At 67.7% G+C, this 57,671-nt stretch carries 30 protein-coding genes and 1 riboswitch (2 of these 31 running past the window's edge); of the genes, 15 read left to right on the top strand and 15 right to left on the bottom strand.

The window, feature by feature from the left end:
• On the top strand, window positions 1-1,418 hold the 3' portion of the coding sequence (locus tag IBJ82_RS20995) for an acyl-CoA dehydrogenase (protein ID WP_194827648.1). It extends 514 nt beyond the left edge of the window; the window shows 1,418 of its 1,932 coding nt (coding positions 515-1,932); its start codon lies off the left edge, out of view; it ends in the stop codon at window positions 1,416-1,418.
• On the opposite strand, the gene IBJ82_RS21000 is transcribed toward IBJ82_RS20995, so the two are convergent.
• The 3 genes from IBJ82_RS21000 to IBJ82_RS21010 all read right to left on the bottom strand — a co-directional run bounded on the left by IBJ82_RS21000 (window position 1,415) and on the right by IBJ82_RS21010 (window position 4,416).
• Window positions 1,415-2,011, bottom strand: a complete 597-nt coding sequence (locus IBJ82_RS21000; protein ID WP_370585403.1) for a phosphatase PAP2 family protein — start codon at window positions 2,009-2,011, stop codon at window positions 1,415-1,417. The genes IBJ82_RS20995 and IBJ82_RS21000 overlap by 4 nt on opposite strands.
• 32 nt (window positions 2,012-2,043) lie before the next feature.
• Window positions 2,044-2,922: a nuclease-related domain-containing protein gene (locus IBJ82_RS21005; RefSeq protein ID WP_370585404.1), complete on the bottom strand. Its 879-nt coding sequence runs from the start codon at window positions 2,920-2,922 to the stop codon at window positions 2,044-2,046.
• A gap of 96 nt (window positions 2,923-3,018) precedes the next feature.
• Window positions 3,019-4,416, bottom strand: coding sequence for a DUF2252 domain-containing protein (locus IBJ82_RS21010; protein WP_370585405.1), 1,398 nt, complete (start codon window positions 4,414-4,416; stop codon window positions 3,019-3,021).
• A gap of 115 nt (window positions 4,417-4,531) precedes the next feature.
• Here IBJ82_RS21010 and IBJ82_RS21015 point away from each other — a divergent pair, with 115 nt between their 5' ends.
• The 9 genes from IBJ82_RS21015 to IBJ82_RS21055 all read left to right on the top strand — a co-directional run bounded on the left by IBJ82_RS21015 (window position 4,532) and on the right by IBJ82_RS21055 (window position 37,614).
• Window positions 4,532-5,173, top strand: a complete 642-nt coding sequence (locus IBJ82_RS21015) for a CDP-alcohol phosphatidyltransferase family protein (RefSeq protein WP_228537428.1) — start codon at window positions 4,532-4,534, stop codon at window positions 5,171-5,173.
• 27 nt (window positions 5,174-5,200) lie between these two features.
• Window positions 5,201-5,614 carry a glycine cleavage system protein GcvH gene (gcvH, locus tag IBJ82_RS21020; protein WP_056817658.1) on the top strand — a complete coding sequence of 138 codons (414 nt, stop codon included), beginning with the start codon at window positions 5,201-5,203 and terminating at the stop codon, window positions 5,612-5,614.
• Between the two features lie 177 nt (window positions 5,615-5,791).
• Window positions 5,792-6,277, top strand: coding sequence for an FHA domain-containing protein (locus IBJ82_RS21025; RefSeq protein WP_056817657.1), 486 nt, complete (start codon window positions 5,792-5,794; stop codon window positions 6,275-6,277).
• A 70-nt stretch (window positions 6,278-6,347) separates the two neighbouring features.
• Window positions 6,348-7,133, top strand: coding sequence for a MerR family transcriptional regulator (locus tag IBJ82_RS21030; RefSeq protein ID WP_194827652.1), 786 nt, complete (start codon window positions 6,348-6,350; stop codon window positions 7,131-7,133).
• Window positions 7,134-7,292: 159 nt separating this feature from the next.
• On the top strand, window positions 7,293-7,766 hold the full coding sequence (locus IBJ82_RS21035; protein WP_194827653.1) for a bifunctional nuclease family protein: 474 nt from the start codon (window positions 7,293-7,295) through the stop codon (window positions 7,764-7,766).
• Window positions 7,767-7,924: 158 nt separating this feature from the next.
• Window positions 7,925-8,482 (top strand): MerR family transcriptional regulator, encoded by a 558-nt coding sequence (locus IBJ82_RS21040; protein WP_131816826.1) that lies wholly within the window; start codon window positions 7,925-7,927, stop codon window positions 8,480-8,482.
• A gap of 75 nt (window positions 8,483-8,557) precedes the next feature.
• A riboswitch (glycine riboswitch) is annotated at window positions 8,558-8,657 on the top strand.
• A 164-nt stretch (window positions 8,658-8,821) separates the two neighbouring features.
• Window positions 8,822-11,632 (top strand): aminomethyl-transferring glycine dehydrogenase, encoded by a 2,811-nt coding sequence (gene gcvP, locus IBJ82_RS21045; protein ID WP_194827654.1) that lies wholly within the window; start codon window positions 8,822-8,824, stop codon window positions 11,630-11,632.
• Window positions 11,633-12,505: 873 nt separating this feature from the next.
• Window positions 12,506-36,838 (top strand): non-ribosomal peptide synthase/polyketide synthase, encoded by a 24,333-nt coding sequence (locus IBJ82_RS21050; protein ID WP_194827655.1) that lies wholly within the window; start codon window positions 12,506-12,508, stop codon window positions 36,836-36,838.
• Entirely contained in the window at window positions 36,838-37,614 is a 777-nt protein-coding gene (locus IBJ82_RS21055) for an FkbM family methyltransferase (RefSeq protein ID WP_194827656.1), read from the top strand. The genes IBJ82_RS21050 and IBJ82_RS21055 overlap by 1 nt, the downstream gene beginning before the upstream one ends.
• Before the next feature lie 12 nt (window positions 37,615-37,626).
• On the opposite strand, the gene IBJ82_RS21060 is transcribed toward IBJ82_RS21055, so the two are convergent.
• Window positions 37,627-38,211 (bottom strand): TetR/AcrR family transcriptional regulator, encoded by a 585-nt coding sequence (locus tag IBJ82_RS21060; protein WP_194827657.1) that lies wholly within the window; start codon window positions 38,209-38,211, stop codon window positions 37,627-37,629.
• 169 nt (window positions 38,212-38,380) lie between these two features.
• Here IBJ82_RS21060 and IBJ82_RS21065 point away from each other — a divergent pair, with 169 nt between their 5' ends.
• A complete protein-coding gene (locus IBJ82_RS21065; protein WP_194827658.1) occupies window positions 38,381-39,226 on the top strand; it encodes a virginiamycin B lyase in 846 nt (281 codons plus the stop codon).
• Between the two features lie 24 nt (window positions 39,227-39,250).
• Here the strand turns inward: IBJ82_RS21065 and IBJ82_RS21070 are convergent, their stop codons facing one another.
• The 3 genes from IBJ82_RS21070 to IBJ82_RS21080 form a co-directional block, all read right to left on the bottom strand.
• Window positions 39,251-40,918 carry a VWA domain-containing protein gene (locus IBJ82_RS21070; RefSeq protein ID WP_194827659.1) on the bottom strand — a complete coding sequence of 556 codons (1,668 nt, stop codon included), beginning with the start codon at window positions 40,916-40,918 and terminating at the stop codon, window positions 39,251-39,253.
• A 140-nt stretch (window positions 40,919-41,058) separates the two neighbouring features.
• The gene (locus IBJ82_RS21075; protein ID WP_194827660.1) at window positions 41,059-41,313 is read right to left on the bottom strand and encodes a WhiB family transcriptional regulator; all 255 of its coding nucleotides are present in this window, start codon (window positions 41,311-41,313) and stop codon (window positions 41,059-41,061) included.
• The gene (locus IBJ82_RS21080; protein WP_194827661.1) at window positions 41,310-41,852 is read right to left on the bottom strand and encodes an HNH endonuclease; all 543 of its coding nucleotides are present in this window, start codon (window positions 41,850-41,852) and stop codon (window positions 41,310-41,312) included. Before IBJ82_RS21080 ends, IBJ82_RS21075 begins: the two co-directional genes overlap by 4 nt.
• On the opposite strand from IBJ82_RS21080, the gene IBJ82_RS21085 reads away from it, so the two are divergent.
• On the top strand, window positions 41,851-42,126 hold the full coding sequence (locus IBJ82_RS21085; protein ID WP_194827662.1) for a hypothetical protein: 276 nt from the start codon (window positions 41,851-41,853) through the stop codon (window positions 42,124-42,126). The two genes, IBJ82_RS21080 and IBJ82_RS21085, sit on opposite strands and share 2 nt — an antisense overlap.
• A 1-nt stretch (window position 42,127) precedes the next feature.
• Here the strand turns inward: IBJ82_RS21085 and IBJ82_RS21090 are convergent, their stop codons facing one another.
• Genes IBJ82_RS21090 through IBJ82_RS21105 form a run of 4 tightly spaced genes read right to left on the bottom strand, consistent with a single transcriptional unit; the run spans window position 42,128 to window position 48,573 of the window.
• Window positions 42,128-43,681: a GMC family oxidoreductase N-terminal domain-containing protein gene (locus IBJ82_RS21090; RefSeq protein WP_194827663.1), complete on the bottom strand. Its 1,554-nt coding sequence runs from the start codon at window positions 43,679-43,681 to the stop codon at window positions 42,128-42,130.
• Window positions 43,678-45,192: an aldehyde dehydrogenase family protein gene (locus IBJ82_RS21095; protein WP_194827664.1), complete on the bottom strand. Its 1,515-nt coding sequence runs from the start codon at window positions 45,190-45,192 to the stop codon at window positions 43,678-43,680. The genes IBJ82_RS21090 and IBJ82_RS21095 overlap by 4 nt, the downstream gene beginning before the upstream one ends.
• 11 nt (window positions 45,193-45,203) lie before the next feature.
• Window positions 45,204-47,351, bottom strand: coding sequence for a choline BCCT transporter BetT (betT, locus tag IBJ82_RS21100; protein ID WP_194827665.1), 2,148 nt, complete (start codon window positions 47,349-47,351; stop codon window positions 45,204-45,206).
• Window positions 47,352-47,361: 10 nt separating this feature from the next.
• Entirely contained in the window at window positions 47,362-48,573 is a 1,212-nt protein-coding gene (locus IBJ82_RS21105) for an MFS transporter (protein ID WP_194827666.1), read from the bottom strand.
• Window positions 48,574-48,655: 82 nt separating this feature from the next.
• Between IBJ82_RS21105 and IBJ82_RS21110 the strand changes: the two genes are divergently transcribed.
• On the top strand, window positions 48,656-49,108 hold the full coding sequence (locus IBJ82_RS21110; protein ID WP_194827667.1) for a helix-turn-helix domain-containing protein: 453 nt from the start codon (window positions 48,656-48,658) through the stop codon (window positions 49,106-49,108).
• A gap of 62 nt (window positions 49,109-49,170) precedes the next feature.
• Here the strand turns inward: IBJ82_RS21110 and IBJ82_RS21115 are convergent, their stop codons facing one another.
• Together IBJ82_RS21115 and IBJ82_RS35410 are read right to left on the bottom strand one after the other, a co-directional pair.
• Window positions 49,171-50,460 carry an acyl-CoA dehydrogenase family protein gene (locus IBJ82_RS21115; RefSeq protein WP_194827668.1) on the bottom strand — a complete coding sequence of 430 codons (1,290 nt, stop codon included), beginning with the start codon at window positions 50,458-50,460 and terminating at the stop codon, window positions 49,171-49,173.
• A gap of 2 nt (window positions 50,461-50,462) precedes the next feature.
• Window positions 50,463-51,104 (bottom strand): TetR/AcrR family transcriptional regulator, encoded by a 642-nt coding sequence (locus IBJ82_RS35410; RefSeq protein WP_194827669.1) that lies wholly within the window; start codon window positions 51,102-51,104, stop codon window positions 50,463-50,465.
• A gap of 234 nt (window positions 51,105-51,338) precedes the next feature.
• On the opposite strand from IBJ82_RS35410, the gene IBJ82_RS21125 reads away from it, so the two are divergent.
• Window positions 51,339-53,519, top strand: a complete 2,181-nt coding sequence (locus IBJ82_RS21125) for a malate synthase G (RefSeq protein WP_194827670.1) — start codon at window positions 51,339-51,341, stop codon at window positions 53,517-53,519.
• 102 nt (window positions 53,520-53,621) lie between these two features.
• Here the strand turns inward: IBJ82_RS21125 and IBJ82_RS21130 are convergent, their stop codons facing one another.
• Window positions 53,622-54,902, bottom strand: a complete 1,281-nt coding sequence (locus IBJ82_RS21130) for a lipase family protein (protein ID WP_194827671.1) — start codon at window positions 54,900-54,902, stop codon at window positions 53,622-53,624.
• A 290-nt stretch (window positions 54,903-55,192) separates the two neighbouring features.
• Window positions 55,193-56,725 carry an acyl-CoA synthetase gene (locus IBJ82_RS21135; RefSeq protein WP_194827672.1) on the bottom strand — a complete coding sequence of 511 codons (1,533 nt, stop codon included), beginning with the start codon at window positions 56,723-56,725 and terminating at the stop codon, window positions 55,193-55,195.
• A gap of 482 nt (window positions 56,726-57,207) precedes the next feature.
• Here IBJ82_RS21135 and IBJ82_RS34740 point away from each other — a divergent pair, with 482 nt between their 5' ends.
• Window positions 57,208-57,671: the 5' portion of a HEAT repeat domain-containing protein gene (locus IBJ82_RS34740; protein WP_194827673.1), read on the top strand. Its footprint extends 340 nt past the window's final position; only the first 464 of its 804 coding nucleotides appear in the window; the start codon lies at window positions 57,208-57,210; its stop codon lies off the right edge, out of view.

Here is a 57,671-nt window from a genome sequence, read left to right on the forward strand (position 1 = left end):
AGGACTACATCGGCGGCGCCGCAGTCCACGCGCGGATGGCCGCGGTGTTCGCTCAGCTGATCGTCGGCGGCGAGAGCAAGGGCGTGCACTGTCTGCTGGTGCCGATCCGCGACGAGCTCGGCGCGGACCTGCCCGGCGTGACCACCTACGACGACGGACTCAAGGGTGGTCTGCCCGGCGTCGACAACGGCCGGATCGTCTTCGATCAGGTGCGTATCCCGCGCGAGAATCTGCTCAACCGCTACGCCGACGTCTCCCCGGACGGCACCTACAGCTCCGAGATCGAGAACCCGAGCCGGCGCTTCTTCACGACCCTCGGCACGCTGGTACGTGGCCGGGTCAGCGTCGGCGGCGCGGCCGCGGCGGGCACGCGGGTGGCACTGAGTATCGCCGTGCGGTACGCGCTGGCGCGCCGCCAGTTCGCCGATCCCGACACCGGCGACGAGACCCTGCTGATGGACTACCGCAGTCATCAGCGCAGGCTGCTGCCCCTGGTCGCGAAGTCGTTCGCGCTGGCCTTCGCCCAGAACGACCTCGTTCGGCGGATGGATGAGATCCAGCGCGGGGAGAACACCGAACCGAGTTCACAGCGGGCGCTGGAGAAGCGTGCCGCCGGTTTCAAGGTCGCTCAGACCCGCCACGCCACCCGGGCCATTCAGGAATGTCGCGAAGCCTGCGGCGGCGCGGGATATCTCACCGAGAACCGGCTGGTCACGCTGAAGGCCGACACCGATGTGTTCACCACTTTCGAGGGCGACAACGTCGTCTTGACCCAGCTCGTGGCGAAGGAACTGCTCACGGCCTACTCCGACGAGGTCCGCGACCTCGACGCGCTCGGCTGGGTGCGTTTCGCCGCCACCATGGCCGGTGACGTGGTGCGGAAACGCTCCGGTGTGCGTCAGCTGATCCAGACCCTGCGCGACCGCAACGACGAGACAGTCGACGAGGGCGACCTGTCCAAACGCGACGTCCAGCTGCAGCTGTTCGCCGACCGCGAGGACTACCTGCTGCGGACCGCCGCGCACCGGCTGCGCGCCCGTGCCACCGACACCGGACCGTTCGAGGCGTTCAACAACGCCCAGGACCACATCCTGGCCGCCGGCGCCGCGCACATCGATCGCCTCGTGCTGGAGGCGTTCGTCGACGGCATCGCCGAGATCGAGGACCCGGACGCGAAGGCTCTCGCCGAAACAGTCTGCGACCTCTATGTGTACGCCTCGCTGGAGGAGAACCTGGCCTGGTACATCATGCACCGGTTCATGTCGGTGGAGCGGGCGAAGGCGGTGCGGCGCGGGGTGAACGAACTCGTCGACCGCCTGCGTCCCGACGCGCTGACCCTGGTGGAGGCGATGGGCGTGCCCGAGACGATGCTGCGCGCCGACATGCTGCACGACGCCAGCGTTTTCGATCGCCGTTAGGCGCTGCTTCGGTCCCGTAAGGCCTCGGAGAGCCAGCACAGCCCAATCGCCATCGCCGCCGCTGCCGCCGCCCCACCGAGTACATCGGTGGGGTGGTGGTAGCCCAATTCGGCCATGGCGGGGGTGATCGCGATCAGCGCGAGCACGGTCAGCGCCGAGACCAGGACACGTATCCGGTAGTCGGTCACCAGGAACGCGAAAGTTGTTGCGACAGCGACCATATGGACGGTGTGCCCGCTGGGGTAGGCGAGATGGTCGTCGAGTCGGCGATCCCACAGCGGTTTGAGCAACCAGGTGTTGACCGCCAACGCGATCTCGGGAACCGCCAGCATGGTCACCGCCTGCCACCACTGCCGACGCAGGGCGAACCAGGCGCACGCGGCCAGCAGCAGCGCTACGACCACCGGTGCGTTGCTCGGGGTGACGAGCACCTGCGCGAGACCGGGGGAGACGGTGTCCTCGGACACCACGGCATCCAGCTCGCTCGCTCCGCCGTGCGCGGGAAACGTCAACGGAATCGCGGCGGTCAGTGCGGCACCGGCGCCGATCGCGGTTACCCGGACAACGGTGGCACTGCGAACACGGTCGATCACGCCACGCGACGACAGCCCCCGCCCGGCCCCGCTCAGGCGGGACCGTAGGTGAGCACCGCCGTGACCACGAACCACAGCACCCACACAATGGCCACGATCATGCCGAGGGCGAGGATGGTCCGCAGGAACGCCCGGCCGAAATCGAGATCGCCATCGACTCGCGGATACAGCTTCCACGGGCTGTACCACGGCGCCAGCATGCCCCGGGACTGCGCTTGGCGTTCGAGCTCGGCCTGGTCCTCGGCGTAGGCCTCCGCGGCCGCCTGGGTGGGCCCGCCGTGCCACAGCGTCACGTCGATCGGACCGAGGAAGCCTTCGTTGAGAAGATCCTGCGGTGCGGGCAGGAACGGCAGGATGCCGAGGCCGCGGAACGCGATGGCGACGTCGTTGGCCGTCCAGAGGTTGTGTTCCTTCTCGGCCAGCAACTCGAAGTACATCTCGAGTCGGTTCGGGTCGTCGGTGACGATCACATCGAAGCTCGGGTCGCTCCAGCCCTGGTGCACGTCGATCTGGGCGCCGGGCATCGGCACGATCAGGCCCAGACCGTGCACCGCGCGCTGGCCGAGCCCGCGAGCGGCGAGATAGTCCTGCAGCGCGAAGGTGTGATCACGCGAACGCTCCAGCGGCGTTGACTTCTCCGCACCCGCGAACTGGGCGAGCTCACCGGAGACCATCCACGGCCCGTTGAGCGGGATCTCCAGCACGCCGTCCTGCGGGGCGGTGAACGTCTCCGCCTCGATCACCACGCAGCTGGTCGGAGTCCAGACCACCGCGTCGAACTGGTGCAGCCGATCCTGATGGAACAGGCTGCAGTTGATCGTGGCGACACCGTGCGGGCTCGACGGGTCCTTCCATCTGCGAAACCAGTCGATCAGCGCCGCCTCGGCATCGCTGCCTGCCGCATTCTGCACGCGCACGAGCATGGAGACCGCCCTTCGTTGGTCGTTGGCGCGGTGCTCGGCACACGTGAACTGCGCCGAGAACCGTTGGCGTACATCGTAGCCGGGTCAATCCTGTTCGGCGGCGATCGTGCCCGCGTCCACGGCGGCGACGAGTTCGGCGTGATCGGCCTCGGTGCGGTCGGCATAGCGCACCGCGAAGGCGGCTACCGATTCCTCGAACCGGTCGTCCTCGTCGTCGTCGGTTTCCAAGTAGCCTGCCAGCGCGCGCGGGTCCAACGAGCGGGCATGCGCGCGGGCCAGCAACGCACCGGCGAGTCTTCCGTAGTCGTCGAGATCGTCGGCGGACAAAGCCGCCGGGTCGATACTGCCCTTGAGATTGCGGAACTGGCGCACGATGAACGGCAGCGATTCGTCGAGTTCGATGGTCGTCCAGCCGAGCAGGATATCGGTCTCGGACTGCACGGACCGCGCACCGACCACGATCCGCTCGCCCTCGTGGCGGGGCGCGGTCGGCGGCAGGAACGGGGCGAGTGCGGACGGACGCGCCTGCTTGACCTGCAGCACCACCGCCTCGCCGTCGTTGCCGTGCAACAGCGCCACATAGCTGTGCAGGCCCACGCTGCCGGTCCCGACGATGCGGAACGCGACATCGGAGACCGCGAACCGGGTCAGCAGATTGCGCCGGGACTCCCGGATGGTGCTCGCGTAGTTCTCCAAGCCGTCGATCACCGCCTTCGACACTCGGGCATCGACCGCCGTCAGCACCGGCGGATCGCTGACGAAACGGCGCTTGCGGATGTCGGTCTCGTGATCGTCGAGGTGCTCGGTCCACTTCGCCACCACTTTGGCGCTGGTGTTCTTGCGGGCCTTCTTGGCGGCCTTCTTGAAGTCGTCGAGCAGGTCCTCGGCCTTGGCGCTGGTCAGGATCGACTCGTCGGGCAACGCGGTCCACGACTGCATGAACGGCATGTCGGCCAATTCGGCGACGGTGAGGCGGTAGGAGCGGGCGGCATCGCGTGCCGCGCACAGGCAGTCGTCCTCGTCGACGCCGCCTTCTCGCCCGGCCAGCACGAGGCTCGCCGCCAGGCGCTCCAGATCCCACTCCCACGGGCCCATGACCGTCTCGTCGAAGTCATTGATATCCATCACGATTTCGCCACGTTGGGTCCCGTAGAGGCCGAAGTTCGCGGCATGGGCGTCACCACAGATCTGAGCGGCCAACCCGCTGTCCGGTCCGGCGGCGAGGTCGGCGGCCATCAGTCCGGCGGCGCCGCGGAAGAACGTGAACGGTGAGGCGATCATCCGGCCGATCCGCAGCGGAATCAGGCGCTCGATCCGCCCACGATTGCTGATATCGATGAACTCGCGCACCGTCGGCCGCTCGGGGCTCTCCGCGGCGCGGTCACGCTCGGTGACAGGCACCCGTCGCCTGGCAGCCCGACCACGTTCGCGGGCGTCCTCGGCAGAGACGTAGGAGCGCAGATCAATACCACTGTCGGACACGACTGCCCAGGTTAGCCGGTCGCGGCACGGTGAGCAGCGCCACGCTCGATACGCAGCGGAGTTGACGGCGTTTCGGCGTGGCCGGATGGCGCGAGCAGGGGTCGCTGCGGTAAGCATGGGCGTGGCAACCGAATCAGGAACGCCGGGCACGCACGACACCGAATCCGGTGGCGTGTTCAGCGACCGCATCCTGACCGTGCCGAATGCGTTGAGCATAGTGCGGCTGATCGGCATTCCCGTCTTCCTGTGGCTGATGCTGGTTCGCCACGCCGACGGCTGGGCGTTCGCGCTGTTGATCGCCAGTGGCTTCACCGATTTCCTCGACGGCAAACTCGCAAGGTTGCTCGATCAGTCCTCGCGCCTCGGCGCGTTGCTCGACCCGCTCGTTGACCGGCTGTATCTGGTGACGACTCTGGTCGCGTTCGTCGCGCGAGGACTGCTCCCGTGGTGGCTCGCGGTGATCTTGATCGCACGCGATCTGGTGCTCACCGCGACCCTTTCGGTGTACAAACGGCGCGAACTACCCGCCCCGGAGGTGATCTACCTGGGGAAAGCGGCCACTTTCGCGCTGATGTCGGCACTGCCGTGGATGCTGACCGGGGAGATGGACTGGGCGGGGGCGAGTTTCGGGTGGGCCTTCGGCTGGGCACTACTGATCTGGGGTACGGCACTCTACGTCTGGACCGGGGTGCTCTACGCGGGGCTCGCGGTCGCGGTCGCGCGATCGATACCGCCTGTGCCGCACCGTGGCAGCTAGTCGATACTGTTGCGTGCAACGTCGACGATGAAAGGACGTCCTGTGACCCGGACCCCTGAGGAACTGCGCTACACCGAAGAGCACGAATGGGTGCGGCGGACCAGCCCCACGGCGGTCCGTGTCGGCATCACCGATTACGCCCAGTCACAGCTGGGTGACGTCGTCTTCGTCCAACTGCCCGATGTCGACAAAGATGTGACCGTCGGTGACAGCATCGCCGAGGTCGAGTCGACCAAGAGCGTGTCCGACATCTACGCTCCGCTCAGCGGCAAAGTCGTTGCGGTGAACGAGGATCTGGTGCAATCACCGGAGACGCTCAACACCGATCCCTACGACGCGGGCTGGTTGTTCGAGCTCGCATTCGACGACGAGGCAACCCTGGATTCCGCCCTCGGTGAACTGCTGGATGCAGCGGGTTACCAAGGAGTTATCGGGGGCTGACTCAGCCTTCACAGTTCTCCCTGCACGGGCACGCCCCGGCAGGGTACGGTCAAAGCCAAGCGGATACGTCGGGGAATCGACGCCGGGATCTTTTCCTGGCGATGTGATCGCGCCGGTCGTGTCGCCGAATACAGCACCTGCTTGCATGGATAATCAGGTTCGAGGAGGAGAGAAACGGTGAGCGAGAACAGGGACCCGGGTTACGGGGAAACCGCGGCCGAGACGACATCGGTCTTCCGCGCGGACTTCCTCAACGAGGTCGACGCGTCGCGCTCCGCAGAGCCGACCGGCGAACAGCCGGTTCAGGGCGTCGAGGGCCTGCCTGCCGGCGCGGCCCTCCTGGTGGTCAAGCGTGGCCCGAACGCGGGCTCGCGTTTCCTGCTGGATCAGCCGACCACGTCGGCCGGCCGCCATCCCGACAGTGACATCTTTCTCGATGACGTCACTGTCAGCCGTCGGCATGCCGAGTTCCGTCAGGACGACGACTCGTTTCAGGTCGTCGATGTGGGCAGCCTCAACGGCACCTACGTCAACCGGGAGCCGGTGGACTCCTCGGAGCTGCAGAACGGCGACGAGGTCCAGATCGGCAAGTTCCGGCTGGTCTTCCTGACCGGTCCGCGCGCGCAGGCGAACGAGTCGGCGTCGGGCGCGGGGTCGCGATGACCCCAACGGTACTGGTGCCCGCGAAGGGCACAGTGCTGTGACAGGGGCGGCGCAGTGGGCGCGCGGAGGGATGTCGATCGGCTCCGTACTCGACCTGCTGCGACCAGATTTTCCTGACATCACCATCTCCAAGATCCGGTTCCTCGAATCCGAGGGCCTGATCCGGCCGGAACGGACACCGTCGGGATACCGGCGGTTCTCGATTTCCGACTACGAACGGCTGCGCTTCGTACTGACCGCGCAACGCGATCAGTACTTGCCGTTGAAGGTGATCAAGGAGCAGTTGGAAGCGATCGACAGTGGTGCGGCGACGTTGGGCGTGCGTGAAGCGCGCGCCCGCGCGCACTCCCACCACGGTTCCGCGGACGCCGGGCACGGTGTGTCCGGCTCCGCGCGCACCGACGAGGCGATGAGCACGCCGCCACCGCGCCGCCTCGGTATCGTCTCCGGTGCGATCTCGCCCGAGGAACTGCGCGTCGACGTCGCCGTGCGGCTCACCAGGGCCGATCTGCTCGCCAAGGCCGATATCGACGACCGTTTCCTCGACGATCTGCTGCGCGCGGGACTCATCGTCCCCGGCGCCGGTGGATTCTTCGAGTCCGATGCGGTGACCCTCGCACACGCGGCGAAAGCCATGGCCGAATTCGGTCTGGAGGCTCGCCACCTGCGCGCCTTCAAACTGGCCGCCGACCGCGAGGCCGCGCTGATCGCGCAAATCGCCGCGCCCATCGCCAAGAGCCGCGATGCCGACGCGCGCGCACGCGCGGAAGAGACGGTCCGCGAACTCGCGGCGCTCTCGCTGAACTTGCACGCCGCACTGGTGAAAGCCGCGGTGCGCACGGCCCTCGGCGGCTGACACACCCGGCCGGGTGATCGGGTATCGCCCGGGCTACACACCGATTTCGGCTCGACCGTCTTCCTTGCGCGCCCCAGAATTCGCCTAGACTCGTTGATACGGCGAGCTGTGCAGCTGTCGTGCCGGCCGGCGGCCGAGTATGGGAGGCAGGACTTACTCATGAGCGAGATGCGTGTCATCGGCATCCGTGTCGAGCAGCCACAGAACCAGCCCGTGCTGCTGCTGCGGGAGGCAGAGGGGGAGCGGTATCTGCCGATCTGGATCGGGCAGGCCGAGGCCACCGCGATCGTGCTCGAGCAGGAGGGAGTCACTCCGATCCGTCCACTTACTCACGATCTGATCAAGATTTTGATCACCGAGCTGGGACACACACTCAAGGAAGTGCGGATCGTCGATCTGCAGGAGGGCACCTTCTACGCCGACTTGGTCTTCGACGGCGACCTGCGGGTCTCGGCGCGGCCCTCGGACTCGGTGGCGATCGCCTTGCGCGTGGGGTGCCCGATCTACGCCGAGGAACCGGTCCTCGCCGAGGCGGGACTGGTGATGCCCGACGAACGCGAGGACGAGGTGGAGAAGTTCAAGGAGTTCCTGGAGTCGGTCTCACCCGACGACTTCAAGGCGACCGACAGTTGATCACGATCTTCTAAACCTGAAGTAGAGGTCCAGGGAATCGCGGCGTTTGGTGCTTGGTGTGACAACACCGCAGGTCCGACAATGGCAGGAGTAACCTCGAAAGTCGGGCAACATCCGTCGTGACTCCGACCCGAGAACGTCGGCAGAAGGAGCGATCAGTGGAAGAACAAACGCAGGATGTCGTACAGCCTGGCTTGTTCCCGGACGACTCGGTTCCGGATGATCTGGTCGGCTACCGGGTGCCGAGCGCCTGTCAGGTCGCCGGTATCACCTACCGTCAGCTCGACTACTGGGCCCGCACCGGGCTGGTCGTGCCGTCGATCCGTGGTGCGGCCGGTTCGGGCAGTCAGCGGCTGTACTCGTTCAAGGACATCCTTGTCCTCAAGATCGTGAAGCGACTGCTGGACGCGGGCATCTCTTTACAGAACATCCGGATCGCCGTCGATCACCTGCGTAGCCGCGGTGTCGGCGATCTCGCCGGGATCACCCTGTTCTCCGACGGAACCTCGGTATACGAGTGCACCTCGCCCGAGGAGGTAGTCGATTTACTGCAGGGTGGGCAGGGCGTGTTCGGCATCGCCGTCGGTGGCGCCATGCGTGAGCTGACCGGCGCGATCGCGGACTTCCCGGCAGAACGAGCCACCGCCATCACCGACCGCCCCGAAGACGAGCTCTCTTTCCGCCGCAAGGTGAGGGAGAACCGCAAGACAGGTTAGTGACCAGTACTACACCCCCGGCGTGCCCCTGGTGGCGCGACCGGGGGTTTGCTGCATCTAGAATCAGTGGTGCGTCGCCGCCGTGCGGGAGAGTCCTCGGTTCGCGAGAATCGGGGCGCCGAAGGAGCAGCACCTCCCCGTCAATCTCTCAGGCAACAGGGACCGCACGGTGATTCGACGCCTCTGGAAAGCGGTGGCATCCGGCTGCCCGCCCACGGGGAAAGGGGCACGGTCACCGATCTTCGGGGCCGGGTTACCGAATCTCTCAGGCGCACAGACAGAGGGGGAGGGCTGGTACCCGTCGACCACGAGGTCGACCCGCCCGACCTGGAGCTGCCCGTGACCCGTTCGTTCGCCGACCGCCACATCGGACCCGATTCCGACGAACTCGCCCGGATCCTCGCGACCATCGGCGTCGAGTCCGTCGACGCACTCGCGACCACGGCGCTGCCCGCCACGATCCTCGACGAATCCGGCCTCGGCGCGCTGCCCGCGCCCGCCTCCGAGCACGAGGTGCTCGACGAACTGGCCGCGCTGGCGGCGGCGAACACGGTCGCCACCTCGATGATCGGTCTCGGCTACTACGACACCCTCACCCCGCCGGTGCTGGTGCGCAATCTGCTCGAGAACCCCGCCTGGTACACCGCCTACACCCCGTACCAGCCCGAGATCAGCCAGGGCAGGCTCGAGGCGCTGCTCAACTTCCAGACCATGGTGTCGGATCTGACCGGCATGGACGTCGCGAACGCCTCCATGCTCGACGAGGCCACCGCCGCGGCCGAGGCGATGACGCTGCTGCGCCGCGCGGGCAAGTCGAAGTCGAACCGGCTGCTCATCGACGCCGATCTGTTCCCGCAGACCAAGACCATCATCGGTACCAGGGCCGAGCCGCTCGGCATCGAGATCGTCGAGGCCGACCTGTCGACCGGGCAGCTGCCGGAGGGCGATTTCTTCGGCGTGATCGTGCAGACGCCGGGTGCGTCGGGCCGCATCGTCGACTGGACGTCGGTGTTCGCCGCCGCCCATGAGCGCGGCGCACTGGTGGCAGCGGGCGCCGATCTGCTCGCCATGACGCTGACCACCCCGCCCGGTGAGCAGGGCGCCGATGTCTGCTTCGGCACCACCCAGCGCTTCGGTGTGCCGATGGGCTTCGGTGGCCCGCACGCCGGTTACCTGGCCGTGCGCACCGCTTTCGCCCGTCAGTTGCCCGGCCGCCTGGTCGGGGTGTCCGTCGATGCCGACGGCGCGCCCGCCTACCGGCTGGCGCTGCAGACCCGTGAGCAGCACATCCGCCGTGAGAAGGCCACCTCCAACATCTGTACCGCCCAGGTGCTGTTGGCCATCGTCGCCGCGATGTACGCGAGCTACCACGGTGCCAACGGCCTGCGCGCCATCGCGCGCCGGGTGCACGAGCACGCCGCCGCCGTCGCGACCGGTCTCGGTGGGGCGCTGGTGCACGGCGCCTTCTTCGATACCGTGCTCGCCCATGTGCCCGGCGGTGCGGAAGCCGTTGTCGCCAAGGCGAAGTCGAAGGGCATCAACCTGCGCCTCGTCGATGCCGACCATGTCGCCATCGCCTGCGACGAGGCCACCACCGACGCGCACGTCGCCGCCGTCGTCGAATCCTTCGGCACCGCACTGACTCCCGACGCGGGCACGGGCACCGAGCTCACCGCGATCGAGACGCGCACTTCGGACTATCTGACCCACCCGGCGTTCACCCGCCACCACACCGAGACCGCCATGCTGCGCTACCTGCGCGCGCTCTCGGACAAGGACATCGCTTTGGACCGCAGCATGATTCCGCTCGGTTCGTGCACCATGAAGCTCAACGCGACCGCGGAGATGGAGCCCATCACCTGGCCCGGCTTCGCTCGTCTGCACCCGTTCGCGCCGCTCGAGGATTCCCCCGGCATCCGCAAGCTGGTCGCCGACCTCGAGCAGTGGCTGGCCGAGATCACCGGCTACGACGCGGTGAGCTTGCAGCCCAACGCCGGTAGCCAGGGCGAGTACGCGGGCCTGCTCGCGATTCGCCGCTACCACCTCGATCGCGGCGACGACCACCGCGACACCTGCCTCATCCCGTCGAGCGCGCACGGCACCAACGCGGCCTCGGCGGCCATGGTCGGCATGCGAGTCGAGGTGGTGAAGTGCCGCGCGAACGGTGACGTCGACCTCGACGATCTGCGCGCCAAGATCGCCGACCACGCCGACCGGCTGGCCTGCATCATGATTACCTACCCGTCCACCCACGGCGTCTACGAGCACGAGGTCGCCGAGCTGTGCGCGCTCGTGCACGACGCGGGCGGCCAGGTGTACGTCGACGGCGCGAACCTCAATGCCCTTGTCGGCCTTGCCCGTCCGGGCCGATTCGGCGGCGACGTGAGCCACCTGAACCTGCACAAGACCTTCTGCATCCCGCACGGCGGCGGCGGTCCCGGCGTCGGCCCGGTCGCGGTGGGTGCGCACCTGGCGCAGTACCTGCCCGGTGACCCGCTCGAAGCCGGTTCGCACGCGGTGTCGGCGGCGAACTACGGCTCCGCCTCGATCCTGCCGATCACCTGGGCCTACATCCGGATGATGGGCGCCGAGGGCTTGCGCGCGGCGACCCTGACCGCGATCGCGTCGGCCAACTACATCGCACGCCGCCTCGACGCCTACTTCCCGGTGCTCTACACCGGCGAGAACGGCATGGTCGCCCACGAGTGCATCCTCGATCTGCGCGAGATCACCAAGCAGACCGGCGTCACCGTCGACGACGTGGCAAAGCGGCTGGCCGACTACGGTTTCCATGCGCCGACGATGAGTTTCCCGGTCGCGGGCACCTTGATGGTGGAACCCACCGAGAGCGAGAACCTCGAGGAGATCGACGAGTTCATCGCCGCCATGATCGCCATCCGTGGCGAGATCGACCAGGTGGGCGCCGGCGTGTGGCCGGTGACCGACAACCCGCTGCGTGGTGCGCCCCACACCGCGGCCAGCCTGGTCGCCGAGTGGAACCATCCCTACAGCCGTGAGACCGCGGTGTATCCGCGTGGAATCGGCCATGCCCGCCCGAAGGTGTGGCCGTCGGTGCGGCGCATCGACGGTGCGTTCGGTGACCGCAATCTGGTGTGTTCGTGCCCGCCGCTGGACGCCTACGAAGACTGACCTGTACCTGCCAACGGGCCCCGCCGATCCAGTCGGCGGGGCCCGTTGTCGTTGGCGAGGGTCTTTGCGGGCCATGCAAGATTGCGGTCGTGGCAGAGTTGCCGAAAGTGAATTCTCATTGGCTGAACTCTCGGCGCGTTACATACCGGGTGCCTTGTTTCCGGCTCTTCCGGGAATGTCCAGTTTGTCTCGGGGCGCAAAATGGACTCGACAATAAGTCAAGCCCCGAATAATGGTGTGAATTGAATCGATATATCTCCACACGGCGCGCGCCACATCTGTATATTCGCCTTCGAATCGAGCCGATGGATCGCTTCCGAGGATTACATGACGTGTCGAATATCGGCGCGGCAGGCATCGGGGATATTCGGTCGGTTGATCAGTTCGGGCGAAATGTCGGCGAAATTGCCTATTACGCTGGGAGAGTGCACGATGGTGACCGTGGATTCCATGAGCATCCACTGTGGTACTTCGCTGCTGTCCGCGCTGGATCGACAGCCGTAGGGCGTCTACCTGGAGTGTTCCCGGATTATTAGTTTCGTGTGGAATGTCTGGATCGACAGTCGACCTGGCTGGAATTGTTACTAGGGTGTTCCCTGAAAAACATATGCCAGATGTTTGCTGTCAGGCTAATGTCAGTAGAAGGTTTCGGATCGGAATCGGCTGGGTAGCGCAGCGCGGGACGTCGGATCGGTGGCCATCGGAATCCCACTCGGTCCTGAAACGGCGAGGGGAAACGGATGGCTGCTCGGCGGTAATGGGCCCGCATTCAGCGGTTGTGGTACACGTGAATATGCGGGGTAGGAAAGCGCACGGATTTCCGTACTTGGAGTTTCGTGTTAGGTCTATAGCCATGCGAGGGGTCGGGTAATTATGGAGTCTGTCGAAAGCTGTGCCGGTAATCGGGATCTGATTCCGCTTTCCTCCGCGCAAACTGGTATGTGGTTCGCGGACGGCGCGCATAGTGGACCGGCGACCAATATCGCCCAGTATGTGGAGATCGAGGGGCCCCTCGATGTAGCCCTGTTCAACAGGGCAGTGCACGAGGCGTGCGAGGAGACCGAGTCGCTCATGGTGCGGGTGGTCGAGGTGGAAGGCCGTCCCTACCAGGTCGTCGACCGCGCCATCACGTTCAATGAACTCGTGCTCGACCTCGGCGCGCACGGCGATCCGATGTCAGCGGCGCTGGAATGGATGCGCAACGACTACACCCGATCGGTCGACATCGCCCATCACCAACTCGCGATCACTCGACTGATCAGAGTCGGCGACGACCTGCACCTGTGGTACGCGCGTGCGCACCACATCGTCATCGACGGGTACGGCGCGTTCAACGTGTTGAGCAGGGTCGCCGAGCACTACAACGCGCTGTCGGAAGGCAGGCCGCCGGCTCGGCTGATGGCGGTTCCCCTGCGTGACATCGCCGCGGAGGAGCAGGCCTATCGGGAGGGTTCACGGTTCGAGGCCGATCGTCGGTACTGGCTGGACAAGGTCGCCGATCTGCCCGCGCCGACCGGGTTGTCCGGTCGTTCGGCGCGCGCGGGAACCGTGGACGAGGTTGCCGCACGCGAACTTCCGGCCGAGCTGTGCACGCTGCTCGATCGCCGCTCGGCCGAGCTCGACGCGTCGGCCGCGCAGGTCGTCGTCGCGGCGTTCGCGGCCTTCTTCACGCGGATGACCGGTGCCGACGAGGTGGTGCTCTCTGTCCCGATGAGCGCCAGGGTCACCGTGAAGCTGCGCAATGCCGCGGCGATGCTGGCCAATATGGTGCCGATCCGCTTCGCGATCGACGACGCGACCACCGTGGCGCAGCTGGTCAAGGCGTCGATCGCCGAGCTGATCTCCGCGTTGCGTCATCAGCGTTACCGCTTCGAGGACCTGCGCCGCGAATCGCCCGCGATCGACAACTCCGCCAACACTTTCGGGCCCGTCCTCAACATCTTGTTCTTCGACTCCGAGATCCGCCTCGGCGACGCCGTCGGTCGCTACCACGCGCTCACCTCGGGCGCGCTCGAAGACCTTCAGATCAACCTCTACCGGACCGGGCCGGACGCGCCGCTACTCATCGAGCTGCACGGCAACGGCAATCTCTACAGTCGGCGCGATATCGACGCCCACGCCGATCGCTTCATCGAATTCCTGCGCCGCTTCATCGAGGCCGACTCCGACGAGCGCGTGGTGGAACTACCGCTGGTCTCGTCTGTGCAGGAGGACGCGATCGTCGACGAGTCGGCCGGTGTCGAGGGCGTCGCCCCTGCTGAGACCTTGGTGGATTCGCTGGCGCGACAGGCAGATTCGACCCCGCTCGCGGAGGCGGTCACCGCAGACGGCGAGACGATCACCTATCGCGACCTCGATGAGCGTTCCACTCGGCTCGCGCGGCGTTTGATCGCCCGCGGCGCCGGTCCGGGTGCGCTGGTCGCCCTCGCGCTGCCGCGCGGTACCCAGCTGATCGTCGCGATGCTCGCGGTCCTGAAATCCGGTGCCGCGTATCTGCCCTTGGACCTCGGCCATCCGCCCGAGCGCCTGGAATACATTGTTGGTCAGGCTGATCCGACGGTTGTGATCGTCGAGGACTCCGCACCGGCTGTGGGCGGTGATCGGCTGGTTCTCGAGCCCGGCGACGACCTCGACGGTGCCGCTGACCCGATCACCGATGATGACCGCACCGCACCACTGCGCCCCGACGATGCCGCGTACGTCATCTTCACCTCGGGATCCACAGGGCGGCCGAAGGGTGTGGTGATCAGCCATCGTTCGGTAGTCGCCTACCTGGCGAATGCGTGTGCCGCTCTGGATATTCAGGCCGAAGACGTGTGGACATGGCTGCATTCGGTGGCCTTCGACTACTCGATCTGGGAGGTCTTCGGACCGCTCGTCACCGGCGGTCGCGTGGTGGTCGTCGATGCGCTGACAGCGCGCGCCCCGGATGACCTGGTGCGTCTGACCGCCCGTGAAGGCGTCACCGTGTTCAGCCAAACTCCCTCGGCGTTCTATCAATTCGCCGCGGCCCGTCGACGGCACCTCGCGGCCGAGACACCCGATGGGGAACTGGCACTGCGGGTGGTCGTGCTGTCCGGTGAGGGACTGGATCCGGCGGCGTTGGCGCCCTGGTACCAGGACAACCCGGTCGGACCGGTCCTGGTCAACAGCTACGGCATCACCGAGACCACCGTGTTCGTCACCCGCACCGATATGAGTGCTGACCTGGCCGTACCCGGCGCACCCAGTGTGATCGGCACGGCCCTGCCCGGCCTGTGCACCTACGTGCTGGATCGGCGCCTGCGGCCGACGCCGGTGGGCGCATGGGGTGAGATCTACGTAGCGGGAACGCAATTGGCCCGCGGCTACCTCGGTGAGCCCGCGCTGAGCGCGGGCCGGTTCGTCGCCGACCCGTGGGGTGCGCCGGGGGAGCGGATGTACCGAAGCGGAGATGTGGCCCGCCGCAATCACGACGGCGAGCTCGAATACCGTGGCCGCGCGGATCAGCAGGTGCAACTGCGTGGGTTCCGCATCGAACTCGACGAGGTCCGTGCCGCGCTGCTGGCCCATCCGGCGGTGGCTTCGGCCGCCGTGGTGGTGCATCGCGCCGATACCGACGCGGCACGTCTGGTGGGTTATATCGTGGCGACCGGCACCGACTGTGATGTCGATGCCGTTGTCGCCCGGGCGGGTTCGTTGCTGCCGGACTACATGATCCCGAATGTCGTCATGGTCGTGGACGAACTGCCGTTGACGGTCAACGGCAAGCTCGACCTGCGCGCACTGCCCGAACCGGCAGCGGCGACCACGGTGAGCTATGTCGCGCCGCGGACCGAGGCCGAAGAGACTGTCGCGCAGGTCTTCGCCGAGGTGCTCGGTGTGGAACGGATCGGTGCGTTCGACAGCTTCTTCGAGGTGGGCGGCAACTCGCTCACCGCGGCGGGCGCCGTCGTGCGGGTCGCCGATGCCACCGAATGCGAACTGTCGGTGCGTGATCTGTTCGCCAACCCGACGGTGGCCGGGTTCGCCGAGTACGTCGGCCGGGCGCGGCGCCGGGTGCGTTCCGCCCTGGCGCCGATCGCGCGGGACGGACTGCTGGCGCTGGCTCCGGCACAGCACCGGATGTGGTTGATCAACCGCGTCGACCCGGAGTCCGCCGCCTACAACATTCCCCTGGTCCTGCGGCTGTCCGGCCGACTCGACTCCGCCGCCTTGCGCGCGGCGCTGGGCGACGTTCTCGATCGCCACGAGTCGTTGCGGACCCGCTACCCCGCCCACGACGGTCACGGCACACAGGAGATCCTGTCGACCGAGGAGACCCTGACCGAATTCTCCTGCGTCCCGGAACACGTCGAGGAACAGCGGCTCGCCGACCGGCTTCGCGAGCTGACCGCCGACGGCTTCGACGTCTGCGCTCGACCACCGCTGCGCGCGGTCCTGCTCACGACCGGGCACGACAGTCACGTGCTGGTCCTCGTCCTGCATCACATCTGCTGTGACGGTGCGTCGCTGGCGCCCTTGGCCGTAGACTTCGCCACCGCCTACGCTGCGCGGTCGCAACAGAGCGCTCCGGACCAGCTGCCCCCGAGGGTGCAGTACGCCGACTACGCAGACTGGCACCGTCGCCTGCTCGGCGAGGAAACCGATCCGGATTCGCTCGCCGCCGACCAATTGCGCTACTGGAAAACCCAATTGGCCGATGCGCCCGCAGTACTCGAGCTGCCGGCGGACCGGCCCCGGCCTGCTCGCCGTTCGATGCGCGGCGAGGTCGTCGCCACGCAGCTGCCCGCGCGGACCTACGCCGACATCGAGCGACTCGCCCGCGCCGCTGACCTCACTCCGTTCATGGTCGTCCACGCCGCACTCGCGGTCCTGCTGGCTCGGCTGTCGGGCACCGGCGACATCGTCATCGGCGCCCCATTGGCCGGTCGCGGCGAGCCGGACCTCGCGCCGCTGGTGGGAATGTTCGTCAACACCGTGGCGCTGCGCACGCCGGTTCGCGGCGACGAATCGTTCACCGCCTTCCTGGAACGCGTCAAGGACATCGACATCGACGCCTTCGCCCACGGCGACCTGCCGTATGACCGGGTCGTGGAAGAGCTCGATCCGCGGCGCTCCGCGGCCTACGCACCCGTGTGTCAGGTGTATCTGGCCTTCGACAACACCGAACTGCCCCGTCTGACCCTGCCCGGCCTCACGGTGGACGTCCTCGATCCGGGCGCCGAACCCGCGAAGGTCGACCTCGTCGTCACCATCGACGCGAACGCCGCGGACACCGGCGACGTCGCGCTGCGCATCAATTACGCGACCGACCTGTTCGACCCCGCCACCGTCGAGCAGATGGCCGCACGGCTGCGCCGCATCCTGGACGCGGTAGTAGCAAACCCCTCCGTGCCGGTCGGCGATGTGGAGCTGCTGTCCACCGCCGAACGCGCCGCGCTGCAACCTGTTCGGGGTGCGGACGCGGTACCCGGCGTAGCGCTGGCGGATCTGCTGGCTCGAGGTGCCGCGATCTCGCCGGACGGTCCGGCTGTCGTCTCCGGCACCGAGCAGATGGACTTCACGGAGCTGGACACGCTGTCGAACCGGTTCGCCCGCCGGCTGCTCGACGAAGGGGCCCGACCCGGCGAGGTGGTGGCGATGGTCCTGCCGCGCTCGCTCGATTTCGTGGTGGCGGTGTGGGCTGTCGCCAAAACGGGCGCGGCCCTGGTGCTGATCGACCCGCGCAATCCGCAGGATCGGATCCGCTCGATGCTCGCCGACAGCGCGCCCAGGGTGGTCTTGACCAGCGCCGAAGTCGAGGGCGCTGCGCCCGAGGGGCCGTGGGCGTTGCTGGTGGTGGCCGATCCCGTCTCGCGCGCCATCACAGCCGGGTACCCCTCGGCGCCGGTAACCGACATCGATCGAGGCAGGCCGGTGCACCCCGGCGACGTGGCGTACGTGATCTACACCTCCGGCACAACGGGTGTACCGAAGGGCGTCGAGGTCACCAACCAGGGGCTGGCGAACTTCGCCGCCGAACAGCAGGACCGCTACGACGTCGAGCCCACCGTGCGGGTCCTCCAGGCCGCGGGTCCGGGGTTCGACGCGGTGATGCTCGAGATTCTGCTCGCCCACCCCGGTGGCGCCGCACTGATCGTGTCCCCGCCGGAGATCTACGCGGGCGCGGAACTAGCGGAACTCATTCGGGCACACGGGGTTACCCATGCCTTCCTGACGCCGACCGTCCTCGGCTCGATGTCACCGGAGAACCTGGAGTGCCTGCGGGTGCTGGTCTCCGGCGGCGAAGCTTTGACGGCCGACCTCGGCGCGACCTGGGCGCCGGGGCGTCGGCTGTTCAACGGCTACGGTCCCACCGAAACGACGATCATGGTCGCGATCAGCGACCCGATTCCCCCGCGGGGACCGATCACCATCGGCGGACCTATTCGCGGCATCTCCGCGCAGGTCCTCGACGCCCGGATGCAGCCGGTGCCGGTCGGTACGGCGGGCGAACTCTACATCGGTGGCGTGCAATTGGCGCGCGGCTACCTCGGTCGGCCCACGGTGACAGCGGCCAGTTTCGTCGCCGACCCCCGCGGTGCGGGCACCCGGATGTACCGCACAGGTGATCTGGTCAGGTGGACCTCGGAGCAGACCCTGCAATACTTGGGCCGCGCCGACCATCAGGTGAAGATCCGCGGGCAGCGCACCGAACTGGGGGAGATCGAAGCGGTACTCGCGCAAGACCCCTCGGTGACCCACGCCGTCGTCGTGATCCACGACAGCACAGGCGCCGACCGCCTCGTCGGCTATCTGGTCGGTGCGGGCATCGACGCCGAGCAGGTACGCGCGGCCGCGCGCGACCGACTTCCCGCGCACATGGTGCCCGATGTGTGCATGGTGCTCGATCGGTTCCCGCTGACCGCCAGCGGCAAGCTCGATCGCGCGGTGCTGCCGGAGCCGGTGTTCCCGCACACGGCTGCCGACATCGCGCCGCGTACCCCCGCCGAACAACTCGTCGCCGATGTCTACCGCGAGGTGCTCGGCGCGACGCGGGTGAGCGCGCTCGACAACTTCTTCGACCTGGGCGGCAACTCGCTCACCGCGACCAAGGTCGCGGCGCGCCTGTCCGACGCGTTCGGCACCGCCATCGCGGTGCGAGCACTGTTCGAGACGCCGACCGTCGACGCGCTCGCCCGCGAGTTGGCTTCGATCGGCCCGCAGGCCGGTGCGGGCACGGGCCACCGCCGTCTGGTGCCCCAGCAGCGCCCGGATCGGATTCCGCTCTCGCCCGCGCAGGCCCGGATGTGGTTCCTCAACCAGTTCGACACCTCCGCGGCGGTCTACAACGTGCCGGTGGTCGTGCGGATCTCCGGACCACTCGATGTCGACGCGCTCCGGTCAGCTCTCGCCGATGTGATCGACAGGCACGAGACGCTGCGCACCCGATACCCCGACAGCGACAGCGGACCGTGGCAGGAAATCCTGGCACCGCACTCGACACCGCGGCTCACGTGTGTCGAGGTCACCGAGGCCGAGATCGCCGACCGGATCGCGCGCGAGACCGCCCTCGGATTCGATGTGAGCACGAAGGTGCCGTTCCGGATCGCCTTGCTGCGCACCGCGGCCGAGGAGTGGACGGTGGTGCTCACCGTGCACCACATCGCCATCGACGGATCCTCGCTCGCGCCGCTGGCCGCCGACCTGGCCGTGGCCTACCGGGCCCGGATGGCAGGCGAGACACCGGCCTTGACGCCGCTGCCGGTCCAGTACGCCGACTACACGCTGTGGCAACGCAAGAACCTCGGCACCCAGGACGACCCGGCGAGCGTGACCGCCGACCAGATCCGGTACTGGATCGCGGCGCTGGCCGACCTGCCGCAGATGCTCGATCTGCCGACCGACCGCCCCCGACCCGCGCGACAGTCCTACCGTGGCGCGACCATGTCCGCCACGATTCCCGCCGACCTGCATCGCGACATCATCGCCCTCGCACGTCGCCACGACGCGACACTGTTCATGGTGACCCATGCGGCGTTCGCGGTGCTGCTGGCACGGCTGTCGGGCACCGAGGACATCGCGGTCGGCACCCCGGTCGCCGGGCGCGGCGAACCCGCCCTCGACCCGCTGATCGGCATGTTCGTCAACACACTGGTGTTGCGGGTGCGGGTAGATCCCGCGGCGCCGTTCACCCAGGTGCTCGACCGCGCCCGCGAATGCGATCTCGGCGCGTTCGACAACGCGGGCATCCCGTTCGAACAGCTGGTGGAGGTCCTCAATCCGCCGCGTAGCACCGCGCACGAGCCATTGACCCAGGTCGGCTTCTCGTTCCAGAACATCGACATCCCGACGCTGCAACTCGGCGGCCTCACGGTGGTCGCTGATCTCGTCGAACCGGGTGTCGCCAAGTACGACCTGCACCTGACCCTGGTCGACACGATCGACTCGAACGGGGCTCCCGGCGACATGCAGGTCGAATTCGGCTATGCGACCGATCTTTTCGACGAATCTACGATCGCGCCGATCTTCGAGCGGTTCCTCGCCGTTCTGCGCGGTGTCGTCGCCGATCCCGGCTTGCCCGTGGGCGACCTGCCGCTGCTCAGCCCGCGTGAACTCGACGAACTGTCGCTGCGGGAATCCGGTCCGGACGTCCCCACGGACGGCTCGACGATTGCGGATCTGTTCGCGAAGCAGGTCGCGGCGACACCGGAAGGCACGGCGGTCATCGACGGCGACAGCGACGACGTGCTCACCTACGCCGCGTTCGGCGCCGAGGTGAACGCGCTGGCGCGAGTGCTGATCGGCCACGGTATCGGGCCGGGAAGTCTGGTGGCCGTGGCTATGCGCCGTTCGGTCGATCTACTCACCACGCTCTACGCCATCCACGCGACCGGCGCCGCCTACCTCCCGCTGGATCCGGACCACCCCGTCGACCGGCTGCGCACCGTGCTCACCGCCGCACGACCTGACGGCGTGCTGATCCGTGACGACATCGACCTGCCGACGCGGGCGCCGGTCTGGCGGCTGTCGGACCTCAGCTCGGCCGCGACCGATACCGCGCCGGTCACCGATGCCGATCGGATCAGGCCGCTACGCCCGAACGATCTGGCCTACGTCATCTTCACCTCAGGGTCGACTGGCATTCCGAAGGGCGTCGCGCTCACCCACGAGGCGGTTGTCAACCAACTGCGTTGGCTCACAGCGTATTACCGAATCGGCACCGACGATGTGTTGCTCCTGCGCACCCCTGCCACTTTCGACCTGTCGGTGTGGGAGTTGTTCACCGCTCCCACCTCCGGCGCCGCGTTGGTCGTCGCGGGGCGCGAGGATCACACCGACCCCGCTGCCGTAGCCGGGCTGATCGCCCGTCACGGCGTGACCGTGGTCGATTTCGTACCCTCGCTGCTGTCGGCGTTCCTCGACCTCGCGAGCCCGGACGACCTCGCCACGATCCGCCAAGTGCTCTGCATCGGTGAGGCTTTGGACTCGGAGACCGTTGCCCGGTTCCGCGAGGTCAGCCAAGCGCGCATCGACAACCTGTACGGCCCGACGGAAGCGGCCGTCAGCGTCACCGCCTATGAAATCGGCGAGCTCGACGGACCCGTCGTCGGGATCGGCACGCCCGAAGCGAATGTCGTCGCACACGTGCTCGACGCCCGACTGCGCCCCGTGCCCTCGGGCGTCACCGGTGAGCTCTATCTTGGTGGCATCCAACTCGCCCGCGGCTACCACGACCGCGCGGACCTCACGGCCGCGGCCTTCGTGGCCGACCCGTTCGGCTCGGTGCCGGGCGCTCGCCTCTATCGCACCGGCGACCTGGTCCGCTGGGACACGACAGGCCGGCTGCGCTACGTCGGCCGCCGCGATTCCCAGGTGAAGATCCGCGGCCTGCGCGTCGAACTCGGCGATATCGAAGCCGCGTTCCGCGCACACGACCGCATCGGCGCCGCGATCGTTCGAGTCCACCAGGTCGCCGAGGGGCAGGTGCTGGTGGCCTACACGGTGAGCGACGAGGCGATCGACCCCGACTCGCTGCGGACATACCTGCTGGGACGCCTGCCCGCGTATATGGTGCCCGCCCAGGTGATTCGGATCGACGCGGTCCCGCTCACGCCCAACGGCAAGATCGACTACCGCGCCCTCCCGGCTCCGGACACCCGCGTCGGCTCGACCCGTTACCGGGCTCCCAGCGGGATCGTCGAGGAAACGATCGCCGGTGTGATCGGTGAACTGGTGCAGACACCATGGGTCGGCGCCGACGAGAATTTCTTCACCCTCGGTGGCAATTCGCTGTTGGCGACCAGGGTGCTCAGCCGCATCGGCGAAGTCCTCGGCGTGACGATTCCCGTGCGCGCCATCTTCGAAGCCCCGACCGTGGCCGAGCTGGCTCGGTGGGTCGAACGCCGGCGCGCGGTCGGTGATGTCGCGGGCCCGGTGGCGGCGGCGCGACCCGAGCGCATCCCGCTCTCGCCCGCGCAGAGCCGGATGTGGCTGCTCAACCAGTTGGACCCCGAGTCCGCGAGTTACGTGGTGCCACTGTCGATCAGCCTCGACGGTGACCTCGATATCGAGGCCATGCGGGCCGCGCTGCACGATGTGATCGAACGACACGAGATCTTGCGCACCACCTATCCGGCCCACGACGGCACCCCCGCGCAGGTCGTGCTGAGTGCCGAGGACGTGGTCGCGTCGTGCGATCTCGCCGTGCACCCGGTGTCGGCGGAAGCCCTGATCGAGGAGCTGACGCGGTTCTTCGGCGTCGGATTCGATGTCGCGGTGGGCGCCCCGCTGCGGGTGGCGCTGTTCCGAATCACCGAAACCGCTCACGCGCTGGCACTCTCGGTACACCACATCAATTGCGACGGCTACTCGGTGGCGCCGCTGGCCGCCGACATCATCGAGGCCTACCGCGCACGCAGGGTCGGCGCGACGCCCGAATGGGCTCCGCTGCCAGTGCAATTCGCTGATTACGCCCTGTGGCAGCGCGAACTGCTCGCCACACCCGACTCCGCGCCGGGCCGCGACCTGCTGTACTGGCGCACCCAACTCGCGGGGCTCCCGGATGTGCTCGCGCTGCCCACCGATCGGCCGCGCCCGCTCGAACAGTCCCATCGCGGCGCGACGGTCCACGCAGAGGTTCCTGCTCACGTCGCGGAAGCCGTGGCGGCGTCGGCGCGACGCAGCGGGGTGACCCCGTTCATGGTGGCGCACACCGCCTTGGCCGTCCTGCTGGCGCAGTTGTCGAGCAGCGACGACATCGCCATCGGGATCCCGTACGCGGGTCGCGGCGACCGCTCGCTGGACCACCTCGTCGGCATGTTCGTCAACACGCTCGTCCTGCGCACCCGGGTCCGCCCGGAGCAGCGGTTCGCCGACCTGATCGAACTGACCAGGCGCACCGACATCGAAGCGTTCGATCATGCCGCCGTTCCGTTCGAACAGCTGGTGGAAGTGCTGAATCCGGCTCGCTCGACGGCACATTCACCGTTGTTCCAGGTGATGCTCGCCTACCAGAACATGCCGCCCGCCCAGCTCGACGTGGCGGGGCTCGAGATCGCGGGCATCGATGTCGGTGCCGACGCGGCGATCTGCGATCTGCTCCTGATGATCACCGAGGATCGAGGCCCGCACAACGAGATCACGGGCATGAATCTGCGCCTGACCTACGCCACCGACCTGTTCGACGACACCACCGCACGCCGGTTCACCGAACAGCTCGTCCGCGTGCTGGACGCTGTCACCGCCGACGCGCAGACCATCGTCGGCGAGATCGACCTCACCGACGAAACGACCCGCACCCGTCTGCTGCGCCCGCACGACGCATCACTGGTGAGCCCGCACCGCACGCTCGTCGACGCCTTCGACGAGCAGGTAGCACGCACCCCGGACGCCGCCGCCATCCGAGTGCCCGGTGGTCGCGTCCTCACCTACCGTGAGTTCGACGCAGACGTGAACCGCCTCGCTCGCCACCTCATCGATCTCGGCGCGGGCCCCGAAACCACCGTGGCGGTGGCGATTCACCGCTCGATCGACCTGGTCACCGCCGTCTACGCCATTGTGAAGTCCGGTGCCGCCTTCGTTCCGCTCGATCCCGACTACCCGACCGCACGCCTGGCCCACGTCTTGGCGGTCGCCCGACCGCTGCTGGTCGTCACCGTCACGGGTGACGAGAGCTCCCTTCCCGACGAGCTGTCTCGAGTCCGGCTCGACGAGCTCGACCTGAGCACCCAACCCGCCGGACCCGTCGGCAACGACGAACGCCGCGCACCGCTGCGCGCTGACAACACCGCCTATGTGCTGTTCACCTCCGGCTCGACCGGCACGCCGAAGGGCGTCGCACTCACCCATGCCGCCACCACCCACCAGTTGGCCTGGGCACAGAGCGAATTCCCGCACGACGCCTCGGATGTGGTGCTGCACAAGACCCCGATCACCTTCGACATCGCGGTGTGGGAGTTGTTCTGGCCGTTGCGGACCGGCGCGCAGATCGTCATCGCCGAACCCGGCGGCCACCGCGATCCCGCCTACCTGGCCGAGGTCATCGTGGACGAACACGTGAGCACCGTGCACTTCGTCCCGTCGATGCTCGATGTGCTGCTCGAGCACCCGGGCACGACCCAGCTGCCCTCGGTTCGCTACCTCTTCCCGGCGGGTGAAGCGTTGGCCCAGCGCACCGCCGAACGCGCCGGACAGGTTTTCGATCGGGCCGAGGTGGTCAACTGGTACGGTCCCGCCGAAGCCGAGGTCGTGACCGCCTACCGCTGCACGACAGATCCCGCTGCGCCGCAGAATGTTCCGATCGGGTACCCGGTCTCGGGGATGTCTGCCTATGTCCTGAACGCACGATTGCGGCCGGTCCCCGCCGGTGTCGTGGGCGACCTGTACGTCTCGGGCGCGCAGCTGGCCCGCGGCTACCAGGACCGCCCCGATCTCACCTGTGGGGTATTCCTCGCTGACCCGTTCGGCGCGCCGGGGGAGCGGCTCTACCGCACCGGCGACCTGGCCCGCTGGACGCCCACCGGCGCCCTGGAGTTCTTCGGCCGCAGCGACTTCCAGGTGAAGTACCACGGCCAGCGCGTGGAACCCGGCGACATCGAAGCTGCCATGCACTCGATCGACGCGGTCGCCCGCGCGGTCGCGATCGTCACCGAGGACCGGATCACCGCATATGTCACGCCGATGCCGGGCGCGGCACTCGACGGACTGGAGGTGCGCCGGACGCTCACCCGGCTACTGCCGTCCTATTTGGTCCCCGGCGCGGTGCTGGTACTCGACACCTTGCCACTCAATGCGAACGGCAAGCTGGACCGCGCCGCGCTTCCTCGCCCGGACATCGACGACGCGGACGAATTCCTCGCCCCGCGCACCGACCGGGAAGCAGTGCTGGCCAAGATCGTCGCCGAGATCGTCGGCGCCGACCGGGTCAGCGTGGGCGCCGACCTGTTCGACATCGGCGTGAACTCGCTGTCGGCCGCCCAGATCGCGGCCCGGGCCGAAGCTGCCCTGCGGGTGCGGGTCGGTGTTCGCGACATCTTCGAGGCACTCACCATCGCGGCGCTGGCCGAACGGATCGCGGTGCGCGACCGCTACGCCGGCGTGCCACTGGTACACCGCAACGAGCTCACCGAGATTCCGCTGGCGGCGGCTCAGCGGCGCATCTGGATCCTCAACCAGCTCGACCCCGCCTCCGGTGCGTACAACATCGGCTTCGCGGCCCGGCTGACCGGACCGCTCGACGTGGCGGCACTGCGTGCGGCGATGACCGATGTGATCACCCGCCACGAGACCCTGCGCACGATCTATCCCGCGGTGGGCGGGCAACCGCACCAGCTCGTCCAGGCCGGCACGGCCGGTGCCACGGATATCGAACTCGCCTCCCTCGACGACCCGGCGCTGCTGGCAGAGCGCCTGCGCGACGCGGTGGAGTCGGGCTTCGACATCGCCACCGACACCCCGGTCCGCGTGCGGCTCTATCACACGGGCGCCGATGAACACGTCTTGATCCTGGTGGTGCACCACATCGCCGCGGACGGTGCGTCGATGGCGCCGCTGGCCCGAGATGTGTTCGCCGCCTACCGTTCTCGTCGCACCGAGATGCCGCCGCTGTGGCCGCTGTTGTCCGTCGATTACGCCGACTACGCGGTCTGGCAGCGTGAGCTGCTCGGTGCCGAGGACGACCCCACTTCCCTGGCGGGGCGCCAAATCACCTACTGGCAGCGAATTCTCGCCGACGCCCCCGAACTGCTGGCACTGCCGACCGACCGTCCACGGCCCGCGGTTCTGACGATGGACGGCGGCAGTGTCGGGTTCACCGTCGAGCCGGAGTTGCACGAGGCTGTCGTCGACCTCGCCCGCCGTGAAGGCGCCACGGTGTTCATGGTTCTGCACGCCGCGCTGGCGATCCTGCTCTCGCGCACCGCTCACACCGACGACGTCACGATCGGCACCCCGGTGAGCGGTCGCGGGCGCCCGGAGCTCGACGATCTGGTCGGAATGTTCGTCAACACGGTGGTCCTGCGTACTCGCGTCGCCGAGCAGCTGTCGTTCCGGGAATTCCTGGCGGAGGTGCGCGGCACGGATCTGGAGGGGCTCGCGCACGCTGACGTGCCGTTCGAGCGTCTGGTCGAGGTGCTCGACCGAGCCGGGTCGACCGCGTATTCACCGCTCTACCAGGTGATGCTCGGCTTCCGTAATGCCGATCCCACGCGCTTCGAACTCGACGATATCGGCGTCGAGGTGCTCGATCCCGGTGTGGCACAGGCCAAAACCGACCTCACGGTGCTGCTGAACGAGCGTGCCGACGGAGCGGGTATCGACGGCGAGATCGTCTACGCCACCGACCTGTTCACCGAGGCCACCGCGACTCGATTCGCCGAGCGCCTCCTGCGCGTTCTCGCCACGATCACCGCAGCGCCGGACGCGACCATCGAGGCCATCGACCTGCTGAGCCCGGAGGAGGCCACACAGCTGCTGCCCTTCGGGCGGGAGGCAGCGGTGGAGCCGAAAACACTGCCCGCCCTGCTCGCCGCCGCGGCCGCCGACCCGATGGCGACCGCGCTGATCGGTGACGACGAAACCCTGACCTACGGCGAACTCGACCGGCGATCCGACCGGCTCGCCGTGCTGCTCGCCCAGGCAGGCGCGACACCGGGAACCTATGTGGCGCTGGCTGTCCCGCGCTCGGTGGCCTTCCACGTGGTGCTGTGGGCAATCGCGAAAACCGGTGCGGCGTTCGTGCCGATGGATCTGCGTTACCCCGCGGATCGGCTCGCGCACATGGCCCAGGACTCCGGTGTCACGCTCGGTGTGACACTGAGCGCGGCGCGTTCGTCGCTGCCCGACACCGTCGACTGGGTGTGCCTCGACGACGAGCAAGTGATCTCCGAACTGGCTACCGCGTCAACGGATCACCACTTCACGGCGGCGCGCCTGGATGATGCCGCCTACTTGGTGTACACCTCCGGCTCGACGGGCAAGCCGAAGGGCGTGGTCGTTACGCACGGGGGTCTGTCGGCCTTCGCGGCGGCGAAGCACCAGCACTATCAGGTGGACCGAGCGTCGAGGGTCCTGCAGGTCTCCGCGCCCGCGTTCGACGCGGTGATGATGGAAACACTGATGGCCTATGACGCCGGTGCCACCCTGGTCGTCTCGCCCGCCGACGTGTTCGCCGGTGCGGAACTGACCGAACTGATTCGTACACACCGGGTTTCGCACACCTTCCTGACACCCAGCGTGCTGGCGACCTTGCGGCCCGAGGGCCTCGACGCGCTGAAGATGCTGACGATCGGCGGCGAAGCACTCTCCGCCGAACTCGTCGCCGCGTGGGCGCCGGGCCGTCGCTTCCACAATGTGTACGGACCGACCGAGACCACGATCGCGGTCTGCGTCAGCGCCGAGTTGGCACCCGGTGATCCGATCACCATCGGCACCCCGATCCCTGGGGTGCGCGCCGTCGTGCTCGACGCTCGGTTGCGACCGGTACCGGTCGGCGTGGTCGGTGAGCTCTATCTGTCGGGTAAGGCGCTGGCGCGTGGATACCTGAATCGGCTGGGAGCGAGCGCTGCCGCGTTCGTGGCTGACCCGTACGGTGCGCAGGGCACCCGGATGTATCGCACCGGTGACCTGGTGCGCTGGAGTGCCGAGCACACCATCGAATACGTGGGTCGCGCCGATTTCCAGGTCAAGATCCGCGGTCAGCGCGTGGAACTCGGTGAGATCGACGCGGCGCTGGTGGCCTGCCCGAACGTCGCTACCGCGGTCACCGTGAGCAGGCGCGGCCCTGCGGGACAACCGCTGCTGGCCGCCTATCTGGTGGCCGACGACGGTCGAACGATCGATACGACCGCGATCCGCGAGCAGATCTCGGGCGCGCTGCCCGAACACATGGTGCCCGCTGTGTTCATGGTTCTCGCCGAGATGCCGGTGTCGTCGACAGGCAAGGTGAACCGGCGCGCACTGCCCGAACCCGATGCTGAGGTGCTGGATTCGGTGGTCACGGCGGCGGCGACCGAACTGGAAGCGACCATCGCGAGGATCTTCGCCGATGTGCTCGGTGTGGCCTCGGTGGGGGCCGACGAGTCGTTCTTCGCGCGCGGCGGTGACTCGATCATGTCGATCCAGCTGGCATCGCGATTGAAGACGGCCGGTGTGGTCGTGACGGCACGAGACATCTTCGAGCACCGGACAGTTCGAGGACTGGCCGCCGTGGCCGAGGACACGGGACGGGTGACCCTCGAAGAATTGCCCGGCGGTGGTGTTGGGGAGGTAGCACGGACCCCGATCGTTTCCTGGTACCTGGATCGTCCGGCCGGTGACCGGTTCGCGCAGTCGTTGCTGGTCGAGCTGCCCGGCGATGCGCGGGAGACCGACGTGGTCGCCACGGTCGGCGCCGTGCTCGACCGACACGACATGCTGCGCGCACGGTTGAGTGCCGGGGAGGCCGGTGCGCACCTCGAGGTCTTGCCGCGCGGCGCGATCGATGCCGAGCGGATGGTGTCAGTGCGCACCTTCGGCCCCGAGAACATGCCTGGCAGTGTGGGTTTCGCGGCGCTCGTCGAGAACGCGCTCGAGGAAGCGTCAGCCCGATTGAGCCCCGCCGATGCCGCGATGATGCAGGTCGTCTGTGTGGTGCCGGAGCCCGGCGTGGTGTCGCGGGGGCGCGCGCTGATCGTGATCCACCACCTGGTGGTCGACGGTGTGTCCTGGCGCATCCTGATCCCCGACTTCGTCTCCGCGTGGCAGCAGCTCGGCGAGGGACGAGCGGTCGAGCTGCCCGAAGTCGGCACATCGATGCGCCGGTGGGCGCAGACCGTAGCGGCGGCAGCCGACAGTCGTGTCGACGAACTGGCACTGTGGCAGCGAATGGGGTCCCGTCCCGAACCGCTGCTCGGGCGGGCCGCGCTCGACCCGGCTGTCGACGTGCACGCCACGGTCGAGCGGATGACGCTGACGCTTCCAGTCGAACTGACTACCGCCCTGATGGGTGCGGTGCCACGTGCCGCGCACGCCACCACCGACGACGCCCTGCTCGCGGGTCTCCTGCTGGCGCTGGGTCGTTGGCGCGCCGAACGCGGCGTCGAGCACCGCGGTGCGCGCATCCTGCTCGAAAGCCACGGGCGCGCGGAACAGCTCGCCCCTGGCGCCGACCTCTCGCGCACCGTCGGCTGGTTCACCAGCGCCTACCCGGTGGACCTCGACATCGACGGCACCGATCCGCGCGCCGCCGTGAAGGCGGTCAAGGAACAGCTGCGGGCCGTGCCCGACAAGGGCATCGGCTACGGCATGCTGCGGTACCTCCACGCGCAGACGGCCCCGCAACTGGCGGCGTCGGCCGAACCGCAGATCAGTTTCAACAACCTGGGCCGTGCGGGCGTCGATCTCGCGGCGCTGTCCGGTGTCGCCTGGATTCCCGCCGGGGAGGACTTCGACCATCAGGGGGCCTTCGATCCCGACATGCCCGCCGCGGCGACGCTGTCCATCGACACCAGCATCGTCGACACCCCCGACGGCCCGATTATGTCCGCGCAGATCGGTTACGCCACAAGGCTTCTCGATGACGGCGAGGTCCGCGAACTGCTCGACGAGTGGGCCGCCGCACTGCGCGAGATCGCGGAAATATCGGCACGAGAACACGATTGGGGTCTGTCCCCGTCCGACACCCCGCTGGTCGCGCTGACCCAGCAGGACCTGGACATCTTCACCGAACGCTACGGGCCGATCGAGGCAGTCTGGTCGATGGCGCCCTTGCAGGCGGGACTGCTGTTCCATGCCGAGCTGGCCGTGGGCGAACTCGATGTGTACACGGCACAGTCGGAGATGACCCTCACCGGGCCGGTCGACGAGGCCCGGCTTCGGCAGGCCGCGACGGACCTGCTGCGGCGGCATCCGAACCTGCGGGCCGCGTTCACCCGAACGATCGATGGTGTTGTCGCACAGGTCGTTCCGGTGGATGCCACCGCGCACTGGCGCACCGTCGCGGCTGCTGAGGCGACGCTGCCGGAGATCCTCGCGTCCGAACGCGAGAGGGCTTTCGACCCCGCCGATCCGCCACTGGTGCGATTCGTGCTCGTCTCCGTCGCGCCCGCCGAGTTCCGGCTGATCCTGACCGCGCATCACCTACTGCTCGACGGTTGGTCACTGCCGTTGCTGCTGCGTGATCTGGTCGGGCTCTACGCGGCCGGTGCCGATGCGAGTCTGCTGCCTCCCGCGCCGTCCTACGGCGACTACCTGGGCTGGCTGGACCGGCGCGACACCACCGCCGGGGTCGAGGTCTGGCGCGAGACCTTGGCGGGCTTCACCGAACCCAGCCTGATCGCCGAAACGGTCGGCGAGGCAACCGTCGAGGTACCGACCGACCTGACCATCTATCTCGACGACGACGTCACTACCGCCCTGACCGAACTCGCCCGCGCATGCGGCGCCACGATGTCGACGATCGTGCAGTTCGCCTGGGCGACGGTGCTGGCCAACCAACTCGGTCGCGAGCGGATCATGTTCGGCGAGACGGTCTCCGGCAGGCCGGCCGAGGTGCCGGGCATCGAGTCGATGATCGGTCTGTTCATCAACACGCTGCCGGTCCCGGTCCACGTGCGCGGTGACCGGACCATCGCGGCGGCGCTGGAACAGTTGCAGGCGAACAAGACCCGGTTGCTCGACCACCATCACATCGAACTGTCCGGCATCATGGCCGCGGTCGGCGGCGGACAACTGTTCGACACCCTGGTGGCGTACGAGTCCTATCCGGTCGACGGCAGCGGACTCGGCGACGCCGACATCGACGGGGTCCGGGTCACCGACGTGGTCGGCACCGATGCCGCGCACTACCCGATCACCGTGCAGGCCCACCACACCGACACCTTGCACATCCGGGTGCGGTACCAGGCGGCTCGCGTCGACGACGCGACCGCGGCCGGGCTGGCCGACCGTATCGAGCGCGTGCTGCGCGCCGTCGCCACCGACCCGAACGGGCGCGTCGGCGACATCGACCTGCTGTCGGCGGCCGAGCACGCGGCGCTGGTTCCGGCCAGAGGCGCGGAGCGGGTGGCGCCCGAGGCGTTGACGGATCTCCTACGGCACGGCGTGACCCGCCACCCCGACGGTGTTGCGGTGACGAGCGGGTTCGAGACGGTGAGCTTCGCCGAGCTGGATATCCGAGCACATCGGTTGGCGCACTGGCTGATCGAGCGCGGCGTCGACACGGGCGACACCGTCGGCGTGGTCATGCCGCGTTCGACGTCGTTGATCACGACGATCTGGGCGCTGGCCGAGGTCGGGGCAGCGGTTGCGCTGCTCGATCCCCGCAACCCGGATGAGCGGCTCGCGGTCATGCTGTCCGACTGCGGTGCCCGCGTCGTGTTGACCGTCGACGAGGTGAGTGACGGAGTGCCGGAAGGGGAGTGGGCACGGCTGGTCGTCGACGATCCGGCCGCGGTGCGCCAGATCGCGGACCAACCGGCGCGCGCTGTCCCGCGCACGGTCCGCGACACCGACCTGGCCTACGTCATCTACACCTCCGGAACCACCGGCAGACCCAAGGGGGTGGCGGTCACCCAGGCGGGCATGGCGAATTTCGCCGCCGAGCAGCGGGATCGGTACCAGGTAACCCCGGACTCGCGGGTGCTACAGTGTGCCGCACCAGGATTCGACGCAGTCATGCTCGAAGTCCTGATGGCCCACCCGCACGGCGCGACGCTGGTCATCTCACCGCCCGATACCTACGCAGGCACCGAGTTGGCCGACATCATCCGGGACAACGCGGTGACCCACGCCTTCCTCACACCTACCGTGCTCGCGACCATGTCACCGCACGGGCTCGACAGCCTCGCGGTACTGGTGGCCGGTGGTGAGGCGGTACCGGCCGAACTCGCCGCCCTCTGGGCGCCGGGGCGCCGACTGTTCAACGGCTACGGACCGACCGAGACCACGATCATGGTCGCCATCAGCGAGCCGCTCTCGCCTCCCGATCCCATCACCCTGGGTGGCCCGATTCGCGGGACCTCCGCCGTGGTGCTGGATTCGCACCTGCGGCCGGTGCCGATCGGGGTGACCGGCGAGCTCTACGTCAGCGGTATCCAGCTGGCGCGCGGATACCTCGGCCGACCGGCCGCCACCGCCACGACTTTTCTCGCCAACCCCTACGACCCGGGCACCCGGATGTACCGGACGGGCGACCGTGTCCGCTGGACGGCCGATCACACGCTCGACTACGTCGGCCGTGCCGACCATCAGGTCAAGATCCGTGGCCAGCGGATCGAACTCGGCGAGATCGAGGCCGTCCTCGCCGAACATCCCACGGTCACCCACGCGGTCGTGCTGCTGCGTACCGACGACCACGGCACGGACCGGCTCGTGGGCTACCTCATCGGCGACACCGTCGACCCCGAGCAGGTGCGCGGCTCGGCCCGCCGCCGACTGCCCGCCCACATGGTTCCCGACATCTGCGTGGTGCTGCGACAGCTGCCATTGACCACCACCGGAAAGCTCGACCGTGGCGCACTGCCGATGCCCGCCTTCGCCGCCGTCGGCTACCTGGCACCGAGCGATCCGACCGAGCGCCTCGTCGCCGAGGTCTGCGCCGAAGTGCTCGACCTGCCCCGAGTCGGCTTGCGGGACAACTTCTTCGACCTCGGCGGCAACTCGCTGACCGCGACGAGGCTGACCGCGCGACTGAGCTCGGCACTCGGCATCCGAGTGTCGGTGCGCGACCTGTTCGAGTACCCGAGAATGGCCGACCTCGCCGCCCGGCTCACCGGCCACGACCACGTCGAACGTCCCACCCTGACGCGGCGACCCGACAGCGGCCCGGTGCCGCTCTCACCCGCCCAGCAGCGGATGTGGTTCCTCAACCAGCTCGACGCCTCCGTCGGTGCCTACAACGTGCCCCTGGTGATCCGGCTGAGCGGAGGGCTCGATATCGCGGCGCTGCGCACCGCCTGCGCGATGGTGATCGGGCGCCACGAATCGTTGCGCACGAAATTCCCTGTGGTCGACGGTATTCCGCAACAGGTGATCGTCGACGCCGACGAGGTCGTGCCCGACCTGATCCCGGTCGCCATCGAGGAATCGGTGCTGCCGAAGGCCGCCACGGCGGTGCTGTCGGGCAGCTTCCAGGTCACCGCGGCGCCGCCGGTGCGGGCCGAATTGTTCGACCTCGGAGCCGACGAGTACGTCCTGGTGATCGCCGTACACCACATCTGCGCGGACGGCCTTTCGATGATTCCCCTGGCTCGCGACGTCGCGGCCGCCTATCACGCCGTGACCACCGCGAGCTCGCCCGCATGGCCGCCGCTCACCGTGCAGTACCCCGATTACGCACTGTGGCAACATGCTCTGCTCGGCGACGAGCACGATCCGGAGTCGCTGCTGTCGCGGCAGCTGGACTTCTGGCGAGGCACTCTCGCCGGGCTGCCGGAACTGCTCGAGCTGCCCACCGACATGCCCCGCCCGCCGGTCGCGTCCATGCGGGGCCGGATCGTCGACTTCGCTATCGAGGCACGGCTGCAGGAGCGGATCGGCGCGGTCGCGCGGGCGGCCGGCGCGACGCCGTTCATGGTGGCGCACGCCGCGTTGACCGTGCTGCTCGCGCGGCTGGCGGGCACCGGCGATATCGCGGTCGGCACACCGGTGTCCGGGCGCGGGGAACGCGAACTCGACGATCTGATCGGCATGTTCGTCAACACTGTCGTCCTGCGTACAGCGGTGTCGGCCGATCAGCCCTTCGACGCACTCCTGGCCGACGTCAAGGCCGCCGACCTGGCAGCGCTCGCGCACGCGGAAGTCTCCTTCGAACAGGTCGTGGAGGCGCTGAACCCGACGCGCTCGACCGCACACCTGCCGCTCTATCAGGTGACGATCGATTACCAGAACCTCGATCAGGTGGTTCTCGAACTGCCGGGGATCACAGTGGACCCGGTCGAGGACTACATCGAACAGGCGCAGTCCGATCTCAACGTGAAGCTGGTCGAACGCTTCGACGCCGACGGCAACCCGCGGGGCACACTCGGCCGATTGACCTACGCCACCGATCTTTTCGTCGAAGAGTCGATGGAGCGGTTCGCGCACTGGTATCTGCGGATCCTGGAGGCGGTGACCGCGAACCCGCAGGCCGTGATCGGCGACATCGAGTTCATGGAACCGGCGCAGCGCCACGAGGTTCTCGAGGCGGCAGGCGAGGCGGGCGCGCAAGTTCCCGAGGAAACGATCGGTGGTCTGTTCGCGCGGCGGGTGGCTGCCGCCCCGGACTCGGTCGCGGTGACCGATGGGACGACTGTCCTGACCTACGCGGAACTGAATCGGCGCGCCGAGGCCGTTGCCGCCCGGCTGATCGCGGCCGGCGCCGGTCCCGAAACGCTGGTGGCCGTGGCGTTGCCGCGCACCGCTGATCTGGCGGTCGGACTGTTGGCAGTGGTCATGTCGGGTGCGGGTTATCTGCCCCTGGATGTGGCGTATCCGGCCGAGCGGCTGCGCTTCGTGCTCGACGACGCGCGACCGGTGGCGATGCTGACCGCCGCGGCGATGTCATCGCAGGTACCCGAATTCGGCGGGCCGATACTGCTTTTGGACGACGACGCGGTCGCCGAGAGTGCGCACGACGGTGCCGCGCGCCCGGACAATATCGCCTACATGATCTACACTTCCGGCTCCACCGGTCGGCCGAAGGGTGTCGCGGTCACCCACCGCGATGTGGTCACCCTGCTCACGAACGCCGCGGAGAATTTCGACGTCGGGGTCGACGATGTGTGGACGCTGTTCCATTCCTACGCTTTCGATTTCGCCGTCTGGGAGATGTGGGGCGCACTGCTCTCGGGTGGGCGTCTGGTGGTCGTCGATTACGACACCACCCGCACACCCGAAGCCTTCGTCGAGCTCGTGGCGCGCGAACAGGTCACCGTGATGAGCCAGACGCCGTCGGCGTTCTACGGATTCGTCGACGCGGAGCGCCGCTACCGTGGCGCCGGCGGCGACGAGCTGGCGTTGCGCTACATCGTGTTCGGCGGCGAAGCGCTCGACCCGGCCCGGCTGACCGGCTGGTTGCTCGCCCACCCGGCGGGCTCGCCGCGACTGGTGAACATGTACGGCATCACCGAGACGACCGTCCACGTCAGCTATGCCGAAGTCGATCAGGCCGGCACCGGCGGGATCGGCCGTGCTCTGCCCGGTATGGCGGTGTACGTGCTCGACGAGCGGTTGCGGCCGGTGCCGGCCGGTGTCGCCGGTGACCTCTATGTCGGCGGCGGACAGCTCTCGCGCGGCTACCACGGCGCGGGCGCGCTCACCGCGGGCCGATTCGTCGCCGATCCGTTCGGCACGCCGGGTAGCCGCCTGTACCGGACCGGTGACGTCGGCCGGTGGCGTCGCGGCGGGCACCGACTGGAACTGGACTACCTCGGACGTGCCGACGCGCAGATCCAATTGCGCGGTTTCCGCATCGAATTGGGTGAGGTGGAATCGGCGCTGCTCGGCCATTCCGGCGTTGCCCAGGCGGCGGCCGCGGTGCACCGCCATGCCAAGGACGTCGACCAGCTGATCGGTTATGTCGTTCCCGTCGACGGGCACGAACTGGACCCGGCGCAGGTTCGTGACACCGCCGCGGAGCTGCTCACCGGTTACATGGTGCCCTCGGCCATCGTGGTGCTGTCCGCGCTGCCGGTGACGGTCAACGGCAAGCTCGACCGAAACGCCTTGCCCGCACCCGACTTCGAACCGGCCGAGCACGAATACGACGCGCCGCGGACACCGTCCGAGATCGCGATCGCCGAAGTGTTCGCGCACACTCTGAACGTGGCCAGGGTCGGGGCCGCTGACGGATTCTTCGACCTCGGCGGCAACTCGCTGCTGGCGACCATGGCGGTGGCGGAACTCCACGGCCGTGGAGTCCTGATCGAGCTGCCGTGGATGTTCGACGACGCGACACCGCGGGCCCTGGCCCGCAGAGTCGACGAGGCCGAGGGCGGATCAGGCATGCAGGTGCTGCTGCCGCTGCGGCCCGCGGGCGATGCCGCACCACTGTTCGCGATCCACCCGGCGGGCGGGCTCGCCTGGTTCTACGGCGGACTGGTGGGGCATCTGCGCGGCGACCGGCCGGTATTCGGCTTGCAGGACCCGCACGTCGTCGCCGATGAACCCGGCGCCACGTCGATCGATGAGCTCGCGCACCGCTACGTCGACGAGATCCGCCGAACCCAGTCCAGCGGGCCCTACCACCTGCTCGGCTGGTCGCTGGGCGGCGAGATCGCCCATGCGGTGGCGACTCGACTGCAGGATCAGGGCGAACAGGTCGCGCTGTTGGCGATAATGGACAGCGCGGTCGGTGCCCCGCCGATCACGCCCGACACCGGTTCCGCACCGGGCGAGTTGATGGCTGATCTGCTGGGTGGCTGGCGGGAACTGTTCGACCTCGGCGACACCGTCACCGCGAGCACCACCGAGCAGGCCTGGCAGGTGGTCCGCGATCAGATCGCCGACACCGGTTTGTTCACCGCCGACCGGGTCGACCGGGTGATGGAAAGCTTCTCCACCGCAGGCGAACTCGCCGACGCCTACCGGCCCCGGACCTTCGACGGTGACCTGATCTTCTTCACCGCGGGCAAGGATCGTGACGACACCGAAGCCGTCGCTCAGACATGGCGACCCCATGTCACGGGCCGCATTCACAACACTGTTCTCGACGCACGCCATCTCGAGCTGACCCACCCCTCCGCGCTGGCCGTGATCGGCCCGATCCTCGAAGGATTCATGCACTGATGACGACGACACCGCAGCAATTACGCCTCGACGACGGCCGCACCGTCACCTGCACCAGCCCCGCCGAAGCGCGCATGCTCTGGAACGAGATGATCGCCGACGGGTACTACCGACAAGCCGCCGCCACCCTGCGACCCGGTGACCTCGTCGTCGACATCGGCGCCAATATCGGACTCAGCGCGATGGTGTTCGCCGAAACGCACCCCGGCGTGCGCGTGATCGCGGCCGAACCCGCCCCCGCCACTTACGAGTGCCTGCACCGGAACATGTCGGCACACGTGCCCGACGGTGTCGCCCTCGAGGTCGCGGTGGGCGCCGCACCCGGTGTGCTGCCGTTCACCTGGTACCCCCGAGCCACCGCGAACTCGAGCCTGTACGCCGATCGGGAGGCCGACGACGACGCGACGAAAACCTTCCTGCGCAACAGCGGTCTGCCCGACGACGCGATCACCCTCATCACCCGTGGCCTGCACGACGGGGAGCAGATCGATGTCGAGGTCACGACGGTGTCGGCGATCCTGGCGCAGGAGGACCCGGCCGCCGAGATCGGCGTACTGAAAATCGACGTCGAACGAGCCGAATTCGATGTCCTGCTCGGCATCACCGAATCCGACTGGTCCCGCATCCGCGCCGTCGTCGCCGAAGTGCACGACCACGAGGGCCGCCTCGCCGAATTCTGTGAGGTCCTCGAACTCCACGGCCTCACCCCACGAAGCCGCCAGGATCCCTCGTTGGCAGGCACCGAACTGCACGAGGTGTACGCCGTTCGGGCGTGACAACAGGCTGATTCACGCGTCTGTCCTCGCGACGCCGGCCGCGACATCCGCGGCTCGGCGTGCCTGCTCGACGGTGATCGGTTCGTGGGTGATGAACAGCCGGTGGAACAGCGGTGCGATGGCCAGCCGGATGATCTCGGTCGCGTCGATGTCGGGTGCGACCTCGCCACGGACGATCGCCCGTCGCACGATCCGTGCCGCCTCGTCGTGACGGGCGGCATAGAAGCCGCGCAGCGCGGCGGCGGCATCGGGGTGCTGCATGCCGGCTGCGACGAAAGCCGTTGCCACCGTGCCGGATTCGGGATCGGCGAAGCTCGCGCGCACCAGTTCGGTGAGTGCGCGCAGATCACCGGTGAGGGAGCCGGTGTCCGGGATCGGCCAAGACTGTTGCGCGGCGCGTTCCAGCGCGTCGGCGACCAAGCCTTCCGGGCCGCGCCAGCGCCGGTAGACGGTGGTCTTGTGTACCCCGGCTCGCTGGGCGACCGCGTCCACGGTGAGGCCCTGATAGCCCTGCTCGGCGAGCTCGGCCGTCGTCGCGTCGAGAACAGCTTCCCTGACCCGGGCACTCCGTCCGCCGGGGCGTCGTTGCGGTTCCAAAAACTACTCCCGTTGCGTTAGTCGGCTCGGTTTTGTATGTTAAAGCTACACGAGTTGCGATTGGAGCCTGTTTGGCCACTCAACGACTACCGCAGTGCGGTGGTCGTGGTGTCGCACGATCGGGCGTTGCGCCGTCGTTTCCGGGGAATGTAGAAGGGGATTGAGTATTTTGGCTGAAATCGTGCGAGTGATCGAGGTGCCCGGCGCGCCCTACGGAATCACTGTCGGGCCCGATGGGGCGCTGTGGTTCACGTTGGTCGCGCAGGGCGTGATCGGACGATTCGCCGACGGGCTCGTCCGGACCTATCCGCTCGAGCAGTCCGACGGACAACCCACCGTGATCGTCGCCGGGGCCGGTAATGCCTTGTGGTTCACCGAGTTCGGAGGTGGACGACTCGGCCGCATCACCGTCGACGGTGCGGTGACGAGCCAGTCCATGGAAGGCGCCTACGGCGCGTGCGTCGGGTCGGACGGGGCGCTGTGGTTCACCGAGTTGCAGGCGGGTCGGGTCGGGCGACTCGGCACGGACGGCACTATCACCCGTGTCGAGGTCGACGGCATGCCCTCGATGATCACACCGGGGCCCGATGGGGCCGTGTGGCTCACGGTGAACCAGGGCAACGCGATCGCCCGGATCGACAACGATCTCGCGCTCCACGTCCACCCGCTGCCCACGCCCGCGGCCGCACCCGTCGGCATCACCGCTGGCCCCGACAAGGCACTGTGGTTCACCGAAATCGGCGCAGGTGCCATCGGCCGGATCGACCTCGACGGAACCGTCACCGAGTTCACCCTCCCGGACACCGAGGCTCGCCCGCACGCGATCGTGGCAGGGAACGACGGTGCCCTGTGGTTCACCGAGTGGGCGAGCTGCCGTCTCGGCCGGATCACCACCGACGGCGAGATCACCCACCTCGACCTACCCGGCGCCGAACCGCACGGACTCACGGTCGACGCGGCCGGAGACCTCTGGGTAGCGATGGAATCCGGTGCACTGGTGCAGGTTTCGCCGTGACGGCGGCAGCTCCGGCGTCGAAACCTAGGGCGTGGTGAGCGCCTTGACCACCGCGGTGCCGAAGCCGAGGTCGTTGCTCGTCGGCATGCGGGTGTAGGTGCCGCCCGTCTGGTCGGCGAGGGTCTGCAGGGTTTGGGTGCCCTGGCCGCCGATCACCACGACGTCGATGCGGATGGGCTTGGCAGATGTGGTCGCCGCGGTGATCTCCTCGACCAGTGCCGTGCCGGTCAGCGTCGAGTCGTCGTCGGGGCCGTCGGTGATCAGCAGAATCGAGTTCGTGCGACCGGGGGAGTACCCGGCCACCGCGGCGCGGTAGGCGGCGAGCAGGCTCGGGTAGGCCTGATCCGCGGTGAGCTGGCTCGGTTTCACCGAGGTGACCGCCGAGCCGACCGCGTTGCGTTGGGCGTCGGTGAGCAGATCGGTGGCCACCTGCGCCTTGTACGGGGTGGTGCCGTCGATGTTCTTACCGAACGTCCACAGGCCGAGCCCGAAGTCGGGCGGCATCACCTGCAGTGTCGAGGCGACGGCGGCAATCGAGTTCGACAGGCGGGTGGTCGACCCCTCCGCGGTGCCCATCGACGACGACACATCGAGTAAGACCGTGGCGTTCACGCCGAGGACCGGGTTCGCCAGCGTCGACTGCACCTTCTCCAGCGCCGTGCGCGCCGGATTCGCCGGTGCCGAGCCGATGGCGGGCCCGAAGCCCTCGGTGGCGAGCGCGCCCGCCTGCTCCGGTGCGCGCAGGAAGTCGATGAACCGCGACGCGATCAGATTCTGGGTCTTGTCGACCCACGGACCCGACAGCAGTGACGCGGGGTAGTCGGCCAGCGGTGCGATGCCGACCGGCCGGAACGCGGTGAGCCCGCCGGTACCGAGCTGCTGCTGGGTCGCGGCCACCGCGTGCACGGCGTCGTCGGTGGGATCGGCGCTGATCGCCGACATGGCGGTCATCAGGTCGGCCGGTGCCTGCGCGGTGGCGGCGAGTCCGGAAATGGCGGCCACGACCTGACCGGACCCGGCGGCCTGCTCGGTCAACGGCTCGGTCCCCGAGATCGAGGAACCGATAGCCGCCGCGGCGGCGGTCGTCGCGTCACCGACGGGCAGCGCCATCCGCAGCCCGCCCCACCCGGTCAGACCGACTTCGTCGAGCGAGCCCTGCTGCAATCGCGGCAGGTCGGCCCAAGCGATCTGGTGCTGTTCGAGCGCTTGGCGCAGGGCATCGGGCACGGCAAGGACAATCGGGCTGGTAGCGATGGAGGCGGGCGTGCCCTCGATGAGACCGGGCACCCGGACCAGCTCGACCGACCGGCTCGAGTCGGCGATCCACAGCCCCGGCTTCGGCCCGAGCGCCGGATCCCACGCCGCGACATCGGCCAGACCGGCGCCTACGGAGGCCGATGGGCGTGCGGACACTTCCACCCGCGCGCAGTGGTCACGCACCCGCGGCTTGCTCGCGTTGTACCGTTCGGCGGCGGCGCGAACCGGACCGGCGATGGCCGGATCGACCGTGACGTCGAGCGACGCGGCCCCTTCGACACACTCGGCAGCGGCCGCGACGTCTGTCGAATCGGCGCGATCGCTGAGTTGGAACCACGCGAACACGGCCACGATCACCAGCACGAGAGCCGATGCCGCGATAACCGGACCCTTGCTGATACTTCGAGAACTGGTCCCGTTGCGATGCGTACCCACGCGGCAAGTTTAAGGACATCACGCGATAACACGGCACAGCGCATACCCGTCTGCATCACCCCAGGTCACAGCCCCGACAAGAGCCCGGCATGCCGAACGGACACGGGGCCGGGTGTCAGGCGACACCCGGCCCCGGCCGGTCATGGACGGATCACGCGACCACGGTCGTATTCACGACCGCCCCACACCCCCGACTGGCCGGTCTGGGCCGCGTACTCGGTGCACCCCGCGAGCAACGGGCAACCGGCGCAGATCCGGCGGGCGTAGTCGAAGTCCTGCGACGGGTACGGAAACCACGCCTCGTGGTTGGGGTCACCGCGGCAGGCGGCGCGGTGCCACTGCCCCGAATCGGACAGGGCCAGCAGTTCGGTCAGTGCGAGGTCGGTGGTGGTCACGGCGCGTACTCCTTCCAGATCCGGCGCTGTTTGCGGGCGAGCGGGTCGGGAGCCTTGGGCTCCCACAGCAGCCGCATCCCCGCTTCTTCCGGGGTGCGGTCGGCCTTGCCCGCATTGCACGGTGCGCAGCAGGCGACGAGATTGCTCCAGGTATTCGGTCCGCCCCGGCTGCGCGGGCGGATGTGGTCGACGGTGTGGGCCCAGTCGGCGCAGTAACCGCACCGGTGCTTGTCGCGACGCAATACCCCGGCCAGCGTGGCGCGGCTGTCGTCACCGATCGGCGCTACGTGCGCCAGGTAGACGTAGCGCACCAACCGGATCGTCTCCGGCAACCCGATGACCAGATGCTGCGACCGGATGAGGAACCGCGGCGCCCGCTCGATCACGGTCTCGGCGGCGCCGCTGATCAGCAATGTCACGGCCCGGTCGGCGGTGATTTCGTCGAGGGCCTCGTAGCTGGCATTCAGTACGAGCACCCGCGTGTGTATCCAGGTGTCGGAGGCGGGCGCCGTCGGGTCGACGGCATGACGAATCATCATGGGAATCACCATGTTTCGAAGAGAACGAACGTCAGGAGCAGAAAGGGAAACGGGCCGGTCAGGCCGCGAACCGGAGACGGCCGGAGCCATCGATACCCAGGCGCATGGCGCTGTGGGCCGAATTCGCGCGGCGATAAGTATGTTCCGAATCGCGCTGTGGCGCTTGCTGTTTCACGGCCGTCTCCTCCTCTCGATGCTGCTCGTCGGTTCCTCGCCCGATGCGAATCACCTGCGTGAAATCATGGTGGCATACCGCGTCCGAAATGTCGGCTGATTTATTTTCGGTCGGCGGCGACGAGTTCCGCGCAGCGCTCGCCGACGAGCATCACGGTGATGTTCGGGTTGACCGTGGTGTGCGCGGGGAATACCGACGCGTCGGCCACGCGCAGACCGTCGACACCCTTGACTCGCAGCTCTGGGTCGAGAGGGCTCATCGGGTCGTCGACCGCACCCATGCGGACCGTGCCCACCGGGTGATAGACGGTGTTGTGGGTCAGGCGGATGTAATCGGCCAGCTCGGCGTCGGTGCGCACGTCCGGCCCCGGATACAGTTCACGCTGCACCCAGTCCGACAGCGGCGCTGTCGCGGCGATCTCGCGCGCCTTGCGCAGGCCAGCGATCATCACACGCATGTCGTGGCCGTCGGGATCGGTGAAGTAGCGCGGGTCCACCTTCGGCTTGTCCCGGAAGTCGCGCGAGCGCAACCGCACGGTGCCGCGTGAGCGGGCATGGGTGACGTTCGGGGTCAGGCAGAAGGTGTTCTCGGCGGTGGGGTAGCCCTGTCGCAGCGTGTGCATGTCGAAGGGGACACTGCCGTAGTGCATCATCAGGTCGGGCCGATCGAGGCCGTCTTCGGTCGTGGTGAAGATGCCCGCCTCCCACCATTGGGTGGAGCTGTCCACCATCGGCCGCGTCGTCTCGAAACCGATCACGCCCTCCGGGTGGTCCTGCAGGTTCGCGCCGACACCGGGAGAGTCGACGATCACCTCGATCCCGTTCTCGCGCAGGTGAACCGTGGGTCCGATGCCCGACAGCATCAGCAGCTTCGGTGAGTCGATGGCGCCGGCGCAGACGATCACCTCATGGTCGGCGGTGATCCGGGTGGTGCGGCCGAACGCGTTGTCGGTGATGTCGACCCCGACGGCCCGCCCGTTCTCGATCACGATCTTCTTGGCCCAGGCGCCGGTCCGGACGGTGAGATTCGGCCGGTCCAGATTCGGATGCAGATAGCTGACCGACGACGACGAGCGCGTGCCATCGGAACGTCGGTTGATCTGAAAGAAGTTGGCGCCGTTGACAACTGTGTGCCCGGAGTTGAACTCGGCGCGCGGGATACCGGCCGCCTCGCATGCGTCGAGCAAGGCCACACCGCACGGATCGTTGGGCGGCACCGTCATGATGTTCACCGGGCCGCTGCGGCCGTGGTGCTCGCCGGGGGCGTCGTTGGTCTCGATCCGCGGATACAGCCGGTACACCGAATCGGCGCCCCAGCCGGTGGCGCCGTGCTCGCGTTCCCAGGAGTCGAGATCCTCACGCGGAGCCCAGAACGCGATGCAGCTGTTGTGCGAGGAGCAGCCGCCGAGCACCTTGGCGCGGGCGTGGCGCATGAACGAATTGCCGTTTTCCTGGGGCTCGATGGGGTAGTCCCAGTCGTAGCCCGATTCCAGCAGTTCCATCCAGCGATCGAGTCGCAGGATGGCCGGGTCGTCGACATCGGACGGTCCCGCCTCGAGCAGACAGACGGTCACCGACGGGTCTTCCGACAGTCGCGACGCGACGGCCGCCCCCGCGGAACCGCCGCCGACGATCACGTAATCGTATGTGGTCACCGCTGTTCCTCCCGATCGGCGAACCAGCCGGTGACGCCCGGCCGGAGATTCTCGTAGACGTGCTTGGCCTCGCGATACTCGTGCAGCCCAGAAGGACCGAGCTCGCGGCCGACCCCCGAGCGGCCGAAACCACCCCACTCGGCCTGCGGCAGATACGGCCCGAAGTCGTTGACCCACACGGTGCCGTGCCGCAAACGAGCCGCGACGCGACGCGCACGTGCGGCGTCACCGGACCACACCCCGCCCGCGAGACCGTACTCGGTGTCGTTGGCGATGGTGACGGCCTCGTCCTCGGTGGTGAAGGTTTCCACGGTCACGGTGGGTCCGAACGCCTCGTCGTGCACACACGCCATCGCGCGGGTGGCGCCGTCGATGACGGTCGGCAGGTAGAACCACCCGTTGTCGAGGTTGCCGGAGCCCGCGTCGCCGGTGGCGAACGCACCGCCGGTGCGAATGACGGCACCCTCGGCGCGGGCCTGGTCGACATAGGCGTTCACCTTGTCGCGGTGGGCCGCCGAGATCAGTGGCCCGGTCTCGGTGCCCTCGGCGAAAGGCAATCCGAGCCGGATCTGCTCGGCGCGGCGCACCAACTCGTCGACGAAACGGTCGTGTGCCGATTCCTCGATCACCAGGCGAGCGCCCGCCGAACACACCTGGCCGGAGTGCAGGAACGCGGCGTTGAGCGCGTTGTCGACGCTCGCGGCGAGCCGCTCATCGGTGTCGCAGGCGTCGGCGAAGACGACATTAGGGTTCTTTCCGCCCAGCTCGAGCGCCACTTTTTTGACCGTGGCGGCCGCCTCGCGCGCGATGATCTTGCCGGTGGCCAACCCGCCGGTGAACGAGACCAGGTCGACATCGGGATGCTCCGACAGCGGCGCACCCGCGCTCGCGCCCGCACCGAGCACCAAATTCGCTACCCCGGCTGGCACGGCGAGATCGTCGAGCACCTGCATCAACAGAATCGCGGTATGGGGGGTCAGCTCGGCTGGTTTGAGCACGAACGTATTGCCGGCCGCCAACGCCGGGGCGACCTTCCAAGCCGCCTGCAACAGGGGGTAGTTCCAGGGTGTGATCAATCCGCAGACACCGACCGGTTCGTAGACCACGCGGGAGTCGATGTCGGGCGAGCCCGCGTCGACGACGCGGCCCGCGTCGTCGGCGGCGAGCTTGCCGAAATACCGGAAGCAGTTCGCGATATCGGACATGTCGATATCGGACTCGTAGGGCCGCTTGCCGGTGTCGAGGGTTTCGGCGCGCGCGAACTCGGCCCGCCTGTCGTCGATGGCGTCGGCGACGCGCAGCAGCAGGTCGCCTCGTTCGGCGGCGGTGGTCTTGCGCCACGGCCCGTCGTCGAAGGCCCTGCGGGCGGCGGCGATCGCGGCGACGGTGTCGTCTCGGTCTGCCTCTGCGACGATGCCGACGAGGGAACCGTCTGCCGGACAACGGATCTCGCGGGTCTGCCCGGACGCCGACGGGCGCCAGGAGCCGTCGATATAGAGGGTTTCGCTCATGATGGATCCCTTCACAGATCGCTGTCGGTGCTGTCGCCGGCCTCGGGCTCGTGGTGATCTGTCGCCGAGCGGCGCAGGTGCAGGTAACCCAGGTGGCGCTCGTATTGGTCGAGAATGTCGCCGATGATCTGCTCGCGGCTGTAGCCGTTGAGTGAGTAACCCTGCGATCCTTCGGCGAGGTAGACCTCGCAGCGGAAGTAGCGATCGTCGGACCGCTGCGCAAGCACGGCGTAGGTCGGGGCCGGTGCCGAAACCGGCCAGATGCCGTACTCGAACCGGGGCTCACTGGCCTGATCGACCAGCAGACGCGGCGACGGCAGACCCTCGTTGGACTGGGAATCGTCGATGGTCGCTGTCACGCCCATGTGCTCGAATTCCGCTGCGACATCGTGCATCGCCGGATCGACGGTGCCGGTGATGAATTTGCGCGTCGCCGCGGCCCCCGGGTAGTTGATGGTCGAGAGCAACCGGCGACGCCAACTGCTGAGTTCGGCCGGGCCACGGCCCGCGGCGAATGCCTTGGGCAGCGAGGTGCGGTAGCTGTCGAGTTTGAAGGACTCGTTGTGGACAGCGCGCAACAACGCGATGCCGATCAGCGCCAAGACGAACGAGAACGGCAGCCCCATGATGATGGTGGCGTTCTGCAGGGTCGTGATGGACCCGCCCGCACCGGCGAACAGCATCGACAAGGTGAGCACACCGATCGCGGCCGACCAGAAGATCCGGGTGCCGGTGGCGCAGTCGGCCATCGGATCGGGCAGTTTCGAGGTGAAATTGCCCATGACCAGCGATCCCGAATCGGCGGTTGTCACATAGAAGAGCAACCCGGTGATGGTCGCGATGCCGAGCAACAGCGTCGCGCCGGGATATTTCTCGAGCAGGGAGTAGAAGCCGAGTTCGGCTTGGGCCGCGGTCTTCTCGGCGAAGGCTGTGTCGTCCCTGGCGACCTCGAGTGCGCTGTTGCCGAAGATCGAGATCCACATCAGGGTGAAGCTGAACGGCACCACGAGCACCCCGAAGATGAACTGGCGCAGCGTGCGCCCGCGCGAGATGCGCGCCAGGAACAGGCCGACGAACGGCGCCCAGGCCACCCACCAAGCCCAGAAGAACAATGTCCAGCTGTCCAGCCAGGTCGTCGGCGTGTTCGCCGTCTCCGGATTGCGTTCCCAGGCGAAGGTGTCGAGGGTTCGGTCGGGGAAGGTCGACAGGTAGTCGCCCGCGTTCTGGGCCAGGCCGTTGAGCAGGAAAGAGGTGTTGCCCGCCACCAGGATGTAGATCAGCAGCGCGATCGCCATGATGACATTGAGCTCCGACAATCGCCGGATGCCCTTGTCGACTCCGGTGGTAGCCGAGATCGTGGTGATGGCGACCGACAGCGCGATGAGCCCGATCTGGGCGGCCTTGCCCTGGGAAATCCCGAACAGCTGGTTCAGGCCGTAATTGAGCTGCACGATGCCGATACCGAGCGAGGTCGCGATGCCGAAGATGGTGCCGAGCACCGCAGCCACGTCGATCGCGTCGCCCCACCGGCCGTGCACACGCTTGCCGAAGATCGGATAGAGCGCGGCACGGATCGTCAGCGGCAGGTTGTGCCGAAACGCGAAGTAGGCGAGCGCGCCACCCATCAGCGCGTACATCGCCCAGCCGGTGATGCCGTAGTGGAAGATCGTCCAGGCCACCGCGTCGCGTGCGGTCGCGTTGGTGGCGGGCTCGCCGAGCGGGGGATGCAGGTAGTTGTAAACGGGCTCGGCGACCGAGAAGAACATCAGGTCGATGCCGATACCGGCCGCGAACAGCATCGACGTCCAGGAGAACAGGCTGTACTCCGGCCGCGATTCCTCCGGCCCCAGCCGATATCGGCCGTAGCGGCTGGCGCCGAGGAAAACGACGAGGCCGAGGATGGCCGTGGCGAGCACGAAGTACCACCAGCCGAACCAGGTGGAGATGAAGGTCTTGACCGTGCCGACGACGGTCTCGGCGCTCTCCGGTGCGGCCAACGCCCAGATCCCGAAGGCGAGCACGGTGCCGGCCGCGAGCCCGAACACCGGTTTGTTGACCGAGCGCCGCCCGGCGACGGGATGTACCGGGACCACGTCCTGCGCGGTCCCCGTAGGTGGAAGTTCAGTGCCGTTGTCTCCGGGTTTGCTGACACCGCCCATGCGAGGCAGGCTAGTTCGTTCTCGCCCGTAGATCGGGGACCTTCACCGGTTGCCGACCTCGTGTTCCAGCCGTCGCGAAACCCCACACGACGAAACCGGCCATGGCGTAGAACGCGCCGGTCACGCAGGAGGCCCACCACCCCCACGAGGTGTACGCCCACGTGGTCGTGATCGCCCCGAGGGCCGACCCGAGGGAGTAGCAGGCCATGTAGGCGCCGATGACGCTGCCCGCGCGGTCGGGGTGCGCGGTGGTCAGCAGATGCTGGCTGCTCACGTGCACCGCTTGGACGGCGAAGTCGAGCACGACGATGCCGATGACCAGCGATGCCAGAGTCGAACCGGTCCGAGCGATGAGCAGCCAGGACGCGGCCAGCGCGAGCAGCGACCACCCGGTGATCATTGGGGCGCGACCGGCATCGGCCCACCTACCGGCTCGTCCAGCGCCGAGAGCTCCCGCGAGTCCCACCACTCCGAACAACCCGATCTCGGTGGTGCCGAAAGACCAGGGTTCGGCGCCGAGCGGTAGCGCCAGGCCACTCCAGAGGGTACCGAAGGAAGCGAACAGGAAAAAGGTGATCAGGCCCCGGCTCAGGAACAGTCGATCCGTCGCCACGAGGTGTCCCATCGACCGCAGAATCTGGGTGTATCGCGCGCCGGATGTTCTGACGTCGGGGTCGAGGCCACCTCGGGTGACGAGGGCGAGCGTCACGCAGAGCACGGCGAGCAGGACATAGACGGATCGCCAGCCGAGCGTGTCGCCCAATACTCCCGCGACGACTCGGGCACCGAGGATGCCGATCACCACACCCGATGTGACGGCGCCGATGTTGCGGCCGCGTTCACCCGGCGCCGACGCGGCGGCGACATAGGCGACCGTCACCTGCACGACGACCGCGAACAGTCCGGCGATCGCGAGCCCGGCCACCGCGAAAACACCGTTCGGCGCGGCGGCGGTGATCGCGGCCCCTACCGCGGTGAGCGCCAGCAGAACGCCGATGAGCCGACGCCGATTCACCACATCACCCAGCGGTACTAGCAGAATCAGCCCCGCGAAGTACCCGATCTGCCCAGCGGCGACCAACAGCCCCGACGACTGCGGTGACAGCCCCAGTTCGGCGCCCGCCGACTCGAGGACCGGCTGGATCGCGTAGATCGTCGACACCGCCACCGCGCACACCGACGCCAGCACCAACCGCTGCGTTCGCGTGACTCCCGATGTCATCCGACCTCCAATTGGTAGCAAAATGAAACCAATTCACGGTAAGGCAGAATGGTTTCGAATTGCAACCCACAGGGAGGTGGCCATGGCACCGGCATCGGGCGACCAACGTGAATGGACCGACCCCACGTGCCCGGTCGCCAGAACCGTGGACCTGGTGGGCGATCGATGGAGCCTGCTCATCGTGCGGGACGCCATGGACGGACCGGCCTCGTTCACCGAGTTCCGGCAGCGGCTCGGCATCGCGCGCAACATCCTCGCCGACCGACTCCGCAGACTCGTCGAGGACGGCATCCTGCTCACCAGCGCCACCCCGAGCGGCAAGCGGCACGTCTACGAGCTGACCCGCGCCGGGCAGGACCTGTTCACCACCATCGTCGCCCTACGGCAGTGGGGAGAACGCCATGCCTTCGCCGACGACGAACCCCGCTCGACGCTGGTGGACCGTGACGGGAGACAGCTCGCCGAGCTGTCTCCCCGCGATCGATCCGGTGCGGTGGTCACCGCCGACACCACCGACGTGCGACGAGTGGACTGAGACCACACCTCGACCCTCACCGGTGACGGCGATGACCGTCCGGACTTCTCAGTGACCCACGATCAGAGGTTGCCGACCTCGCGTTCGAGGCGGCGGGCGACGAGGTCGCGTGCTTCTTCGATGAGCTTGGGTCGGAAGCCGGTGGGGTACACCGGATCCGCCGGTGTGTAATTCTTGAGCACTTCCTTGGCGAGGGTGATCTTGTGGACCTCGGTCGGGCCGTCGGCGATGGCCATGACCTCGGCGTAGGTGGTCATGTCGAGGAAGGGGAGGTCAGTGCTCACGCCCATCGCGCCGTGCAGATGCAGTGCGCGGCGGGCGATGTCGTTCATGACGGTCGGCATGGCGATCTTGATGGCGGCGATGTCCTTGCGGACGGCGCGATAGTCCTGGGCCTGGTCGATGCGCCAGGCGGTGCGCAGAACCAGCAGGCGGAACTGCTCCATCTGGATCCAGCTGTCGGCGATGCGCTCCTGGGTCATCTGGAAGCCACCGAGCACGCCCTTGCGGGCCGGGCGCGAGACCGCGCGCTCGCACATCATGTCGAAAGCCTTGCGTACCAACGCGACCGTGCGCATCGCGTGGTGCACCCGGCCGCCGCCCAGGCGGGTCTGCGCGACGACGAACCCCGCGCCTTCGGCGCCGAGCAGATGATCGGCGGGCACCCGGACATCGGTGAATCGCAGGTGTGCTTCGTGTTCGCTGAACCCGGGCACGGTGAAGTTGCGCACCAGTTCCAGGCCCGGCGCATCGGCGGGGACGATGAACATCGACAACCGCTGATGGGGTTCGGCCTCGGGATCGGTCACCACCATCACGATGTGGAAGGTGGCGAACTCGGCGGCGGAGTTGAACCACTTCTCGCCGTTGATCACCCACTCGTCACCGTCGCGTACCGCAGTGGTCCGGAACGCGGTCGGGTCCGAGCCGCCGGTGGGCTCGGTCATCGCGTAGCAGGAGCCGATCTCGCCGTCGAGCAAGGGCTGCAGATATTTCGCCTTCTGCTCCTCGGTGCCGAAATGGGCCAGGATCTCGGCGTTGCCGGAATCCGGTGCCTGACAACCGAAGACGAGCGGTGCCCACATCGAGGTGCCGAGTACTTCGTTGAGCAGTGCCAGCTTGAGCTGACCGAACCCGGGCCCGCCGAGCTCGGGACCGAGATGGCAGGCCCACAGGCCCGCATCCTTGACCTGCTGTTGCAGCGGCCGCATCAGCGCCCGGATCTCGGGGTCGCTCCGGTCGTAGGGGTTGGGGTAGAGCAGATCCAGGGGCTCGACCTCGGTGCGGACGAACTCCGCCACCCAGTCGAGCTTGCGCTGGTACTCCGGATCGGTCTCGAAATCCCAAGCCATGGTCAGCCTTTCGTGTTGTCGCCCGTGGCGCGCAGCCCGGACAGGACGGTGTCGGTGAGGATGTCGGCGATCTCGGCGGGGGAGTGGGTGCCGCGCTCGCGGTACCAGTAGCCGAGGGAATTGAGCATGCCGAGCATGCCGTTGGTGACGATGTGGTCGGCGGTGCGCAGTTGCCCGGCCGCGTGGCCCGCGTCGATGACGTCTTGCCAGAGGTGCTGCAGCCGATCGCGCAGTTGCTGCAGGACGACCGCGTGTTCACGGGTGAGCGCGTCGGCGTCGCGCAGGTGTACCGCCACCGCGCGCCGATGCGTGATGATCAGTTCGACATGGCTGCGAATCAGCAGGCGCACGGTCTCGACGGGGTCGGTGCCTGCCTCGACGATGCGTTCGGCGTCGGCGAGCAGCAGCCGGGTGTAGTCACGCAGGATCGCCCACAGCAGGTCTTCCTTCGAGCCGATGTGGTAATACAGCGCACCCCGCTGGACGTCGGCTTTCGCGCCGATCTCGGCGACGCCGGTGGCATGGAAACCGCGTTCGGCGAACAGCTCGAGTGCCGCGTCGTGGATCCGCTCCCGCGTGTCCGCGCGCTCGGTGGCCCTGGGACGTCCGCGACGACGCACGGGGGATACCGGTTCGGTTGTCACGGCGCCTCCGTTCGGTCCGCCTCCCGCCTTAATGTTCCGATCAGTACATTAATTGTCCCCGCACCTACAATCAAGGGGTGATCCGCCGCGCCCATGCCCCCGACCTCGGCGGCTCGGCGTGGCGGAATGGACGGAGCCCGCAGGGCGTTCGAACCCACACGAGGTGTCACCTCTACCCACGGGTAACATGACATCGACTTATCCCACCCGGTTTTCACCAAAGTGAGGCAGTAGATGACAGAGCGGATTCAGGTCGGCGGGCTCCAGGTGGCGAGCGTTCTTCACGATTTCATCGAGAACGAGGCGCTCCCCGGTACCGGCGTAGATTCCGCCGCGTTCTGGGCAGGCGCCGAGCAGATCATCAACGACCTCGCCCCGCGCAACCGCGCTCTGCTCGCTGAGCGCGACGAGTTCCAGGGCAAGCTCGACGCGTGGCACGGCGAGAACCAGGGCACCGGCTACGACAAGGCCGCCTACAAGCAGTTCCTGACCGAGATCGGTTACCTGCGGCCCGAGCCCGCGCCGTTCCAGATCGGCACCGGCAACGTCGACACCGAGATCGCCACCACCGCGGGCCCGCAGCTCGTGGTGCCGGTGATGAACGCGCGCTTCGCGATCAACGCCGCCAACGCGCGCTGGGGTTCGCTCTACGACGCGCTCTACGGCACCGACGCCATCCCCGAGGCCAACGGCGCGGAGAAGGGCAGCGGCTACAACCGCGTGCGCGGCGACAAGGTCATCGAGTGGGGCCGTAACTTCCTCGACGACGCCGTCACCCTGATCACCGGTTCGCACATCGGTTCGGCGTACTACAAGATCGTCGACGGCGAACTCGAGATCGGACTGGAAGACGGCACCGACATCGGCCTGGCCGACCCGTCGCAGCTCGTCGGCTACCTGGGCGATCCCGAGGCCCCGACCTCGATCCTGCTCAAGCACAACGGGCTGCACATCGAGATCCAGGTCGACGCCACCTCCCCGATCGGCTCCACCGACACCGCCGGTGTCAAGGACATCGTCCTGGAGTCCGCGCTCACCACGATCATGGACTTCGAGGACTCGGTCGCCGCGGTCGACGCCGACGACAAGGTCGTCTGTTACCGCAACTGGCTCGGCCTGATGAAAGGCGACCTGGCCGAGGAAGTCTCCAAGGGCGGCAAGACCTTCACCCGCACCATGAACCCCGACCGCGTGTTCACCGCGCTCGACGGTTCCGAGCTGGTCTTGCACGGTCGTTCGCTGCTGTTCGTGCGCAACGTGGGCCACCTGATGACCTCCGACGCGATCATCGACGCCGAGGGCAACGAGGTTCCCGAGGGCATCCTGGACGGCCTGATCACCTCGCTGATCGCCGTGCACTCGCTCAACGGCACCGCCTCGCGCGCCAACACCCGCACCGGCTCGGTCTACATCGTGAAGCCGAAGATGCACGGCCCCGACGAGGCCGCGTTCACCAACGAGCTGTTCGGCCGGATCGAGGACGTCCTCGGCCTGACCCGCAACACCCTCAAGGTCGGCATCATGGACGAGGAGCGCCGCACCACGGTCAACCTCGCCGGCTCGATCGAGGCCGCCAAGGACCGCGTGGTGTTCATCAACACCGGCTTCCTCGACCGCACCGGCGACGAGATCCACACCTCCATGGAGGCCGGGCCGATGGTCCGCAAGGCCGAGATGAAGGCCCAGACCTGGATCACCTCCTACGAGGACTGGAACGTCGACACCGGCCTGGCCAAGGGTCTGCCCGGCAAGGCGCAGATCGGCAAGGGCATGTGGGCCATGCCCGACCTGATGGCAGGCATGCTCGAGCAGAAGATCGGCCACCCCAAGGCCGGCGCCAACACCGCATGGGTGCCCTCGCCGACCGCCGCTACCCTGCACGCCACCCACTACCACCTGGTGGACGTGTTCAAGCAGCAGTCGCAGATCGCCAAGGGCGGCCCCCGCGCCACCGTCGACCAGATCCTCGAGATCCCCCTCGCCCAGTCCACCGACTGGACTGACGAGGAGAAGCGTCAGGAGCTGGACAACAACTCCCAGGGCATCCTGGGCTACGTGGTCCGCTGGATCGATCACGGTGTCGGCTGCTCCAAGGTGCCCGACATCAACGACGTCGGTCTGATGGAAGACCGTGCCACCCTGCGCATCTCGAGCCAGCTGGTCGCCAACTGGCTGCGCCACGGCATCGTCACCGAGGCCGACGTGATCGCCAGCCTCGAGCGGATGGCCCCGGTCGTCGACCGCCAGAACGCGAACGACAAGACCTACCGCCCGCTGGCCCCGAACTTCGATGACAACATCGCGTTCCAGGCCGCCAAGGAACTGGTCCTGGAAGGCACCACGCAGCCCAACGGCTACACCGAGCCGATCCTGCACCGCCGTCGCCGCGAGTTCAAGGCCGCCAACAACGGCTGATCTCCTTCGCGTCTGAACGAAATCCCCTGGGAGCCTTCGGGTTCCCAGGGGATTTTCGCGTTTCGGATGCGTGATCCCGAGGATCGATGGAGAGCGGCGCGGCTAGGGCAGCGACGCGCAGTTCACCGGAGCGGGCACGCCGGCGAGGCGATCGACCATCCAGGGCTGCGAACTCGTCAGCGACGGGAAGAAGCCCAGATCATGGGTGCCCAAGAAGCCCGACATCGCGGGCACCGTGCTGTCGGCATCCAGGAGTACCGTTGCCCCGCCGCCACACCATCGCGCGACCAGATCGCGCGCGGCGGGGTAGGTGGCCTTGTCGTCGTAGCGGGCCGAGTAGACGCGCACCGGCGCCGCAGGAGCGGTCCCGCCGATCCGCTGCTCGTCGAATGCCCGCTTCAACTCGGGGGAACCGTCGATCACGGCCGTGAGCGGCAGTCCGCTGGTCGTCCACCGCGACGTGTCCTGGGGCTGGACGAGAATCTCGGAGAGACCGCCCCCGCACGTGCCGGCGGAGCTGTGCAGGATCGCCTTACCGGTGTCGTTGAGCTCGGCGTCGAGTACCGGGCGCGTCTCGGGGTAGTCGGCGGCGATGCCGTTGAGCACCCACGCGATGGCAGGCGCGACGCCGGGATTGCCGTTGCTGCGCGCGATGAAATCCTGCGGCCCTACCACCGGCCCGCCCACGTGCACTCCTCGCACGTTGAGTTCGGGTGCGTACTCGGCCTGCAGTTCGGCGGCGGCAGCGGAGGCCATCCCACCCTGGGAGTAGCCGTAGATGATGACCGGTGAGTCCGGGCCGAGCCCCGAATTGGGCAGCCGCAGTGCGGCCCGCGCGGAATCGAGCACCGCGTATGCCTGCGTCCTGCGGTTGAGGAAGTTGTGCACTCCCGGTACCCCGAAGTCGTGATAGTCGGTCATCACCACCGCCATCCCGCTCGCCAGGAGCTGATAGATCGCGATGATGTCGTATTCGAAGACCACGTCGGCAGGCGGCTGGTACCGGACCACCTGCCCCAGCATCGCCGAGGGCGAGCATTCGGCGCTCTGCCCCTGTGCGCCGCCCGCGTATGCCACCAGCGGTCGCGGGCCCGGGCCGGTCCAGGGCTGACTCGGCTCCAGATACGTGCCGACCACCGTGTTCGGCGCGCCGTGGGTGTCGTTGCTGGTGTAGACGAGTCGGGTGGACCGTGCCGGTATCGGGCCGGCCGTGCCGGGAATCGTGATCGCCGTCGCCGAACCGTCGGCGTGGAGAATGTCACCCCCCGCCATCTGTAACTGCGGCGGCTGGGCCCCTACCGTCGGTGTGGCCACGACCCCAGCGCCGAGGACCACGAGGGTTCCCGAGAGTGCTGCGATCCACGCGCGTTTTCCGCTCTTCATACCGATCCTTCGTGCGAGGTGGTCCGTTCAGGGCATCTATCGAACCGAACAGCACAATCGCCACGGGTGGAGCGCAACACCGCTTGTCAGCGGATCGTGAGCAGAAAAGCGTGCTGTTCGACCCTAGAGTTAGATCGAAACTGCGGGCATCTCCGTCGAGCACAGATCCAGGCACGAATATCGCGGTGCCGGGGCCAGCTTATGTCATGAGGCCGACATCGCTGCGTAGGGTGCCGCTTCGGCGTGAGGAGGGGCCGCAGTCGATTCGGCATCGGCGGCGGCCCCATCGGTCAGAGATACCGGGCGCGGAGTTTGCCCTTGACCAGCTTCCCGGTCGGCGTGCGCGGCAGGTCGTCGGAGAAGTCGACCGTGCGTGGCACCTTGTAGGCGCCGATCCTCTCCTCGAGGAATTCGCGCAGTTCCTCGGCGAGTGCGGGCCCTGCCGCGACCCCGGCCGCCGGTTGCACGACCGCCTTCACCGATTCGCCCATCTCCTCGTCGGGCACGCCGATCACCGCGACATCGAACACCTTCGGATGGAGGGCCAGTGCGTTCTCGATCTCCTGCGGATAGATATTGACTCCGCCCGAGATGATCGTGAACGCCTTACGGTCGGTGAGGAACAGGTAGTCGTCCTCGTCGAGGTAACCGATATCGCCGGTAGTGGTCCAGGTGGGATGGTTCGGGTGGATCGACTCGGCGGTCTTGGCGGGATCGTTGTGGTAATTGAACGGCAGTTCTTCGCGTTCGAAATAGATGGTGCCGATCTCGCCGGCCGCCAGTTCGCCGCCGTCGGGGCCGCACACCCGGATCACACCCAGGCCCGCGGTACCGACCGAACCCGGTTTACGCAGCCACTGTTCGCTGTCGATGAAGGTGGCGCCGTTGGCCTCGGTCGAGGCGTAGTACTCGTGCAGCACCGGCCCCCACCAGTCGATCATGGCCTGTTTCACCTCGACCGGACACGGTGCGGCGGCGTGTACGGCGGCTTGCATACTCGACACGTCGTAGCGGGCTCGCACCGATTCGTCGAGTTTGAGCATCCGGACGAACATGGTCGGCACCCATTGACTGTGTGTGACCCGGTGCCGTTCGATCGTGGCGAGTGCCGACTCCGCGTCGAACTTCTCCATCACCACGAGGGTGCCGCCCAGCGCGTTCACCACACCACCGAAACGCAACGGCGCCGCGTGATACAGCGGTGCGGGTGAGAGGTAGACACTGTCGGGTTCGAAGGCGTAGAGCGGGCCGAAGATCGCGGTGTAGGTGTCACCGGGCGGATCGCCGACCTGACGATCGGACAGCGGTAGCTTGATGCCCTTGGGTCTGCCCGTGGTCCCCGAGGAGTAGAGCATGTCGGCTCCGCGCGGCTGATCGGCCAACGGTTCGGGGGAGGCCGCCGCGAGCGCCTGCTCGTAGGACTTGTATCCCTCGACCGGACCGTCGAAGGCCAACCGGATCTCCACCTGCGGCGCATTCGCGGCGACCTGCTCGGCGGTCGCGGCCAGCGCTGCGGACACGATGAGCGCGCGCGCCCCGCAGTCGTCGACGATGTAGCCGATCTCGGCGGGAGTCAGATGCCAGTTGACCGCGGTGATGTAGAGCCCCGAACGCAGTGCGGCCCAATACGCCTCGTACATCTTCGGGTCGTTCACCGACAGCAATGCCACATGATCGCCTCTGCGCAGCCCCGCATCGTGGAGGTGGCGGGCAAGCCGGACCGAGTTCTCCTCCAGTTGCCGATAGGTCAGCGTGGCACCGCTCTCGGCCATGACGATGGCAACCTTGTCGGGAAATCGGTCGACGTGTGCGCCCGGATACATACTGCTCCTTCGTAGAACGGAGCGGATACCGCGAGTGGCCGATGCCGCCGACATCCGTGTGAGCCTCGCGATGTCCGCGCGAGCGGGTGGCCCGGTTCCGGACATTAGCCGAAAGTGAACGGTGATTCTGGCGATTCCGGAACGCGTGCGTCACCGGGTCAGCATCGTGGCTTCGCCGAGGTGTGTGCCTGTGATTTCGTGTCGCCGCGGGTGCAGCGCACTCGACGGCGATCCCGTCGGGCGCGGGGCAGAAGTCGAATTCCTTGATCGATTGGGGTAGAAGTTGCCAAGTATTCCGATCTGTCGGTGAATATCGGCATCGCATTGTCGTTCGACATCGACATCCGCGACGACCTCCGAGCAATGCGGGATTTGTTGGTCCAGTGTTCGCGTGGTCTGGTGCTGATTGGTGTACCAAGGGGCCCGGTGCCGTGACCTGCGGCGTGTCGAGTATCCGGCGAATCGCCAGGTACCGTTGGGCGGTGAACCCAGCTGATGTGCGACTCCTGAAAGACGGCGATCTCGAGACCCGCGAGGACAATCTGCGGCTCCTGCTCGTGCGGGCTGAGGACGGCGACACATCCGCCAAGGAGACATTGCGCGCACTCGTGCGTGACTATCCCGACTACCACCGGTCGCTCTACAGCAGGGCATTGAACCGGGCGGAGGTCTTCGGTGACGACACCCTGCGCGAACCTCTGCTCGCGTCCCTCGCCGACACCCGCTACAACTGCCAGGCGTGGGCCGCGATGGGCTGCGCGGCCCTCGGCATCAAGGACGCGGTCCCCGGCTTGGTCGCGATGTTGGATCACCCACAGGACATCGCCCGAGACCAGGCAGTGATCGCCCTCGGCGTACTGGGCGACGAATCGGTCGTCCCGGTGCTCGCGCCCCTGCTGCAGGACTCGATCAGCGGAATGCGCGAGCGCGCCGCCGAAGCGCTCGG

Source organism: Nocardia sp. XZ_19_231, from assembly GCF_015355705.1.
Lineage (GTDB): Bacteria > Actinomycetota > Actinomycetes > Mycobacteriales > Mycobacteriaceae > Nocardia > Nocardia salmonicida.

Excerpts from the sequence above, each read along its gene's own strand:
- IBJ82_RS21015 (WP_228537428.1), top strand. The coding sequence starts at position 4,532 with ATGGGCGTGGCAACCGAATCAGGAACGCCGGGCACGCACGACACCGAA.
- gcvH (WP_056817658.1), top strand. The coding sequence starts at position 5,201 with ATGAAAGGACGTCCTGTGACCCGGACCCCTGAGGAACTGCGCTACACC.
- IBJ82_RS21030 (WP_194827652.1), top strand. The coding sequence starts at position 6,348 with ATGTCGATCGGCTCCGTACTCGACCTGCTGCGACCAGATTTTCCTGAC.
- IBJ82_RS21035 (WP_194827653.1), top strand. The coding sequence starts at position 7,293 with ATGAGCGAGATGCGTGTCATCGGCATCCGTGTCGAGCAGCCACAGAAC.
- IBJ82_RS21050 (WP_194827655.1), top strand. The coding sequence starts at position 12,506 with ATGGAGTCTGTCGAAAGCTGTGCCGGTAATCGGGATCTGATTCCGCTT.
- IBJ82_RS21055 (WP_194827656.1), top strand. The coding sequence starts at position 36,838 with ATGACGACGACACCGCAGCAATTACGCCTCGACGACGGCCGCACCGTC.
- IBJ82_RS21085 (WP_194827662.1), top strand. The coding sequence starts at position 41,851 with ATGGGAATCACCATGTTTCGAAGAGAACGAACGTCAGGAGCAGAAAGG.
- IBJ82_RS21080 (WP_194827661.1), bottom strand. The coding sequence starts at position 41,852 with ATGATGATTCGTCATGCCGTCGACCCGACGGCGCCCGCCTCCGACACC.
- IBJ82_RS21095 (WP_194827664.1), bottom strand. The coding sequence starts at position 45,192 with ATGAGCGAAACCCTCTATATCGACGGCTCCTGGCGCCCGTCGGCGTCC.
- betT (WP_194827665.1), bottom strand. The coding sequence starts at position 47,351 with ATGGGCGGTGTCAGCAAACCCGGAGACAACGGCACTGAACTTCCACCT.
- IBJ82_RS21105 (WP_194827666.1), bottom strand. The coding sequence starts at position 48,573 with ATGACATCGGGAGTCACGCGAACGCAGCGGTTGGTGCTGGCGTCGGTG.
- IBJ82_RS21110 (WP_194827667.1), top strand. The coding sequence starts at position 48,656 with ATGGCACCGGCATCGGGCGACCAACGTGAATGGACCGACCCCACGTGC.
- IBJ82_RS21115 (WP_194827668.1), bottom strand. The coding sequence starts at position 50,460 with ATGGCTTGGGATTTCGAGACCGATCCGGAGTACCAGCGCAAGCTCGAC.
- IBJ82_RS21125 (WP_194827670.1), top strand. The coding sequence starts at position 51,339 with ATGACAGAGCGGATTCAGGTCGGCGGGCTCCAGGTGGCGAGCGTTCTT.
- IBJ82_RS21130 (WP_194827671.1), bottom strand. The coding sequence starts at position 54,902 with ATGAAGAGCGGAAAACGCGCGTGGATCGCAGCACTCTCGGGAACCCTC.
- IBJ82_RS21135 (WP_194827672.1), bottom strand. The coding sequence starts at position 56,725 with ATGTATCCGGGCGCACACGTCGACCGATTTCCCGACAAGGTTGCCATC.